Here is a 57,671-nt window from a genome sequence, read left to right as displayed (position 1 = left end):
CAATCTAACGGCTATTTTGTTGAGTTTTGTTTTAGTTGGCTGTACGAGCTTAGGCGGTGAGCCAACGTTTCAGGACGAAGGTATCGCGGTTAATGGTTACGATGTGGTTGCTTATTTTACTGAGCAGGAACCAGTTAAGGGTAACCTTGAATTTAGCAGCCATTATAAAGATACCCAATGGCTTTTTAGCAGTGAAGAACACAAGTTGTTGTTTGAGCGAAACCAACAACAATACCTTCCACAATATGGTGGCTACTGTGCCTACGGCATGTCGAAAGGTTTTGTGGTGGACACTGACCCAAATGCATTTACCATACTAAATAATAAGCTTTACTTAAATTATAGCCTTGGAGTGCGCGAGACATGGTTACAAGATACCGCTTTGTATATAGAGCGTGCAGACAAAAACTGGTTGGAAAAAATTGCTAAATAAATCTTCTACTTTGATTTTGTTTAAATAAAAAGCCGCTGTGATAGTGCTCTATCACAGCGGCTTAAAGCGTTATGTAAGCAGCTTATTAATCTTCTGGTGTATCCTGCAGCTTAGCTTTTGGCTTTCTAAGCATAGGTGCATCACCGACGTCGACGCCAGTGGCAAAGCGTCTATCGCGATTAGCTGTAGCTTTAGCCGCAGACTTTTTCTTCGCGGTTGCCGCTTTTTTCTTAGCTGCTGCAGGTTTTGCTTTCTTGTTGTTCTTTGCTTTGGGTTTTAAGCCGGTAAATTTACCTTTTAACCCTTCAAGTTCACTAAAAGCAAACTGCTTATTAAGGAAGGTTTGTACTTGGGTAAAGTTAACCCAATCTTTAGGACCGACCAATGAAACCGCGTCGCCTTTAGCGCCAGCACGGCCAGTACGTCCAATACGGTGAACATACTCTTCGGCAAATTTGGGCATATCAAAGTTGATCACTAAAGATACGTTGAGTAAATCTAGACCACGAGATGCAACATCAGTAGTCACCAATATCTGTTGTAAACCGCGGCTGAACTCATCCATAATTTGGTTACGGGCGTTTTGTTTTAGCTCGCCACTGAGTGATGCTGTTTTAAAGCCATCATCAGCAAGTTTCTTTGCTAGGCGGTCGGTATCTTGTCGAGTGGCGGTAAAGATGATGATCTGTTTTTGCTGCTCATCTTTTAAAATGCGCGATAACAACGCTTCTTTATGGTCAAGGTGATCACAAAGGAATATACGCTGAGTAATATCTTTATGTTCTAAGTTACCAGCGCCAATAGCCACATGTTCTGGGGTTTTAAGCAGCTCAGCGGCGATTTCATCGACATCACCGTGATCAAGTGTTGCTGAAAACATCAGGGTTTGGCGACGTTTATGATCGGCCGCACCGTTAATTTGTTTAAGCTGCTCGGCAAAACCTAAATCTAACATACGGTCAGCTTCATCGAAGATAAGCAGCTCAAGACCATTGAGGTGGAGATGATGCTGTTTCAGGTGATCGGCCAAGCGACCCGGTGTGGCCACAACAAAGTGCGGGTCACGAGCCAGTGCTTTTGCTTGGTCGTTGAAATTCTCACCGCCAAGAATTTTAGTCGCTTTAAACTGAGTATTAGCAACTAATAAACGCAGTTGACTATAAACCTGAGTTGCAAGCTCACGAGTGGGTAGCAAAATAACCGCGCGAGGGTCGCGCTTACTCAATGCTTTACACGAAATCATCCTTTGCATTGCAGGTAGCAAAAACGCCAAGGTCTTGCCTGAACCCGTTTTAGATGATGCCATTAGATCTTTGCCAGCAAGGGCAATCGGTATGGCTTGTTCCTGGATCTCAGTAGGGGTGTCTATTCCCATGTGCTTTAATGTTTGTAACAGACGTTGATCCAGTGAAAAATCGGTGAATTGCAAAGGTGAACTCCTTAAATAATCTGACCGAGTATTATAGCCTAGATAGATAGAGCAGGGCTATGACTAGCGATTAAGTTTCCTTAAAGAGGTAGAAATAAGCACTCATGAAGGGTGAATGTGGTTCAACAACACAGTAGAGTGCTAAAATCAGCGTGTCAAAGAACACTTGCATTGTTAGGTAGAGCTTAATATTGGCTGTAGGAGTCAAAAATCGTGTCAGAAAAAAATCATTCAGTTCGAATAGGGCTTGCCCTTGGAAGTGGTGCTGCAAAGGGTTGGGCACATATTGGTGTGTTGAATGGGCTGGCTAAGTTGGGTGTTTATCCTGATAAAATTGCTGGTTGCTCTATTGGTGCAGTGGTAGGTGCCGCATATGCTAATGATAATTTGGCAGAGTTAGAAGGCTGGGTACGTAGCTTTAGTAGCTGGGATCTATTGGGACTTATGGATTTGAGTTGGCGAAAAGGTGGCTTAATCGGTGGTGAAAAAGTATTTGATGTGCTGCAAAAACGCATGGGCGATATGCAGATTGAGCAGCTAAAAAAACCATTTGCAGCAGTCGCTACCGATCTCTATTCCGGACAAGAGATCTGGTTTACAGAAGGGGATTTGCGTCATGCGGTGAGAGCATCATGCTCCATGCCTGGTATTTTACCGCCCGTTAAAGTGGGCGAACGTTGGCTGGTGGACGGCGCAGTAGTGAATCCTGTCCCTGTGTCAGTTAGCCGTGCAATGGGCGTCGATATTGTGATTGCGGTTGATCTTCATGGTTTGCGCCGTGGCCGTTTGCAAGTATTACCAGTCAACATGAAGAGTAACAAGCCAACTACAGAGGAAGAAGCAGAAGCTGAAAAGCATCAAGAGAAAGGTTTTACTGATTTGTTAGCTCGGGGAAGAGACTACATTAGCGGCCTGACGGATAAGCTTTCATTGAGTCAAAAGCTCGAAAATAGCCAAAGCCCAAACCCTGGAATGTTAGCGGTAATGTCGCAGTCTATGGATATATTGGAGCAACGGCATAAAAGAGCTCGATTAATGGGCGATCCGCCTGATATTTGTATTGTGCCAGATCTAGGTGATATTGGTACTATGGAGTTTCATCGCGCGGAAGAAGCTATTGCAGCAGGAGAGGCGGCTGTAGAGCAAGTTGCGCATCTTATTGAAGCTGCTTTAGCGCCACATCGAATAACCGAATAAACCTTAAAAATGGGGCAATAAAAAAGGGCTTAAAGCCCTTTTTTATTGCCGTTATCAAGTATTGATTAAGTCAACTTCACAATCATTTTGCCGCGGTTTTTACCTTCAAACAATCCGATAAAGGCTTCAGGTGCATTTGACAGCCCCTCATAAACCGTTTGTTCAGCGGTGACTTTGCCTTCCACTAACCATTGGCCCATCTGCTTGGCAAACTCAGGGTAATGTGCCCAATGTTCAAACACAATAAAGCCTTCAATTTTTAGCTTTTTCATAATGATTTGCGCTAAGTTTGCCGGTCCCGGGGTTGGCACCGTATCGTTATATTGCGCAATCATGCCGCAAACAGCAATGCGGCCATGGTCTTTCATATTGTTAAGTGCAGCGGTTAAGTGTTCGCCACCTACGTTCTCGAAATAGACATCAATCCCTTCTGGCGCTGCTTGGGCAAGTGCTGCTGTAAGGTCGCCACAGGTTTTGTAGTTGATCACAGCGTCTACACCGAGTGATTTTATGTGCTCAGCCTTCTCATCAGAGCCAACCGATGCAACCACTCGGGCACCCATTAGTTTGCCTATTTGTACCGCAACGCTACCAACGGCGCCTGATGCTGCAGAGACAAATAAGGTTTCGCCCGATTTTAGCTCCGCGATACGGTTAAGGCCAGTCCAAGCTGTCATACCTGGCATGCCAAGCACGCCTAAAAAATGTGACTCGCTGATCGGTGTTTGTGGCAGACGAGTGATCTCTGTTCCGTCGGTAACATAATGGCTGCGCCAACCGTGCATGCTGTTCACTTTGCTGCCAACTGGGAACTCGCTATTGTTCGATTCAATTACTTCGCCAATTGCGCCACCTTCAAGTACAGCGCCTATTTCAAAAGGTGCAATGTAACTTTTTCTATCAATCATGCGGCCACGCATGTATGGATCGACTGACATCCATAGATTCTTAACTAAGAACTCACCGTCTTTAATCGCCGCTAATGCCACTTCAGCTTCAGCGAAATTGTTGGCGTTAGGTAGGCCCTCAGGGCGAGATTTAAGTTGTATTTGCTTAGCGTTCATAGTGATCCTTTATTTTTGTTTGTGCGCAAAGTAATTGCCCGCATCATAACTAAAGATTAAGAGTGATGCAAATGGTTTGTGCGCAAACTATTTTTGCGCAAATAAAATAAGGATTGGCTAGTGTTGTTAATTCTAGTCAGGTAAAATTGCCACTCTTAATCGAGATAATAACTAGTGGCGGATAACAAAGTGTCAAATAATGATAGCCCAGCATGTTTATCAGATAATGTATGTTTTGCGCTGTATACCGCAGGCAATGCACTTATGCGCGCTTACCGCCCTTTGTTGGATCAATATGAACTGACCTATCCACAATATTTGGTTATGCAAGCGCTATGGCTAAAAGATAGGGCGAGTATGACGCAGTTATCTCAAGCTACACGTTTGGATATGGGAACGTTGACACCAATCGTAAAGCGATTGGAGACAAAATTGTTTCTGCAGCGACTGCCAGATGAAACCGATGAGCGTAAAAAAGTGATTGCATTAACAAACACCGGCTTGGCGCTGCAAGCCGATGCGTTGTCACAAAAGCAAACACTATTAGAGAAGGTAAGTATGACTGAGCAGGAGGTTGAGTCTCTGCGCGTACTATGTTTAAACTTGACCACACAGTTGAATCAAAAGTAACCAGTCAATTTAATCGTTCAAAAAGCGGCACACTTCCTGCTTCAATAGCTGCATGATTAAGCTAACGCCGAATTTTTGACGATGAACCCATTAAGTAGTATCAATAACCCAGTGAATAGCGGAGCAGTTCTCGCCGATGCCTACGGTGCTTCTGGTAGCCAATCTAGTGTTAGCAGTGCTAATGGCGTTAATGCTAGTGCTACAACATCGGCTGCAAATGCTCCGAGTAAAGACGATAACGGCCTTGTATTATCGGGCCGTGCAGAGCGGGCGCAAAAAATCGAAGCGATGGCGAAAGATTTCTTCCAAGATGGCAGCTTTAGCAGTGAAAAGCTCCCCAGCCTTATACAACGCTTATATCAAGATGGCATTCTGTCGGATGGACAGTTGAATCGCTTGACCAATAGTGGTTTTGATATCCCGTCGACTGAAGCGCAATCTTTAGCAGATTTTATTGATGAGCAGCGTGCGACACTCACCAACAGCAGTGAAGATCGTGAGTTGGCCGGTACCTTAGATGAAGCAAAGTGGGTTATGCGCACTATGGATGCGATTCAATCACCAGTGGTAGCCCAAAAAGCTAATCGAGTGGCAAGTGACATTACAGCACTGCTGGAGTCAGATAGAACACTTACCGATCAACAGAAAAACCAATATCAAGGCATTAAGTCGTTAATGCAACTAGCCTCAATGACGGGTGAGCATCAACAGGCAACCGGTCAACTAAACAGTTATCTGGCACTGGCAAAACGGCATTAAGGTGACTGGCCTTTTAATATCTCTGTGTAAACCATTTCTTGTTAAAAAGCTGAAATAGTATTTAACACTAATCAGGCTATTATTGTGTCGACTTTACCGCGCGATAATAGCGTTTTATAGCGGCTTAAACTCATTTCCTGTCGCCATGGCAAAGGGTTAAACTAAGGCGTTAATGTCATCTTGGTTTTTATCCACAATTTATCCCAATTTTATCCTGCTACTAGCGGTCTTAATTGCCATCGTCAAGGGCATAATTTTAGATAAGCGGGATCGTCCCCAGTTATTTTTTCTTATTATCTTCGTTGTGTAAAATAATGATCTGGATCAAAGTACTAGTTGTCTTTTTATAGCTTAATGCGCCACATATTGTGATTTTGATTTAAAGTAATACTATATGTAGTGTTACTTGTGGATGATGCTAAATAGGAGCTTTACAATGCCAGTGGTTATTAAACGGGATGGTTACCGCACGCCTTTTGACGAAACAAGGATTAAAGATGCAGTGATAGCAGCTGCTAACTCGGCAGGTATTGATGATAGCGCCTATGCAGAAAAAGTAGCAAAAAATGCTGCCGACTCTGTCGCTATGCTAGATGAAATAAACATCCACGATCTGCAAGATGCCGTCGAAAACTTATTGATGGAAGGCCCTTATAAATCTTTGGCTCGGGTATACATTGAATACCGCCACGATAGAGATATAAAGCGCGAAGTCAGCAGTCGATTAAATAAAGAGATCCGTGGTCTTGTTGAGCAGAGCAATGCAGCGCTGTTAAATGAAAATGCCAATAAAGATTCAAAAGTAATCCCAACTCAACGTGATCTATTAGCTGGTATTGTGGCTAAACACTACGCTAAATGTCATATCTTACCAAAAGATGTTGTTGCAGCGCATGAGTCAGGCGAAATTCACTATCATGACTTAGATTACGCGCCGTTTTTCCCGATGTTCAACTGTATGTTGATTGATCTCAGTGGCATGTTGACCAAAGGTTTTAAGATGGGCAACGCTGAAATTGAAACACCTAAATCAATTTCTACAGCGACAGCTGTTACCGCGCAGATAATTGCTCAGGTTGCTAGCCATATATATGGCGGCACCACGATTAACCGTATCGATGAAGTGTTAGCGCCTTTTGTTGCCAAAAGTTACGACAAGCATTATCAAGTTGCGCTAACTTGGGGGATTACAGACGCCAAAGCATTTGCGACCTCATTGACCGAAAAAGAGTGTCATGATGCATTTCAGTCACTTGAGTATGAAGTAAACACATTGCATACCGCCAATGGTCAAACACCATTTGTGACCTTTGGTTTTGGACTGGGGACGTCATGGGAGTCTCGACTTATTCAACAGTCGATGATGAAAGTGCGTATTGCAGGCTTAGGTAAGAACCGTAAAACCGCGGTATTCCCTAAACTGGTTTTCGCCATTCGTGATGGTATTAACCACAAAGATGGCGATTGTAACTACGACATCAAGCAGCTTGCATTAAAATGTGCGACTACGCGTATGTACCCGGATATCCTCAATTACGAACAAGTAGAAAAGGTAACGGGTTCATTTAAAACCCCAATGGGTTGCCGTAGCTTCCTTGGCACCTTTGAAGAAGATGGCGAGCTAGTGCATGAAGGACGCAACAACCTTGGTGTTGTGAGCTTAAACTTGCCACGAGTTGCGCTTGAAGCTAAAGGCGATGAAGCTGAATTCTACAGGATTTTAGATCAGCGTTTAACCATTGCTCGCAAAGCGTTAGATACTCGAATAGAACGTTTAGAAGGTGTTAAAGCACGAGTTGCACCGATTCTTTACATGGAAGGAGCTTGTGGCGTTCGTTTACGCGCTGATGATGATATCTCTGAGATATTTAAAAATGGCCGCGCTTCAATTTCGCTTGGTTACATAGGCCTTCATGAAACCATAAATGCACTTTATGGCACCGAAACGCATCTATATGACAATGCATTGTTGCGCGCTAAAGCGGTTGAAGTGATTCAATACTTAAAAGCGGCAACCGATAAATGGAAAGCAGAATCTGGTTACGCTTTCAGTCTATACAGCACGCCAAGTGAAAATTTGTGTAGCCGTTTCTGTAATCTTGACGCCAAAGTATTCGGTGTTGTAGAGGGAGTCACAGCTAAAGGTTACTACACCAACAGTTTCCATTTAGATGTTGAAAAGCAAGTCAATCCGTACGACAAGATTGACTTTGAACAGCCTTACCCTGAAATCGCAAATGGCGGATTTATCTGTTACGGCGAATTCCCCAATATGCAGAACAACGTTGAAGCGTTGGAGAATGTCTGGGACTACAGCTATTCAAGAGTGCCTTATTACGGCACGAATACACCGATTGATGAGTGTTATGACTGTGGTTTTACTGGTGAATTTAGCTGTACCAGCAAAGGCTTTACCTGTCCTAAATGTGGCAACCATGAACCTAGCAGAGTATCGGTAACACGCCGAGTGTGTGGCTATTTAGGTAGTCCTGATGCAAGACCATTTAATTATGGTAAGCAAGAAGAGGTTAAGCGCCGTATCAAGCACCTTTAATATAGCGTGTGCGGCAAACTCAATAAGGTGCTTTTACAGGCACCTTTTTGTTATCTAGAAGAGATTTTTATGCATTATCATCAATACTATCAAACCGATGTGATTAATGGTCCAGGTACTCGAGCGACGCTATTTGTTTCTGGCTGCGAGCATCAATGCCGTGGTTGCTATAATCAGTCAACTTGGAATCCGTGCTCTGGTCATGTGTTTGATGAGCAGATGATGCAAACCATTATTGACGATCTCAATGATAGTCGCATTAAAAGACGTGGTCTTTCTTTATCTGGCGGTGACCCACTATTTCCAGGTAACCTCAGCGCCATACTTGAGCTTGTCAGGCGAGTTAAAGAGCAATGTCCAGGTAAAGATATTTGGTTGTGGACAGGCTATCTTCTTGATGAGTTAACCGCCGAGCAGCAAGCGATTGTTGAATGGGTTAATGTGGTAGTTGATGGTAAATTTGAGCAATCTCTTGCCGATCCTAGCTTAGTTTTTAAAGGTAGTAGTAACCAAGTGATCCATTATCTAAGATAAGCTAGGCATAAACCTAGGTAATATTGCACTATTTGCTGTTATAATGAGGCAATAATGATAAACAGCGTCAAAATATTTTGGGGCTGTTTTTGTTTCTAGATAAGTTATTTAGATTTGAATTTAAGGTTTGTAAATGAATTTAAAGCAGGAGCTGCAAACGCTCAACGATAAGCTCGACAAATTTCGTCGTAAGTTAGCAGCAGCTGAAAAGCGTGATGATCCTGGGGTCATAATCCAGTTTAAACGTGAAATAGCCACTTTAACTAAGCGTATTGCTAATGTTAAAAATCAGCAATCTCGTGAGCTAGGTAAAGAAGGTGCCTCGGTTAAAGACCTCAAATTTAGCCGTGTATTGACCAAAGCCGAGCAAGCGGACATGGGTAAGTTGAAGAAGTCTGTTCGTGGTTTAGTGGTCGTGCATCCAATGACTGCACTTGGTCGCGAAATGGGCATCAAGCAAGTAACAGGCTTTGCTCCGAAAGAATTTTAGGCTAATTGCCTATTAAGTTTTTCATTTAGTGAGCCGCTTCAAGGTTATGTATAGACGCGCAGCTTATGCTGCGCTGAAATGCTTTGTAATTTGTCTAACGTATTCCTGTTCATTGTAATGTCTAACATTAGATTTGATTCTTCAGCAAGTTTGGTTCGAAATTAATATCGTTACTAGGATTTCAGCAGTCTCAAGGAATGAGAGTAGTCGTTAAGGTTTTATCATGTCGATTAAATATATCGCGTCGTCTAAATTGCCAACACCTTGGGGTGTTTTTGAAATGCATGGCTTTGAAGATAGCGAGACAGGTAAAGAGCATGTTGCGCTGACATTAGGCGTATTTGATGCCGAAAGTCCTATTTTAGGCCGTATTCACTCTGAGTGCTTAACAGGTGATGCGCTTTTCAGTTTGCGTTGTGATTGTGGTTTTCAATTGCAAACAGCAATGCAGAATATCGCTGAAGTCGGACAAGGGTTTATCCTATATCTGCGCCAAGAAGGGCGGGGGATTGGATTACTCAATAAAATCCGTGCTTACGAGCTGCAAGATGGCGGTGCAAATACCGTAGAGGCCAATGAGCGCCTTGGTTTTGCTGCGGATATGCGCAAATATGACATGATCATCCCGATGATGGAGCAGATCGGTGTCAGTAAAGTCAGACTGATGACCAATAACCCTAGAAAAGTAAAAGCGATGCAAAGCTTTGGACTAGAAGTGGTTGAACGTGTTCCACTGCAAGTCGGTAAAAATCGTTATAACGAAGGTTACCTAAAGACAAAATCGACGGAACTAGGTCATATGATGTCTGAGCATCATTTTACCGAGGAAGGTAAAGACTAAGCTACATTAACCGTGGCTTTTTCAAGGTTATACCGCTATATTCAGGGCTATCTATTAGAGACCAGTTAAGTTAATTTTTAATGATGGCCCTTGTGCGTTCCCTTTCTGTTTTGCTGTTACTTTTTACACTCCCTGTTAATGCTGAAACGGATTACAGTCATTATGCTTTTGCAAACTATCTGGGTAGCGGTATTTACCGAACTTCTGGGCAAAACGCAACGGTAGTCAATATCCCAATTAGTTTTGATCTTGAGCGTACCGAAACAGAATCTTTAGTGCTACGCACACCATTATCACTCGGTTTTTTTAACTTTACTTGGAGCGATCTGCCAGAAGGCGACTTTCCCAGTAGTGTTGGGACTGCAACATTTACTCCCGGGATTGAATACCGCGTACGAACCTCTGATACCCATGAGTTTCAAACCTATGCAGACTTAGGCGTTGGCACGAATACCACTAATGGCAACGATGTCATTATCTATTCGGCAGGTATGTCGAGTTTACTTGATTTCGAACTTAAAGAGAGTAAGCCTATTTGGGTCAATCGCATATTTTTTGCTGGATATAACAGTCTTGATGATGGACCCAATGAAACCTATTCGGCGATTCAATCTGGACTTGATATTGGCACTAACTTTCATTTTCAAATAGCTGATGTCGGCGTAGAACCACGGTTTTTTGTCGCCGGCTACTGGTATTTTGACAAGCTTAGATTTGTAACACCCTTCGAGGAAGATGTATTAGTGACCAACAGCTTTGAAGCGGGGATCACGTTAGCTTTCTCCAAACCAGTGGGTTGGGATCTGTTTAATATGAGCCGATTCGGAGTGAGTTATCGAGCGGGAGACGGTGTGCAGGTTTGGCGACTTATCTTTGACTTCCCGATATAGCTTCTGCTGAATTGTGCTGGTTGAATCGGTATCGTGACTAAATAAAAAGGCTTAACAATACTGATTGTTAAGCCTTTTTATTACTGACTGTCCTAGAGGTTAATTGCCCCAGATATTGGCATTTACTTGAGAGTTATCATCGGAGTCTTCGCTAGGTCTATCAGCTGCTTTGTTCTTCGCCGCGCGTAATGTTTTATCACTGGCCTGATAGCCATCTTCTCTAGGCTTTCTTGCGGGTAAAGGTAGCTTATTCATCTTTAGGTAGAGGTACTCTACTTTCTCTCTGGCCCAAAGGGTTTTACGCAGAAACCTTAGGCTTGATTTAATACTTGGGTCATGTTTGAAGCAGCGCACGTTAATACGCTCGCCAAGCTCTTCCCAGCCATAATGCTCGACGAGGTCAGTCAGTAAGGCTTCTAGCTTAATACCGTGTAATGGGTTGTTTACTTGGGTCATGATGTATGTTCATTGCAGATGCTATTGCAGTAATTATATCAGTTTTATCATCGAAAATGTTATCAATGCAGAGCAAAAAAAGAGAGCCTTTAACTAAGGCTCTCAAAATTTGCTTTTAACAAAAGTCAGGGGTTACTGAAAGCTTAGCTCCCATGAGTTGATTGTGCCGGTGTCACGTCTTGCACTGTCTACGGCTTTTAGCTGCCAATTACCAGCAGAGTCCGTTCCTGTCATATCAACGGTATAGGTTTTTACTATGTCGTTAGCACTGCCACCAGTGTTGTCATGCAGTACTGCCACTTGGCCACTTGGGCTATGAAGCTCGACTTGCAAATCACCAATGTAGGTATGGCTAATGTTAACGTTTACAGTTACCGTTCCTGAGTCTCCAGTGCGAGTTGCTGCAATAGAGCTGCTTACACCTGCGCTGCTGTTATCAGGAATGTCGTAGCTACTGTTGTTGCTATATGTCGCTGCACCACCTGTTCCGCCAGTGCCACCGCCATTATCTTCTGTAAAGTTAGCAACAAGATTCACACCGCTAAATGCGCTATAGCCTTGAATCATCACATAGTAAGTACCAGATTGAACGGTGTCGATTGGGCATGACTCGTTATTACCTGTTTTCCATGGACGGCAATCATAACCACCGGTTGCTGTGGTCGGTGCTGCTCCATATTGAACATAAAGGTCAGCATCACCTGTGCCGCCGCTCATAGCAAAGCTCAAGTCGGTTGCACCCGCTGGAACATCAATTGAATAATGAAGTTCATCAGAGCTCGCACCCGCTAAGTTTGACTTAGTCACGCCATTAACTAGCACGTTGTCGCCACCACCAGTACCAGGGTCTGTTGGACCTGTACAAGATGCATCAAGGTAAGCTTTTGCTGCAACAGCATCAACTAGGCCATAGCCTGTATTGTTATCGCGACCCGCTGTTTCTAAGTCTTCTGCTGTCGCGTTAAGTGCTGCGCGAACTTGCGCTGCGCTACATTCAGTATGATGACTCCAGACCAGTGTTGCGACACCTGATACGTGAGGCGTTGCCATCGAGGTACCGTTATAATATTCGTAATCTTCATTGTCTGTATTGGCAACCGTTACTGTTGCGCCAATTTGATTACGCAATGCTAGGCCTGTCGCACGGTCAACAGATACTGAGACAAGAGGTGCTTCGTTATTGCTGTCAACAAGAAACGGATTTTGTAGACCTGGAAGGGAAGTATTACTGTACACAATGACTGCACTTGCGCCAGCTGAACTACAGGCTTTAACGGCATCTATTTCTGGGTAACTTGCGCCTTGGTTGCCAACACGCTCAACTAGACACACTTTGTTTGCCATGTTGCCACAGTTGAATGTGCTTCCGTTAACAGTACATTCAGCAAGTGTTGCAGTTGCTGTGCCGATATAAGGCGTTGGTACATGACTTGAACCTGACTGTACGTAACGATTATGCGGTACAACACCGTTATCGAAGTAAGACTGACCACCAATAGTAATATCAGCGAGACGACCTTCACCACGGGTTACCGTTGAAAGAATAGCTTCACCTGGGCCGGAGATTTCAACTTGGTTGGTATATTGTGAAAATGCTGCATGGTCTTTATTGCTATCTACTGCAGCAACAGACATGACGGCATCATAAGATGCTGGGTAGCTATGGGTGCTATTACCATCGTTACCCGCGGCAGCGATGAGCAACACACCATTACTTTCATGTGCTGCAAGGGCATTTCTTTCTGTGTTACTTGAGCTTGAACCACCTAAACTCATTGTCACTACGTTGGCGCCATTGCTAACACAGGTATCAACGGCAGACACTAGGGATGATGAGTATCCCCAGCCTGACGAGTTAAACACTTTAATCACATGTATATTGGCATTTTGATTCGGCATAACACCAACAACACCTTCGTTGTTAGCAATGGCTGCGATGGTACCCGCTACGTGAGTACCATGAGCATTACCTGCACCTGGATCAAACCAGTTCCCGGTTCCTGAATTGTTTGTACCGGTTACATTGTTAGCGTTAAGATCGTTATGACCTCGGTCGTAACCAGAGTCAATGATACAGATGGTACGGTTGCCGGCTTGACTATCGCTTAACGTTGTTGCACCGACATAAGTTTGACCCCAAGGCGTGGTTTCGCTTAGTAGGCGACGGGGTACATCTTCTTCTACATAATCAACATCAGCGCGGAATCTAAGCGCTTGAATATTCTTACTATCTAACTTAACGGTATAGCTATTACTGCGACCAATACGCTTCATCTCTTTTGCTGAGACGCTATTTAGCGCGCGGAAGTGAGAAAAGACTTCGTTCGCTCGTGGTTGATACTCTGCATCGTCAATTGCGTTTGTTGTTGTTGAAAAGCCAGCGGCGGCGTCTGCAGTTTTGAACTTTACGATATAACGCTTAGGCAGCGGGTTCTCGCTATTTAATTGCGCTGAATTGCTGTGTAAACCAGGAGTGAAAGAGGGAGCCGCACTAACACTTGCTGAAATCGAAAGTGCAAGAACGGACAGGCTTAATGCTGTTGTTACTTTACTTGTAGTCATAACTGTCTTCCATGTTAATCAGGATATTTAGTTGTTTCTTATAGTTTTTGCAGTTACCAATGCTAAGACTGGCTGCGATTAAGAATGTATCCGCAGTTGTTACGGTTGTAAAATAAATGTTAAATCATGAAAGGGCTTTCATTGCAATATGGACAGAATTCTTTACTTGAATGTTTATTCCTTAATTTTGTGTTGATTGCGGGTTTAAAGTCACTTTTCATGGCTTTTTATGCTATTGGTTCGGAATTTTATTTTTATTGTATTTAGTATTCAATTTTATTTTTACAGAGAAATATATAAGTAAGTTATTGATGTTTTAAGCTATAAGTCATACCCTAACTTTAGGTATAACTTATATGCATTTGGAATAAGCGTAAGGGCTTAACAGTCTTTGCTGTATAGTTTTTTGGGGTTATATACTGAATTTTTTGGTGTATACGGAGTAAAGATCTGATTATCGGGGTTATTGTCTTTGCCTGTGGTGTTTTAGGCTTTGCGTTTCTTTGCTGTATAGAGGTAGATGCGTCTATTTAAAGTTAAGGCCACAAAATGTGGCCTTAGAAGTGGGTATATAGCATGTTGACTTAGTTCCTTTTAAGTCATCGCACTATTTTTGCTGTTGGTTTAGCATTTGGTAACCGCCACCATTATAGGTGTTAGTGTAGCCTGCATTGATCAGTGCTTCATTAGCAATACCACTGCGGCGACCACTGCGGCAGTAAACAACCACTGATTTGTCTTTAGCAATTTTTCTATCTGCAAATACGGTTGTGATCTGCTCAAAAGGAATATTGATAGCGTTGGGCAGATGACCCTGTTCAAACTCTTCTGCGGTTCGCACATCTACAACTAAAGCACCAGCATCAATTTTTTGCCAAGCTTGCTCAACATTTTGATCTGTCGCAAGTGCGAGCTTACTAAACATAAATAGCAACGCAGTTGCTACAACAAAAACAATGGCATTTGATTTTAGAGACTGTAGTCTAAGCATCTTACTCATCAGTTTTCCTTTTTATAATAATTTAGAACTGGTTGATAGAGTGTTATACCAATCAGTATAAGAAGTTTATCTACTCAGAGTGCTTTTTGCGAGCTAATTCAAGGCAGGCTAATCCAAAGTGCATAATGACATAATGGTTGCTCCCTTTTGCGTTTATCTAACGCGGAAGTCGGTAGTTAAAAACACACCTAACAGGTGAGTTTTAGCGATTATGATTCTGCGTTAATGAGCTTGAATTTAGTTTCACTATGCCCTTCACTTATCTCAAAACCGCTAAACTCTGGCTGAGCGATCAAATCTTTATATTGATTGGTATTATATCGATAACGGACTAACAGCTCTTGCTTTTTAAATATTAATCAATGTTAAAGCATTTATCTCCACTAACCTTCCGTTGCTAATTGAGCCTCAGTTTTAAAGCCGAGCTTCTTCAACACCATTGCAGCGGGACAAAATCCAGTATAGGCACTTTGAGTTAAGTTTGCCCCGACAAATACAGTTAACCAGACAAAGTTGTGATTAACCCATAATGTTAAGGCTAGTGAAAGCAAGATCATCATTCCGGCAAAAGCCATAATGGCGCGTTCTAAAGACATAGTGTTACCTCTCACAGTGTTAATGAAGTTTTCGTTAAAGACATGCCGACATCAGGCATGCTATTTAGTTATCGGTTATTGATAGCGTTTTTTCATCACCGCATAGTAAAGCACAGGGATAACAACTAACGTCAGTAGCGTTGATACCAATATGCCGAAAATAAGGCTGATCGCTAAGCCGTTAAAAATCGGATCGTCCAGAATGAAAAGGGCACCGATCATAGCAGCCATTCCTGTTAACATAATGGGCTTTGCCCGAACGGCGCCAGAGTGAATCACGGCTTGTTCAAATGGCAGGCCTGCGGCCGTTTCTTGATGGATAAAATCAACTAATAAAATGGAATTTCGAACGATAATTCCGGCAAGTGCAATCATGCCGATCATCGATGTTGCAGTGAACTGTGCACCAAGTAAAGCATGACCTGGCATAACGCCAATTACCGTCAGTGGGATCGGTGCCATGATAATAAGTGGCACGGTATATGATTTGAACTGTGCGACGACCAACAAGTATATTGCAATCATACCGACAGCGTACGCGATCCCCATATCTCTGAATGTTTCATAGGTGATTTTCCATTCGCCATCCCAAAGCACCGCGACACTATCGAGCCCTGTGGGTTGATTAATATAGTGTTGCTCAAATAGAAGACCATCAGAGGCATTTATTTTACCGACCATATCAAACATACCGTATAGCGGACTATCGAGCGGACCCGCCATGTCGGCGACCACCATGATCATCGGGATCATGTTCTTGTGGATTATTGGCGCATCAATTGTACCTTGTTGAATATGCAGGAGCTCTGACATTGCAATAGCTTGACCTTCACTGTTTTTAATCGTCAGATTCATCACTTGCTCTAAGTTGAACTTGTCAGACTCTTTGAGCTGAATACGAATTGGCACAGGGTATTTTTGCTTGGGCATATGCATGAAGCTAATATCTTTACCGCCTATGCTGGTGGCCACGAGATCGACCACTTGACTGTATTCAACGCCAAGCAAGCTCGCTTTGCTCCTATCTATATTAACTTGCCATTTAGCTTGTTCGGCAGGTAGATAGATATCGATATCCACAACATCGGTTGTTTGATGAAATAAATCTTGTAATTGATTGGCGGCTTTCTCTCTAATCGCTTCACTGGGACCATAAACTTCAGCAAGGATAGGTGACCAAACAGGTGGCCCTGGTGGAACTTCGACCACTTTGACATTGGCATTATATTGCTTGGCTATCTCCTGCAGTGGCCCTCTGACAGCTAGAGCAATGCTGTGGCTGTCTCTGTCTCTGTGTTGTTTATCAACAAGGTTCACTTGAATATCACCAAGCTCCTGTGTTTGACGCAAAAAGTAGTGACGCACTAAGCCATTAAAATTCATTGGTGCGCTGGTACCAGCATAGAGTTGATAGTTATCAACCTCCTCAACAGTGTTTAGGTGCTGTGCTAGTGCTTTTAGTGTTCTTTGGGTTTGCTCTACAGGTGTACCTTCTGGCAGATCGACCATGACCTGAAATTCTGATTTGTTGTCAAAAGGCAGCATTTTCAGTACCACTAACTTACCAATAGGCAATGCAACGGCAATAGCGATAAGAACAAAGATCCCAGCGGCTAAACCAAAGCGCGCCTTTCTAGCACTCCTGCCCGTGACGAACGGCCCAATGAGTCGATTAAAAGTGCGTACCATCAAGCCGTCGTGATCCGTTCCTTGGTTCGTCGTCTTATTGTCAGCCTGATTTCCATCGTGCTTTAACAGTTTACGACTGAGCCAAGGGGTGACCATAAAGGCGACCGCTAGAGAGATGAGCATGCCCATGCTGGCGTTTATAGGGATAGGGCTCATGTATGGCCCCATAAGCCCTGAAACAAATGCCATTGGTAGCAATGCTGCAATCACAGTGAAGGTCGCTAGAATGGTTGGTCCACCGACTTCGTCCACTGCAATGGGGATTAGCTCGCTAAAGCTTCTTTTGCCCATTGCCATATGGCGGTGAATGTTCTCAACTACCACAATGGCATCATCCACCAAAATACCTATCGAGAAGATAAGCGCGAATAGTGAGATCCGGTTTAAAGTGAATCCCCAAGCCCAAGAGGCAAATAGCGTCAATGCTAGTGTAATGACAATGGCGATACCAACCACTAATGCTTCTCTAAAGCCCATAGTGAGTAGCACCAACACCACAACTGCAGAGGTTGCAAAAATCAGCTTTAAAATAAGGGTATTAGCTTTATTGCCAGCGGTTTCGCCATAGTTGCGAGATACAGATATATTGACGGCGTCAGGCAGCAAGATATTATCGACTTTATCGACGCGCTTAAGAATAGCATCGGCGATATCAACGGCGTTAACGCCTGGTTGCTTTCCAATGGCAATGGTGACGGCAGGGTAGATATTGGTTTTATCGCCATGCCAAGCAGTTTGGCTGGGAATATCTGCTTTTAAAGTGATGTCAGCTATGTCAGCGAGAAATATCGGGGCTGCTTGACTATCACTGTCTTTTCGAACTGCAATGACTAGCTGTTTTACATCATCAATACTGTTGATGAATTGGCCTGTTTGCACTTTAATCTGTTGATTTTGTTGTACCAGAGAAGCTGGCATAGACACATGGTTATTACTGCTTAATCGAGTATTGATTTCATCATATGACACGCCGTAGTAGTTCATTTTAATTGGGTCAATACGGACATTGACGGTTAGCTGCTGCGAGCCGACAGAGTTTATCTCGCGCGTTCCGGGGATCCTTTTAAGCTCGGTTTCTAAACCGTTGGCTACATGAGTCAGCTGCTCAGCTGATATCGCCGTATCTTTTGACCATAAGGTTAAGCTGACAATGGGGACATCATCAATGCCGCGAGGTTTTATCAACGGCTCACCAACGCCTGCATCTAAAGGCAATTTGTCCAAGTTGGCGTAAATCTGATTGTAAAGTTTAACGATAGCGTCGTTTCTGGCAACGCCCACTTCAAAAATGACGATAAACATTGCGCCATCTGGCTGCGAGAATGAATATAAGGTATCAATGCCTTTGAGCTCGGAAATTATTTGCTCAGTAGGCAAGGTGACTAAACTTTCAACTTCGGCAGGTGTTGCGCCAGCAAACGGAATATAAACATCAGCAAAAGTGACATCAATTTGTGGTTCTTCCTCTTTAGGCGTGACGAGTACGGCAAAGAGGCCTAGCAGTAAACCCAGTAAAGCCAGTAGTGGAGTAATGGCACTAAGCTGAAAAGCTGCTGCAACTCTGCCTGAGATCCCTAAATTATTTTTGTCTGTCATCTTCTTAGCTCCCTATGGCTTAGACTGCTTTTGTAAGCGCAATAAGGTTTGATAAGCATCTCTTGCAATAACATCACCATTGGATAGGCCTGCTAAGACTTCAAAGTTATCACTATCTTGTTGACCCAATCTGACTTGATTGAGTACCCATTTGTTATTTTGCTGCAAATAGACGCCAGTCAGATCGTTGATAGTGATCAGCGCAGACTCTGGGATAAACATAGTTTGGCGTTGACCACTCACAAATTGTGCTTTTATCAAGCTACCAGGAATAAGACCATCGATGTTACTCGGTAGCTCAATACGCACCTTGTAGCTATGACTGACTGGGTCTACAAAGCTAAACAGATTAAGTTTGTCACTTATCAACTCTGTACCATCCGCCAAGATGAGCTTGAATTGAGGATGTGATTTCAGAGCGCTGATATAGCGTTGGGGTACTTGAGTGACAGCGCGCATCTGTTTTAAAGAGTAACCTGAATAGAGCGCTTGCCCAGGACTGACCGTTTCACCTTGCTCGACATGTCTTTTGGTAACGACACCAGCAAAAGGGGCACTGACTGCTGTGTACTTTAAAGACTCGGTTGCTTGAATTATCCCAGCTTTGGCGGCGCTGACAGCTTGCTGTGTTGACTTGGCATTAGCCTCAGCTTCATCCATTGAACCTTCAGATATCGCACCTTGAGGAAAGAGTGTTTTATAACGCTTCAATTGTGCTTGAGCTTCTATATTTTGAGCATTAGCTTTGGCGTACTCTGCTTCAGCACTGGCCAACTGAGCACCTTGCTCTTTACTGGTTATCTCTAACAGAGCTGCATTTTCAGCGACGATATCATTGACATCGTAATTGAGTTTTAAGATCCGTCCAGATGTTTGCGCAGAGACTGTAGCCGCTTTTGTCGGCTCTATAACGGCATCTAATGTAACCCAATTAGGGTAGGGCTGATAGCTAACGCTAACTGCTGATTTTTTGCTTAGCGCAGGCGCTTCAGCCGCCAAAGCTGAAAATGCCAGACTCGGTAGCAATGATAAAAGCAATAACGCGAGTGAAGGAGAAAAGTAAGCTGCCATAATTCAATAAACCGTAAAAACATCCATGAGATTATTCTAATGGATGGTGGTGCATGGTGCAATAACTATTCATTAGTAAAATACGATGAATTGGCAATGGTTACAAAAAAACACAATCGAAGATTGTGCTTTTTTGTCGTTTATCTGTGCCGTGGAGGGTTAATCATTAAGGTAGTAGGTCAAGGTCGACACGATACGTACCTTCTTTATGTAGGGGGTGTTGCTATCACGGTCGTTGATACTAAATTGCCCTTGGGCTGCTCTTTTGATCTTGCCTAATTTTGAGTCTGAATCTTTAGCGAACTTCTCTGCTACTTGACGCGCATTCTGTGTAGCAGATTGGATCATCTCAGGTTTAACATCATTAAGCTTGGTAAACAGGAACTGCGCTTTACTGTTGTAATCTTGATCAGAGATGGCAATACCTTCTTTAGCAAGCGACAGCATTTTAGTGCGAGCAGAAAGCAAAAGATCAATTTTATCGGTATAGAGAGATAGCGAGACTCGAGCGGAATAACGATACTTCACATTTGGATCTGAGTAACCTTGGGCTAATCGATCATCAATAGCAGGCAGTGAGATAGTGATCTCTGACTCATCAAAACCTTGCTGTTTTAAAAATGCGGCGACTTTATCAGTCTTAGTTTGTACGTTTACGTAGAGGCTATCGAGATCGTTATCGACTTCGGTAAACCTGATTGGCCAGATGGCAATATTGGCACGCACCTCTTTTTCAGCTAAGCCTTTAACGGTAACTGTACGCTCCATTGATTTCATTTTAATTAGCTTGTCGCCAATGGTATTGCCAAGTAACACCATGCCTAAGCAGAGTAAGCCACCAAGAATAAAGGCTGAAACAGCGTTGTTTTTAGTCATAACAGATAGTTCCATCTATATAAATATACCCATGCTGCGAATTTTGGCGAGATGAGTATGAAGAAGCTTAACGTTAGCAAGGATTATAGAATTGGTAAAATTAAAAGCAGTTTATGGAGGCAATAAAAAAGCCGCATACAATGCGGCTTTCGGCTTATACAATGATCAACTTAGAATCTGTAGTTGTACTGCATTGAGTAGTATGTTGCATTCGAAAGCGTAGTGGCATGAACTGTACCTAGGTCGTTGCCTAATGTTGGCATTTGTTGGCCAACAAGGTCAAGAACAGAGCTGTGTTCAGTTAACTGAGTTTCTTCGCCTCTAATAAAGGCGATACCGAAATCTAGGCTGGTGTGCTTAGATAGGTTGTAAGTAGCACCCATCGTGTACCACTGACGGTCTGAATCAGGGATAGAGATAGAGCTCACTTCACCGACTACGCCTTGGTCAAACATGTAACCTGCACGCAGTGTCCAGCTATCATTAAGAGTGTAAGTTCCACCAACACTGAATAACCAAGAATCATCCCATGCGTATTTCTTTAGTTGCGCTTCACCTGGATCGTTGACTGTGATCTCATGGAAATCCCCCCAAGTAGTCATTTGCGCAGTGTAGTGCAGGGCAAACTTCTCTGTTAGCTGGTGGAAACCAGCAACCTGGAAGATGTCAGGGATAGGGATATTAATCTCTTGAAAATCCACACCACCAAATTTAACATCGCCTTCAGCGGTAAACTCTGGGCTGAAACGGTAACTTACGCCAAGTCGGTGATTGGCATTGATTTCATAAACAGCGCCTACAATCCCACCGAAAGCGACGCCATCAGCGTCAACATCGACCAAATCGACTGGCACATAAGCACCATCAGGGCCTAATGGAAGCTCACCCGAACGAGTCAGTGTTCCTTGTCCATAAATAACGTCTAAACCAGCACCAACACTAAAGTGGTCATTAATGCGGTAAGAGGCACTTAGGTTAAAGTTAATGGTAGTCACTTCAGTTTTACCTAGAAGGTCTACAGGTGCAGGAATTTGCGCTGCACCGCCTAGTATTGATTTAGGCTTTGATAAGTCGCCAGTATCAGTGCCTGTACCAAAGTTGCTGAACATAGCAACGCCATAGGCGAACTTGTCATTGACCGGGCTTACATAGTAAAAATTAGGGATAATTTTCGCTTCGGCTGCATCAGGCACGCTACCGTAGTGGATCTCACCTATGTTCGAATTGATATATACGTCTTTAACTTCTACTTCTACGTCAGCATAAGTTAAACCCATTGATAATTGCTTTTCATCAAACAACGCCATAGCAGCAGGGTTACGTGATAGCACAGATGCGTTATCAGCGATGACAGCATCACCGGCAAAAGCACGGCCGATACCTGTTGCTGATTGGCTGTTAAGTTGGAAACCAGCAGCCATTGATTGTGTGCTTACTAAAGCAACTGATACAGCGATAAGAGTCTTGTTGAAATACTTCATTATTATCATCTCTATTATTGTTGGTCTTGCTTATATAGGTGTTAATTTGAAATTAACTGCAAGATCCACTTGTTAGACCAGTGCATCTTAGGTAGGTAAAGGCAAGCTAACAACTCCGACCAGAGATAAAAAATTGTTAATTATTAGTTAATTGGGGCGATTAAATGTTTAGAAAATCATTCTTTCGATTGAATATGGATAAAGAAGCTATATAGCATAACGGCTTGGGAGATAATTAAGATTTAACTTATGGTTAAGAGTATGTAACGCAGGCTTTTTTTTCGATGTGAATTGAGGGATAAAAAAAAGCGTACAGATGTACGCTTTTTTGTAGAAATGCTAATTTGCTCGATTACAGCTTAGCTTCGAACTCGCTAAATTGTGCTCTCACTTTATCAGATGGTGCCTGTATTTTACTGATAAGGACACCTGCGATGGTAGCAAATAGGAAGCCAGGGAGAATTTCATAGAGGTCAAAAATTCCGCCGCTAAGTTGTTTCCAAACGACCACTGTTACAGCACCGACAACAATCGTCGCTACTGCACCATTGCGACTGTAATCACGCCAGAAAAGCGACATCAATACTACAGGGCCAAATGCGGCGCCAAAACCAGCCCATGCATAACTGACTAGACCAAGCACGCTGCTTTCAGGGTTAAGTGCTACAACACCCGCGATGACGGCAATGGCGAGTACACCGATACGACCCACGAGCATAAGCTCTTTACTTTCAGCCTGAGGACGCAACCATTTTTTGTAAAAGTCTTCTGTAATCACGCTTGAACACACTAACAACTGTGAATCAATGGTGCTCATAATCGCTGACAGAATTGCAGCTATCAGTAATCCGCCAATCCAAGGGTTAAAAGCGGCATGAGCTAAGTGAATAAATACTGTTTCTGGGTTTTCTAATGGTTCTGCTGCGAAATAGAGTGTACCAGCAAGTCCGGTTGCTAAAGCGCCAAATAGTGCGACGATCATCCAACTCATTGCAATACGGCGTGACACGGTAATATCGTTGGCAGAGCCAATGGCCATGAAGCGCGATAAAATATGGGGTTGACCGAAATAACCTAACCCCCAAGCTAGCAGAGATATTAAGCCTATAAAGGTAGTGTTTTCGCTAAACAGTGACAACATTGCAGGGTCTAAAGTTTCAAAACCTTGCTGGGTTTCTGGTTGGCTGAAGATAGCAACCGGTACGATTAATAAGGCTACTAACATCAAGCAACCTTGGAAAAAGTCAGTCCAACTGACAGCAAAGAAACCACCAACGAAGGTGTAAGCGACAATAATAGTAGAGCCAATGATCAGTGCTAGGGTGTAATCAAGGCCGAAAACCTTTTCAAATAATATAGCACCACCGACCATTCCAGACGATGCATAAAAAGTGAAAAAGACTAAAATAGTGACTGCTGAAACTAATTTGAGTATGCCTTTGCTGTCTTCAAATCGTTTTTCAAAGAAATCGGGTAAGGTAAGGGCATTATCGGTAAACTCAGTATAAATGCGTAATCTTTTTGCGACAAAGAGCCAGTTAAGCCAAGCACCAAAAACCAGCCCAAACCCGATCCAAGCTTCACCCAAACCGCCTAAGTAGACAGCGCCAGGTAATCCGAGAAGTAGCCAGCCGGACATATCTGAAGCACCGACACTTAACGCTGTTACGCCAGGTCCCATGCCACGGCCACCCAAAATATAATCGTCTACTGAATCTGTTGCTTTGTAAGCCCAAAGGCCAATCCCCATCATTAAAGCTAGATAGCCAATGAAGGTAATTAAAATGGGTAATTCTATGGTCATGAGATATTTACGCTTTTATCATTTTTAGTTGTGGCGCTATGCTAGCAGATATTTGAGCTGTAGCTCAATAATTGATGGGAGTGTGATTGAGATCTAACCAGTAGCGCAAAGATAGCGCTACTGGTTGTGAACGCTTTAGATGAATGTTTGCTTAATCTCGTTTTTTACGTAATTAAGATCTTCAGCTCCTTCACCAACAAGCAACATGTAGGCGTTGTCTGTTTCAAAGCCCATTCCTTTATACTTATTATCAGCAAAAGCTTCGTCAAGCACCATTCTATCTTCTAGAGGCACGATAAACAGTGTGACTTTGCCTGATTCACCCTGCATGACTAAATGCAGACTCTGCACACCCTGAAAATCACAGTAAGTGCTATAAAACACTTTACCTGGTTGCTGGGTGAACTTCATGTTACTGCTGCTATTTAAAGAGGCCAGCTGAAAGTTAACATCTTGATATTGAACATTTTGGTCAACATGTAATGCTTTATCTTCATGATAAACATGAGCTAATGCATGCTGCCCTAAATCGACAGGTCCCATTCTTAATAGGGTAAAAGTAATACCAGCTAAAAATGCTACCGAGGCGACCATTGCAAATGCAAAGCCCGTTCTACGGCGCTGTGAATGATGATGCTGCAACTGCTGGCGCAGCAGTAGTTTTGCTGCGAGATCGTCTGGCACATCAATCTTAAGCGCATTTTCGATTTTGTTATCTAAGCCTTTTAAGTCATTTAAAAAAGCTTCTCTTTCAGCCGATTCCATTGCAGCTTGAAGGAACTCGGGATCTTGGTTATTTGGCTCACCATAAGCTTGGCGGCGAAATTTAAGTTCATCCATTGGATTGACCTCTGATAGTCGGTTGTTCGAGTACATCTTTAAGCTGGTTTCTAGCTCTAAATAAACGTGTCATTACGGTGTTTCTATTGAGATCTAATATTTTAGCTATCTCTTCACCACTGAAACCGCCTATCACTTGTAGTAATAGTGGTTCACGATATTCAAGCTCCAACTTTGAAATCTGTCTCTGCAATAAGTGTTGTTCTGCATGGTCTTCAGTGCTTCCGGAGAACGTATCTTCGATAAATTCTTGTTCAACATCTGAATAATTAAATTGCTTACGTTCAAAACGGCGAGCATTCTCACGACGAAGAATAGTGATCAGCCATGCTTTTGCAGCTTTTTCATCTTTCAATGAATCAAGCGAGCGCCAAGCGCGTAGAAAGGTTTCTTGAGTGATATCTTCAGCGACATGTTTATCGCCGCATAGCCAATAGGCATAACGGTATATATCGGTATGAAGTGCCCTGACAAGGCTATCGTATCGTCTTTGTTTGCTAACCATGTCTGAAGAGACCGTGGAGCTAGACTTTTTATTTCGCCAACTATCAAACATTTTTACTTTTTTCTAACTGGATCAATATTTCACAGCTTAACCTTGTTCAACTTCGAATACCAATTGCAGGTAAATAAAGTCTAAATTAGTTGATAAAGAAGCCATTTATATAAAAAACGCTCCCAAAAGAGCGTCTTGTTATGATTTGCAGTAGATAATTCCGAACCGTTAGGATTTTGGGTTTAAAGGGCTAAGAGCAGAAGTGCCTTGCTGCTTATTGGCTGCTTTTGTTGATAACGCCAGTTTTAACAGTCGCTGATAATCGATGTTAGTGCTCTGCTTGCTGTAGGCCGATTGTTGTAAAGCGATAACCATGCTTGATAGCTCAGTTGATTGCTTGCCAATATCTTGTAGATTCATTGGTTTTGCATATATGTCAGTAAAGTAAGCGCTTAATGCGTTAATAACCGCGGTAGGGTCTTTTGCTGCACAGCTGCTCTCAAGTATCTTACGGCTATTTACAGGCAGTGTGACGTCATCATTTTCTAATGGTTGTGAGTTTTGCGGCTGCTGCTTTCTAGCATTTAACCAAAGAACTAATGTCACTAACCATAAGAAGGCGAAAATGGCGCTTACCCAAGGCCAGTAGCCTGCGTCTGTATTGGTTGCAGTATTGGTGGCAGCAGGGGCGATAGCGATTTCTGTAGCGCCACCTGTTACCACTATTGTGCGCGCTGGCAAAGTCGCATATTGCTGTTGCTTTAGGTGCGGATTCCACCATGGGACTTTAATTTCGGGTAACGTATAAGTTCCTGCCTTTGTGGCGACTATTGCGGTTGTTTGCGTCAGTTGTGAAACCATCTGCTTATCTCGAACAAATGACTTTCTCTGTGGCTTTTCAGGGTATGATTTAAGCGCCGAAGGCATCGAAAGCTGCAATTCTGGCAAGCTGGTCTCATCAGCATTGGAAGCCAGCAAGGTTAAGGTTCGAGTTATCGGATCACCAACTTTATATTCGACAGGTGATTCTGGCCAGTCCTCTTTTAGTACCACTAGATCTGACACTAACCATTGGCCTTGATATTCTACAGGCTCAGGATTGATAAGTACCACTGATTTCGGTGCTTGTGTTTGTGTAGGTCTACTTTCATTGAAGGAAAACATGCCACCATTTCGCTTGGCTTGCACCAATACGTCGCCGGAAAAGCTAGCACCGTTGATAGTGAGCTCACCAGGTTGGTCGGCGACAATGGCATAGGCTCGCTCAATAACTCGATAGCGTTTACCATTGATTATCTCGTTACTGTCTTTATCTTCACCAAGTTGCTTTATTTGGGCGCCTTGTAGTACAGGGGCACTCAGGACACCGCGTTGCAGCTCAAGAGCAAGAAAAAGCTTAACTCTATAGGTCAGCATTTGTCCGACATAAGCCTCTTCAGACGATAAGCTCGCACGCATAAAAATATCTTGTTTTTGCTGCGGTTGGCTGCTTCTATCCACCACTGAAAGCGTAATTGGGTCTGAGCTGACTCCTTTTATCTGAAAGGCTGGAATTGTTACATTGCCACGAGATTTAGGCGATAGCAGCACTTGCCAGCGAGTTTCGTTTCGAGCATCAAAATTCATTATCTGTTTGCTGCGGCTGATACTTGTTCGGCCAACAATGAAATCTTTAAGCAGTGCAGAGGTGTTGAGCTCGCCACTATTTAAATCGTCATCTGCAACCACAGTTAGTACGAGGGACTCACCTTCGATGACCGGATTTCGGTCAACAGATGCTTGTAAGCTCGTAATTGCATAGGCGGGGGCTGTAGCCGTAATTACGAGAATAAAGAGTACCAGTATATGTCGAATTACCACTGTTGGTTTTCCTTGGTGTTAATGCCTTGGCGGCGTCGTTTTTGATATTCAAGCTGCATCTTATTACGCAGTAATACTTGTGGGTCGTCAGCAATTGCTCTTAAAGCTCTTTCCATTTCTGGTGGCAATGGCTCGTCAGAGGGAGTAGCGGGTACCATAGAGGCTGCTTCATCTCCCTGTTGTGAGTCTTCATTGTCGCTAGCTTGTTTGGCATTTGCTTGTTGTGCATTTTCCTGCAGCTTGTCTTCTGGCTTTTGAGTATCAGACGCTTTAGCATCCATGGGCGCATCGTTGCTGTTGGGCTCATCTTGCGCCGCATCATTGGCTCCACTTTGCTGCGATTCATCAGCACTATCGTTAGCATCATCGCCGGAGTTGGTATCATCTGACGGCTGTTGCTTTTGCTCTCCCTGACCACTGTCAGAGTCTGAACTACTGTCATTGGATTCTTTATCACTTTGCTGACCATCATCAGATTGTTGCTCATCACTCTTTTGTTGATCCTCTGAGTTTTGTTTTTCATCTGAATTTTTCTGGCTGTCACCGTCGCCTTTAGAATCTTGCTGCTGTTGCTGCTGTTGCTGCTGTTGCTGCTGTAATTGCTTAGCCAATGCAAGATTTTGCTTTGCGCTATCCATATCGGGTGCTAACTCAAGTGCCTCTTGATAGCGTTGTTCAGCTTTATCATATTGACCCAGCTGCATCAGTGCATTGCCTTGGTTATAGAGACCATTGGCAGAGTTGTCCTGCTCAAACCCTTTTAGTGCCTGATCATATTGCCCTGCTTTATAATGAGAACTTGCCTGCCATTGAGCTTGCTCGAACTTTTGGGCTGCAGCTTCATACTGCTCGGCTTGGTAGTCTTTAGCCGCTTGTTGATCTTGAGTCTGCCACAAATCATCCCAGCTGTTAGCGTAAACGGGTTGTGTTGGCTGTAAAACGACGACCAAAGCGATTGCACCAAGCAATCCATGCCTGAAACTGAGAAGAGCAGGCAGCAGCAGTAACAGTGCGATATAACCGCCAAGATCTTGCCAAACTTCACCTTGCCTATCACTCTCTTTTGTATCTTTAGTGGTGGCAAGCCAATCGACAAGTTGAGCAATATCTTTACCGTCTGCACGTGTTGAGATGACGGTACCATGACTCGAAGAAGCTAATGAGTTTAGCAACCCCAAATCAGTCTTTGCAACAACCACTTGGTTGGCATTATCACGTAGCAGTTGGCCGTCAGGTAGTTTAATTGGCGCACCTTGTTCACTACCAAATGCTAGTACTCCCAACCGATAGGCACTGCCTTTTAACACTGATTGAGCAGCGCTAAGCTGGGATGGGGAAATCCCATCGGTAAATAAAATCACATCACCACTTATATGTCCGCTTTGACTTAGCAGAGATTTAGCATGTTCTAGTGCGGCTTCTATATTGGAGCCTTTTATTGGCATGATGCTTGGCGTTAATGTCGGTAGTAGGTTTAATAGCGTGGCATTATCTCGAGTTAACGGGCTAATAGTAAATGCATCTCCAGCGTATGCGACAAGTCCTGTTTCACCTTCAGCAATCGCTCCAAGCAGATCTGTTGCTCGGTATTTTGATTGGGTCAAGCGGTTGGGTGAAAGGTCATTGGCATACATCGACAGGGACATATCCATCACAATGACTCGACCTTGTGCTGACTCGTAGACTGGCAGTGCCGTTTTTTCAATCGCGGGACCAGAAAGAGCAACGACGGCGATACACCATGCCATTGCAAGGTATGCAATAGAATGGCTACGTTTTTTATCTGTGCGACTAAGCAATACACTTGCTAGGTGAGGGGCAATGTATTGATCCCAGCTGGAACTGGCACCGTGATTCTTTTTAATAAAAATTAACAATATAGCCAGCGGGATAAGCGTTAATAGCCACTCAGGACGTATAAAATGCATGCTTAACGACCTCTCGATGGCTGTTTGGGTTTATTGCTGAATACAGATAGCTGCCCAAGGCTTTTTAATATGGTGAGCAATAACGCTAAGCCTAGCGGCCAATAAAACAGTTCAGATTGTGGTCGGTAACTGAGTTGCTCTCGACTGATTGGTTCTAGTTTGTCGATCTCTTGATAGATGCGCTCGAGCTCTTCAGTATTGCGGGCACGGAAATAGCTACCACCAGTTTTCTCCGCTATCTGTTTGAGCTGGGTTTCATCTAAATCCATTGATGGATTTACCCGCTCTTTGCCAAAAAGGGTTCGTCGCTCCATGACTTCGGCGCCAACACCGACGGTGTATATGGTGATCCCTCTTTTGGCTGCGATGTCGGTCGCTTGCTCTGGAGATATGGAGCCTGCGTTGTTAGAACCATCGGTAAGTAAAATAAGCACTCTATTACTGTTTTCTACTTGGTCAAAGCGCTTAACACCCAGCGCAATAGCTTCACCTATTGCAGTTTGTCTGCCTACCAAACCTATCTCGGCCTCGTTTAAGTACTGAGCAACTGTACGTCGGTCTTGGGTGAGGGGGGACTGTAAATAAGCATGATCAGCAAACAAGATAAGGCCAATGCGATCGCCTTTTCGGCGCTCGATAAATTGGCTTATCACATGTTGTATAAGGGTAAATCTGTCGGTGACTTTGCCGTCAATGACCATATCTTCAATCTGCATGCTGCCAGATAAGTCTACTGATAACATTAGATCTCGCCCCTTGCTAGGCAATTCTATCGGCTCTCCCATCCATAATGGTCTTGCCACGGCTAAGACTAATAGAGCCCACACTAGCCAATAGCCCTTAGTTGAAGATGTCTCTACTTTATTCGATATGCTTTGTGCTTCAACATCGCTACCTGGAAGATAAAGGTGTCCACCAAGTTTAGCTTGCTGTTGCTGCTGTTTTTTCCTCAATAATAGTGGCAGGGGTAGCAGCAGCAGTAGCCAAGGGAGTGCTAAGGTCAACATTATTTAGCCTCCATTTGAGACAGTCTAATAGAAGTTGCTTTAGTGGTTGAGAGAGGTAATGCATTTTTCAACCACTGCTCGGCACACTGCTTCAAAGCGATAGCTTGTGACTCAGTTAATGGTTGTTGCTGGTAACTAAGACTGAGTAATTGACATAACTCAGTCGGCGGCTGTTTAACTTGTTGGCTGAGCCACTTATGCCACGCGCTGCCAGATAAACTCGCAACCAAATCGCGATCGCAATAGCTCATTGCCGCGCGCTTTAACACTGCGCTGACGTTAGCAATATAATGGGTGGCTTTAAGGTCGAGTTCAGCGAGCTCTGATAACGCAGCTCGTTTGGCTGCGTTGTGTTTTCGGCGCTTACTCAGATAGACAAATATCGCTATGGATGACATAAGAGCGATGATTATGAGAATCCAATAGCCATAGGCAATTGGCCATAAACCAATTTCAACCGGAGTTTGGATATCCTGCAGTGATGCTAACGCAGGATTTTCTGCTGGTGTTTGTAGCGCCATCTATCTTAATGCTCCGAGCTGCTGGTTGAGGCGTTTACCTGCATCAATAAAGCGAGTTTCAACATTTATTTTTTGCATCATATTGGTGAATTCCGCTTTGATCTTATGTTGGCTTTGTAACCAATGCTCATAACTGTGCCTGTCGATAATGCGCTCTTTCCCGCCGTCTTTTACTGGAAGTTTAAAGTGTTTTGGCAACGCAAGATTCCCCTCCCGTAAAGGGTCGGTAATCAAAAAAGCGCCCATATCACAGTGGCGTTTTAGATCTGATAACATGGCTAAACACGCAGGACTAAAGTGACAACCGTCGGAGACTATCCAAATTAATGATCCTGGCTTAGCTATACGCCTTAATCGCTTACAGGCATTTAGCATGTGCTCGGGGTCTGCCTCTTGCTCTGAGATAGCCTTAAGTTGACGTTGATGTAACTGCTTAATCGCTGAAACTAATTGCAATATACCCTGCTGACGACTGCGAGGTTTTAGCTCAATATGTTCCTGCTCGGTGGCAATGATAGCGCCGAGCCTATCGCCATGTAATATAGCGTTCCACCCCAGCGTGGTAGCAACATGAGCAGCTTGCACCGCTTGCAGTAATAAGCTCGAGCCGAAGTACAAGCTATGGCTTAGATCCAGCAAGATAATGATTGGCCGTTCACGCTCTTCGACAAACAGCTTGGTGTGGGCTTTACCTGTTCTAGCCGTTACGCGCCAATCTATCGTGCGTACGTCATCACCACTTTGGTAATGCCGAACCTCGGCGAACTCCATCCCGCGGCCTTTAATTGCACTAGAGCGGTGTCCGGCCAAATTAGCTTTAGCCTTAGCCCTTTTCTCAGGTAAGGCTCGTGCTATGTTTTGGCAAGCAAGTAGCTCTTTTTCAGTGATGTTGATGCCATCAGCAAAAAGAGGCAGATCTGATTTGAGCATTAAGGTACCGCAACTTGAGAAAGAATATGGTTGATCACATCATCTGCTGATACACCGTCCGCTTGTGCTTGGTAGCTGAGCAGCAGTCTATGACGTAATACATTAGGTGCAACTGCCTGAATATCCTCTGGTGATACGAAATCGCGCTCATATAGATAAGCGCGTGCTCTGGCACAACGCTCAAGCGAAATGGTTGCACGTGGGCTGACACCATATTCAAGCCAACTTGCAAGTTCGGTGCTATAGGCAGCGGGCTGACGAGTTGCCATTACAATGTCGACGATATATTTTTCAAGTGGCTCTGCGAGGTAGATCTGTAATGCTTGCTCTCTCGCGGCGAAAATATCACCTTGAATAATCGGCGTCATGGTAGGGATTTCTTGCTTTAATGCTTCGTTACGCGACAAACGCAAAATTTCAAATTCAGTTTCTGCACTCGGGTAGTCAAGATTAAGATGCATCAAAAAGCGGTCTAACTGCGCTTCTGGAAGCGGGTAAGTCCCTTCATTCTCTAGTGGATTTTGCGTAGCCATGACTAAGAATAACTCAGGCAGTGGGTAGCTATTCTTACCGACAGTCACTTGGTTTTCTGCCATTGCTTCAAGTAACGCTGACTGAACTTTTGCTGGGGCTCGATTTATTTCGTCAGCCAATATTAGGTTATGAAATATTGGACCTGCTTCAAATTCGAATGTAGCAGTTTGAGCACGATAAATATCTGTGCCTGTTAAATCCGCAGGCAATAAGTCAGGGGTAAACTGAATACGGTGAAAATCACCTTCAACACCATCACACAGTGCTTTGACTGCGCGAGTTTTAGCAAGGCCTGGAGGCCCCTCTACCAGTAAGTGTCCATCGGCGATGAGCGCTATCAGTAAATTCTCAGTTAATGTCGGTTGTCCGAGAATAACGGTATTTAAGTATTCGCGTAGTGCATGAAATCGACTCAAAGGCATGATGGTACTCAATTTATTATGTATAGAGACTATGGACAACCTCTATGGTAAATAATTCAATTGGGTTTTGGCTAGTGTTAAAAAACAAACAAGTGTTTAAAATTTTTCATTTAAAAGTTAGAATCAGATCACACTTTAATGGTCAGACCTGTTTGTTGGTTATTTTGCAGGTTTCTCAGGGATATAAAAAAGCGAGCAACTTCAAGGGTTAGCGACGCAGAACAAGAGGGCGAAAAATGAGTGAAAGACAGCAATTAACTAACGCTAGAGGCGAACGAATCGCGATTGTATCGGGATTAAGAACGCCATTTGCTAAACAAGCGACCGCATTTCATGGCGTATCTGCGTTAGATATGGGAAAAATGGTCGTTAATGAACTAATTTCACGTTCAGAACTAGATCCTAAGCTGATTGAACAGCTTGTATATGGTCAAGTTGTGCAAATGCCTGCGGCGCCAAATATAGCGCGTGAGATTGTTTTGGGTACTGGCATGGATATCAGCACTGATGCCTATAGTGTCACTCGCGCCTGTGCAACCAGCTTCCAATCAACGGTGAACGTTGCAGAGTCAATCTTGACCGGCAATATGGAAATAGGTATTGCTGGTGGCTCAGATTCATCTTCAGTATTACCAATTGGTGTATCTAAAAAGCTCGCACATGCGCTTGTCGATCTCAATAAAGCACGTAGCTTTGGCCAGAAGTTATCAATTTTTCGCCGTTTAGGTTTAAAAGATCTATTGCCTGTGCCGCCCGCTGTTGCTGAGTATTCAACCGGTTTGTCCATGGGGCAAACTGCCGAGCAGATGGCAAAAACTTACAACATTAGCCGTGCTGATCAAGATGCATTGGCACATCGCTCTCATACGCTAGCGACTGAAACATGGAACGCAGGTAAGTTAGCCGAAGAGGTGATGGCCGCTCATGTACCGCCTTATAAAGCATTTATCGATCGTGATAACAATATCCGTGAGAACTCTAAGCTTGAATCTTATGCAAAACTGCGACCAGCGTTTGACCGTAAACATGGCTCGGTTACAGCGGCAAACAGCACTCCATTAACCGATGGCGCATCTGCGGTATTGCTAATGAGTGAAGGCAGAGCTAAAGCGTTAGGTTATACCCCAATTGGCTATATTAAGAGTTATGCATTTACTGCCATAGATGTGTGGGAAGATATGTTAATGGGGCCATCTTATGCCACGCCAATGGCACTTAAGCGCGCAGGTATGGAGTTAGAAGATTTGACGCTTATTGAGATGCATGAAGCGTTTGCAGCACAAACTTTAGCAAATATGCAGATGTTTGGTTCAAAGAAATTTGCTGAAGAGAAGCTGGGGCGCAATCGTGCGATTGGTGAGATTGATATGAGCAAATTCAATGTATTGGGCGGTTCACTTGCTTATGGGCATCCTTTTGCTGCAACGGGTACACGACTGATCACTCAAGTTTGTAATGAGCTTAAACGTCGTGGTGGCGGAACGGGTCTGGCGACTGCATGTGCGGCTGGCGGTTTAGGCGCAGCAATGATAGTTGAAGTGGAGTAATCGAAATGGAAAAGACATTTAATTTAGCTCGTCGAGAAGATGGTATTGCCATATTAACCATGGACGTACCTGGTGAGACCATGAATACGCTGCGTACAGAATTTGGTCCCGAGATCAGTGAGATGCTTGCTGAAATAAAGCAAGACAGCAGCATAAAAGGTTTGGTGTTGGTTTCTGGCAAGAAGGATTCTTTTGTAGCAGGTGCTGACATATCAATGTTAGATGCATGCGAAACCGCAATGGATGCTAAGTTACTTTCTCAGCAAGGGCATGTGGTTTTTAATGAGTTAGAAAACTTATCTATCCCAGTCGTTGCAGCGATTAATGGTGCGTGTTTAGGCGGTGGTTTAGAGTTGGCATTAGCATGTCATCAGCGAGTTTGTAGCTTAAATAGCAAAACAATGATGGGCGTACCGGAAGTGCAACTGGGTTTACTACCTGGCGGTGGTGGTACGCAGCGTTTACCGCGCTTGGTCGGCATTACAACGGCATTAGATATGATGCTAACGGGTAAGCAGATTAGACCCAAGCAAGCGATAAAAATGGGCTTAGTCGATGATGCGGTTCCTGAGTCGATATTAATGCGCACTGCGATTGAGATGGCGCTGGCGGGTAAACGCACAGCTAAAAAGAAAAAGCAGTCACTTATCAACAAAATGCTTGAAGGCACCAGTGCGGGCCGAAATATTATTTTTGACCAAGCTGGCAAACAAGTCGCTAAGAAAACTCAGGGAAATTATCCTGCTCCAGCCAAGATCATCGATTGTGTACGCCAGGGCATGACTAAGGGGTTGATCAAAGGGCTAGAAGTGGAAGCAAGTCACTTCTCTGACCTCGTGATGTCGAAAGAGTCAGAAGCATTAAGAAGTATCTTCTTTGCTACGACTGAAATGAAAAAAGAGACTGGCGCTGGTGATGTTGAGCCTCGTAAAGTCAAAAAAGCGATGATCTTGGGTGGCGGCTTGATGGGCGGCGGAATTGCTTCTGTTACGACCACGAAAGCAAAAATTCCGGCTCGGGTGAAAGACATTAGTGAGACGGGTTTAAGTAATGCGCTATCTTACGCATACAAGTTGCTCGATAAAGGCGTTAAGCGCCGCCATATGACGCCTGCTGTGCGTGACAACTTAATGGCGTTGATGACGACAACGACGGAATATAAAGGGATTAAAGATGCCGACATCGTCGTTGAGGCAGTCTTTGAAGATTTGTCGCTTAAACATCAAATGGTTAAAGATGTAGAACGAGAATGTGGTGAAAATACAATCTTCGCTTCAAATACCTCGTCGCTACCAATATCGCAAATTGCTGAGGCAGCAACTCGCCCAGAGAATGTCATTGGCTTGCACTATTTCTCACCGGTAGAAAAGATGCCTTTAGTCGAAGTCATTGCCCATGAAAAAACCTCTGCCGAAACGATTGCAACAACGGTTGCATTCGCACGCAAGCAAGGTAAAACGCCTATTGTGGTTCAAGACGGCGCAGGTTTCTACGTAAACCGCATTCTGGCTCTTTACATGAATGAAGCTGCACAGCTGTTGTTAGAGGGGCAGAGCGTTGAGCATTTAGATAAAGCTTTGGTTAAATTTGGCTTTCCAGTCGGACCAATGACACTGCTTGATGAAGTTGGTATTGATGTTGGTGCCAAAATTTCACCTATTTTAGAAGCTGAACTCGGAGAGCGGTTTAAGGCTCCATCGGCATTTGATAAGTTGTTAGCCGATGATCGCAAAGGGCGTAAAAACGGCAAGGGCTTTTATCAATATGGCAGTAAGAAGAAAGCAAAAGAGGTCGACAGTAGCGTATACACTGTACTTGGATTAACTCCTGGTCAAAATAGTGATGCGAGTGAGCTTGCTCAGCGCTGTGTAGTGCAAATGCTTAATGAAGCGGTGAGATGTTTGGAAGAGGGTATTATTGCCTCAGCTCGAGATGGAGATATTGGTGCAATATTCGGGATTGGCTTCCCACCTTTCTTAGGTGGTCCATTCCATTACATTGATACCCTCGGCCCTGCCAAGTTGGTGGAGATCTTAAGTGGATATCAATCTCAGTTTGGTGATCGCTTTGCGCCTGCAGAATTGCTAAAGCAGATGGCTAATGAGCAAAGCTACTTCTTCAAGTAATGCTTAAATAATGTCAAAAGCGTCAAAAAATTAACAATGCGGCTACATTTAGCCGCATTTTTTATGTTAAGTGGCAAAAAATTGACTAAAAAATACTCTCTTTTAGGTGTTGTAGAGGATATAATGCCCAGCTTGAATGACTTTAAGGTATGGACGCTGACTTATTTGATGTGAGGTGTAGGTAAGTGGTATTCCCAATTGTTTTATTTTTAGTTTTATCCAGCTTTTTACTTGGACAGGCAGCTTTTAACGCTGGCTTACCAGTAAAGCGCTGGGTTGTTGCGGGGGCATTCTTGGGGCCAGCAGCATATCCGTTGTTTAATTCCCATAAGCAACTGGCTTATCGTAAAGCGATGGGCAAGCAGGGTGCCTCGATAAAGATGTAAACTGCAGTAATGGATGCAAACAAAAAAAAGGAGCTAAGCTCCTTTTTTTGTTTGTATTTTCAGCTAAATACCTCTGCTGATACTTAGTTCCACCAACCTTTGGCCGGGATCACTTCTAGATGATTTAACCCTTCAGGTAGCTTAACTTTCTTACGAGCTGGTTTTGCGAGACCTAGAATTTGCATAATTGAATCAAACATAATTTATCTCCTCTATGCCGCAGCTTGGTTAAGAACTTTGATGTGTGGGATACCAGCTGTTTGCAGTGGTTTCACTTTGATGTGTGGGATACCAGCTGTTTGCAGTGGTTTCACTTTGATGTGTGGGATACCAGCTGTTTGCAGTGGTTTCACTTTGATGTGCGGGATCCCTGCAGTAAGCAATGGCTTCACTTTAATGTGTGGGATACCCGCAGTATGCATTGGCTTCACTTTGATGTGCGGGATACCCGCAGTAAGCAATGGCTTCACTTTGATGTGCGGGATACCCGCAGTAAGCAATGGCTTCACTTTGATGTGCGGGATACCCGCAGTAAGCAATGGCTTCACTTTAATGTGTGGGATCCCTGCTGTAAGTAATGGCTTCACTTTAATGTGTGGGATCCCTGCAGTAAGTATTGGCTTCACTTTGATGTGCGGGATCCCTGCAGTAAGCAGTGGCTTCACTTTGATGTGTGGGATACCCGCAGTAAGCAATGGTTTTACTTTAATATGTGGGATACCTGCGGTTTGCAATGGCTTCACTTTGATGTGCGGGATACCTGCAGTAAGTAGTGGCTTCACTTTGATGTGCGGGATACCTGCTGTTTGAACGGGCTTCACTTTAATGTGTGGAATACCCGCGGTTTGAAGTCCAAGTACCAGGTAACTGCTATCGAAGTTCTCTATTGATGTGTGGCTAGAAGCCATAACTGGGAGTGAACATGCAAATGCAACTGAAGCAACTAATCCATTAATTATCTTTTTCATCTTAACCTTCTCAAAGTATCATTTTTTTGACTATTGAGAAGGTTGTTGCAGATGTTGTGCCAATGTTTACATGGTTGAGTTATTGCGCTTTATTTAGTGAGACAGCTTTCAATGGCTTAGCATTGGTATCATTATGTAAGAGGTTGGTGAACTCATGTTCGGTGACTGCTTTGCTATAAATATAGCCTTGGATCTCTTCACATTTTAGTGCTCGTAAAATACTCAATTGAGACGTTTCTTCTACGCCTTCACCAACCACTGAAAGCCCCATGTTATGAGCGATAGTGATAATTGAATCGACCATTTTTAAGTCGCGATCGGATTTATCGATATCATCAACGAATGCTTTATCAATCTTAAGAGTATGGATTGGAAAACGCTTTAAATATGACAACGAAGAGTAACCGGTACCAAAGTCATCGAGGGCTAAACTTACCCCCATTTTTGATAGCTGCTGCATCACTTTTATCGCTTTCTCTGGTTCACGAATTACCGTTCCTTCGGTTATTTCAAGTTCTAAGTTTGCTGCTGGCAACTGAGTTAGGCGTAACACAGATTCAATACGCTGTTGAAGATCGGGCAGAGCAAACTGCTTTGATGATAAATTGACCGCCACACGTCCGTTAAATAACCCTTGGGAGCGCCATTTTTGCGCTGCAAAACACGCTTTCTTGAGGACTATATCACCAATCTCAACGATGAGTCCGTTCTCCTCGGCTAGCGGGATAAAGCTGTTAGGCGGAATTAAGCCATGCTCGGGATGGTTTAAGCGAACCAGTGCTTCCATACCAGCCATATTACCTGTTTTCAAATCTATTTTTGGTTGGTAATACACTTCAAACAGATCATCTTTAATGCCTTCACGAATAAGGTTTTCTACCTCTAACTGTCTAATCGCATTCTTGTTGAGTGATTCTGAATAAAATTGATAGCGATTACCTCCAGCAGATTTAGCATGGTACATCGCAATATCGGCTTTACGCAGCAGGGCTTGTTCATTTTGATCATCTTCAGGGTACAAAACGATACCGATACTAACCCCAACCACGACTTTTTCAGCGGACAGTTGAAAAGCGGTTTCAAAGGCGTGGATGACTGTTTTCGCGATAACTGCGCTTACGCCTATATCAGGGTTTTTATCAATCAAAATAGCGAACTCATCTCCGCCTAAACGATAAATACTGGTGTGATGCGGCACGGCGGCTTGAATTCGCTCAGAAACAAGAATAAGCAGTTCATCGCCGACTTGATGACCCAAGGAGTCGTTAATTTTCTTAAAGTTATCAAGATCCAAAACCATTAATGTATGGTGAGAATCTCTTTTCACCAAGTTACCGAGTGTCACCATAAGGTTAGAGCGGTTGGGGAGGTTGGTTAGCAAGTCGTTATTGGTAAGCTTTCTTAGCTCCTCTTCCTGCTGCTTACGTCGACTGACATCAGAAAAAATACCAACATAGTGAGACAATTCACCCTGTTCGTCGTAAATGGCATCGATAGTTAATTCCATTAAAAAGCTGGTGCCATTACCACGAGCTGATTCGACTTCATTACTCCATCGACCTTGCTGCTTTAATATAGAACGGATCTGTTCGGAGTAACTGTCTGGATAAAGGTCAAAATTAAACAGTGTGCCAATAAAATCTTTTTTACTTAGCATTGAAAGGTCGCAACAGGCTTCATTTACCTCTACAAAACAGAACTCGCTATCTAAAATAAACATACCTTCAGAGATATTTTGAATCGCCCGCTCAAAAAGTCTCAGTTGCTCTTCAGCTTGTTTAAAATTACTAATATTTTTGATCGTACCTGTCATACGCAGTGCATTGTCATTCTCATCGCGCTCGACAATTTTGGCACGATCCAAAATCCACACCCAGTCGTCAGACTTGCCTTTAACTCGGTACGCCGCTTCAAAATGATCAGTCTCGCCATAGAAATGCTTATTCAAGGCATCGCGCACTCGAATTTGGTCCATAGGATGAATATTACTCTCTTCCCCCTCTTGACCAGAGCGTTGACCATCTCTTGGAAATTCTAACGAGCCCCAAATATTTGAGCGATATATTTGTCCTGTCTCAATGTCCCAATCCCACATCTCATCACCACTACCCCACAGTGACAGTTTCAGCCGCTCTTCACTTTTAGCTATCTGTCTTTGAACCACCCTTCTTCTCATCGAAATTTTTATTATTGCAATGGATATTAAAAGCACGACTAAGAAGTATAAAGCTTTAGCTGGAGTTGATAACCACCACGGAGGAGTGATTTCTATTTTAAGTGTTTTTTCTTCTCCAGCTTGTCCTGTAACAGGATCGATTGCGTAAACCGCAAATTCATAATCATCGGGTGATAGATTTGTATAAGTTGCAGAGTTAATTCCTTTAGAGTTGATAAGTGAATCTGAAAGGCCGCGCATTTGGTAGATATAGCTAATATTTTTAAGCGAACTTTTAGGACTGTTAAATGTTAATGTAAAAGGATAATCAGAATATTTTATTGTTATTTTCTCTGTTACGTTTATCTTTTTATTTAGGATGCTACCACTTGTGTTTTCAGGGATGTTAAATATTAGGAGCTCATTTAAATTCACTTCAGGTGACTGATGCTCAGACAAGTATTGATTTAATCTTTCTGTAGATAAAATGCTAATACCTAATATCCCCCCAATGTATATGTTTTCATTGTCATTTAGGATTGCTTGAGCATTATATTCATCTTGAATTCCTAGTTCCTTATTTAAAATGTAAGTGCTCCCATCTTCTTTGTTCCTAACTATAATTTCTTTTATAGATGTCGCTATTATATATTTAATGTTTTGAGTGATGGAAAATATAGGTTTATCGTTGTTGTAAATTTCTTTGACTAGTTTTGTATCTTCCTCTAATTCTAGTAAGCTTGTTCCTGTTCCAAATAGGATTTTATCACCAAAGGTATTAACACTAACTACTAATTGCTTTGTATAAAGTGGTGTTACAAAGCTATTGTCCAGCTTAAATAAACCTCCTTGAGTTGCAATCAATAAACTACTCTTATATTCTTTTATATCAAATATTGGGTTTCCAAGGTCGACATTGTATTCTTGTATGAAACCAGTATCTAAATAGTATTGTAATATTTTTCCAGATGTTGAGCCAACGAATAAACTACTACCATCGCTTTTAACTTTTATTGTGAAAAATGTACCTCTAACAATAGTCTCTAGCGCACCTGTTTGAGTATTTAAAGAAGATAGTCCTTTAGTACTGGCTATGTAAATCATGTTGCTAATTTGAACTGCTGACTTAGGCCCTTTTGCCTGAGAGTCATATTTACTCAAAAGTTTAAATTCTGGATTAAATATACGAATAAATGGGTCGTCAGCTGCAACAATTATATTTGATTTTTGCGTGGAAGATACAGACCAAACATTACCATTGTCGATTAAACGACTTCTAACTAAGTTGCTATTGTCATCAATGACTATTAGTCCACTATTTTGGTTTAGTATGAAGGTTTTTGTTAATCCTCTTATTATTTGAGGGTGCTCTAAGTTCTTCTCAGGTATATTGATTTCACCAAGTGATTCAGGGCTTGATATTTTATCAATGTTGAAAATAGATCTCTTATTTAGCCCCAGGTTAAAGTTTTCATTATTTGCCGTGCTTATGTATGATTTAGAACCTACTTTTGACCAAGAACTATTGTTATAATTGAAAGTTCCTTCATCTTTAAATGCATAAAGTTGGTTGTTGATAATGCCAATGGAATTAACTTTTTCATTTATTAAGGTAACATCATTAGAAATGGAGTAAATATCACCGGCATAGTTTCTAATAACCATTTCACTCTCAAAGAAAAGTATTTTTTTTACAGAACCAAAATCACCTGAATATTTATTTTTCAATAGTAATTTGTTATTACTGAGTTGACTCACAATATAAATAGCATTTTCGGTTCCAATAAAAATGTTGTCATCATATTCATGTATTGTCCATATAGCTTCACTTATTTCAAATCCTAGACTTTTTGAGGCTATAAATTTATCTTGGATAGGGTCATAAACTGATAAACCTTTATCTGTTCCTATGTACATAGCTCCAGAGTGGCTAATATATAGGCTGCGAATGAAGGCGCTTGCTAATTCATTTCTTTCTGAGGGAAAGTAATGGCGAAATTCATTACCATCGTACCTGTTGAGTCCATTGACGGTTCCTACCCAGACATAACCATCAGCATCTTCTACTATAGAGGTTACATTGCTCTGGGAGAGCCCCTCAGGTACACCTAACGATACAGAGTTTAGCGTAAATGCTAAAGAGGGCTGTATCGGGACAAAAGAGGCGAGCAAAAAAAGTACAACTTTTAGTAATGTCTTAGGCATATTTTTAATTTTATTTTTAGTCAATGTCATAAGGCAACAGGGGATAATACTCACTTTTTCAGAAAGTGAAGTCATTGTCAAAAACCTTCGTGTATTTTGTAGCTAATTATCATTATTAGTGTCCTTTCAGTATGATATCTGTCCATTTAGCTTGTTTTTAGTGTTTCTTGTTCCCTTTAGCCCTGGATAACGAAGTGGCTCGGCTTTATCTATGCCACAAGTTATCATTGAAATTATAGTCGTTAGTAATCAAATTGTTCTGCTTTAAGTTTGAAGGCTCTAAGATCTAGAATCATATTGTTGGACTCTAGTGGAGTTTGATCTTGATGAGACTCTCCAGTGCTAAACAGTACCAGTCTGTCGCAGTGCTTAGTACGCATTTTGTTCATAATGAATTTGATTAAATCAGAACGTGTTAAGGTTTTAATTTGCGCGACTACTAGTTCGCGTTGGTTAAACTGAAAGTCTTTATTACCTATGCTTGACCAATAGCGCTGACTGCGCGTTTTAAGGTTTGAGTCGTGCTCCATCACTTGGTTAATTAGACCTGTTTTGGTCGCTTCCCATTGCTCATTGGTTATTTGTAAGATGGCATAAGTAAAGTCTGCGATAAACTCGTCAATGGCCTCGAGCAAAATCTGTGGGCCCGTGCTAGGCGATTGGATATAGAAAATGATACCGGGGTAGCGATTAAGAGGTAGGTATCCCGTTCCTACCATATAGCCTAGCTGCCTTTGGGTTCTCAACTCATGGAAAAAGGTTGAAGACATCGTATGGTTTAGCAGACTTAACACTGCCATATTATCAGGAGTCGCGGTATCAGACTGATAATAGACAATAATACTACTGTCTTGGTGTTCGACTGGGATCTCTCTTAACAGGGTACCTTTATTCGTGAGATCAATTAACTCTCTGGAAGACTCTGCACTCGGAGAGGTTACTAACGATAGGATTTTATCAAGTTTAATACCAAGTGCTTTTGCTTCACTCTCCAACCAGTCACCGTAAACCAAGCCCTCTAGATGCACCTTTTCATAAAAACTTTTGACATGTGCATGCAGATCTTCAAGGGTTATCTCTTCCAGAAATTCAGCCATACGGGCTGGTTCAAAGCTGCGTTTTTGCAACGTGACAGTCAAGCTGGTAAAGAGCTGGGATATTGGCTTTGCTTGAGTATGGTTATACCAACTGCGTAATATTTGTCTTTTAATTAGTTCGAAACGACTTTGGGTAAAGTTTCGTTCTCGTGCTTTTTCAATCACAAGAGATAACAGCGCTTGTTGTTTGCCGGTGAATCCAGTTAAGTGAAGCGTTATACCACCTTGATGGGGATAGATATTATAGCTAAGCCCGGCGACTTCAGCCTGATAGGTGAATTCGGTTAAGTAATCGAGCAGCATCTCAACGTATAGTCTTGTTAATGCTGCGTGCTTTGGCGAGGCGGCTGCTTGAGCTGAGTCTAATGATAGATACAAATGCCCTTTAGGGACATTAAACTCATCATCTTTTCTGTGCCAGATCCGATAACCATCTTCTTGAGCAACGACTTGGGGGACAGTGCCATTGCTTTTCTCCGCTCTGGCTACACAGTGATCGATAATGAATGGATTTGCTGCTGGTAGTGTTAATTCGGGGCGTACATTAGGCGTTGACCAACGTGTTAAATCATCCAGGGGAATTGGTCGTATTTGATAAGGAGAGTGGTACCAAGCGGCTTGTTTATCAGTATCAAGTTCAGGAGCAATAAGCTGTAACCGCATATTAGTTGGTGTCATCAATGCCAAAAGCTGCTCTGTTTCAGCAAGGTTGAGACCATCCATTCGATAATCGCCGTATACAACATCTTCAATATCGTAGTGGTGCATGTTTATGCTTAAATGGCTTGCTAAATCTAATGCTTTTACTTGCTCTTGGTATTGAAACGCGACCTTGAGTAACGCAGCTCTTTCACCGTATCGCCAATCTTCAAGTCCATGTTCTTTAATCAAGGCAATATATTCAAAAGCACAGTCAATAACGAGCTTGAGGTTGTTTAAACCTCGGTCTGTCAGTTGAATACTGATATTGTAATCTTTGAAGTTGTAGCCATTAATACCGCCACCTGCAGACAGGTTATTCGCAAGACCTTGTTCTTTCAAGTAAGAGAGTAAACTGCCTTTTCCTTCGTAGCCCAGAAGATGGCTGATAAACGTCAATGGTTTGTGTTTGTAGAAAGTCTCAAGGGCCGGTAAGGCAAATGTAATCGCAATTCGTCTTTGCTCTTTTAGCGGGACGATATTGATTTTTGATTGAAGCTGTTCGGTTAGATAAATAGGCGTGTCCGGGTACTGCACTACTAATTTACGATGTTCTATTTGGCCAAAATAACGCTCAGCTAGTTTGACTAATTCATCTAGTTTGTTTGGCGCAACAATGCACAACGTCATTTTGTTTGCGCTGTACTTCTCTTTATAAAAAGCGATTAACTCAGCTCTTAATTCTGATTCATCGCCTGCTAATGTTTCTAAATTGCCGACAGAGAACTTTGAAAATGGATGAGCTGGATTGACGGTCTCTTTTTGCACCTGATAGACACGACGAATATCGTCCTTTAGCTTCATGCTAAATTCTGACTCAATGGCATGTCGCTCTCGCTCTACTAGCGCGACATCGAACAAAGGCGCGACGAAAAACTGACTGAACCTGTCCAGTGATTCTTCAAATTGTGCAGCGTTAATGCTATAAAAAAAGTTAGTGTGCTCAGTGCCTGTCCAGGCGTTATTACTGCCGCCATGCTGGTTAATAAAGGCTGAATACTCGCCAGCTTGAGGAAACTTCTCTGTCCCCAAAAAAAGCATATGTTCAAGAAAGTGAGCCATGCCAGGGCGAGCGACAGGATCGTCGAAATGACCTACAGCTACTGCCATCGATGCAGCGGCTTCGGTTGACTGACAATCTTCGACTAGCAGTACCGATAACCCATTATCTAAGGTTAAGCTACGATACTTGCGGTGGTCATTTGGACTAGTGATAACTTTTTTGTTTGTTGGCAAAAGTATTGCTCCAATGGATCGAACAGCATAAACCTAGATACTTATTTTAGTAATCACTTACAGATAAAGCACGGGTAAAACCTAATTCCCATCAAGTAGCTGCATGACTTCTTGGCGGCTAAGCATGTGTTGGGAGGTGTTCAAGTTTGCTGTAATAACTTAACTTGCCATCATTTTTACTTATCTTCAAACACAAGCTGGCTAAACAGTAAATAAACCTTTCTGTTTGGCTAAATTTGGGGCAATTTTAGCTGGGTAGTTGCAGGAACGGGTAACAATGGTATTTATCCTAAAGCGTGACTATGTGCTATTCGACTAATTATTAACAAAAAACGGTATGTTGCTGTCAATATTCAGACTACAATTAGCCAATAACAATAAAAATTGGGAGTAGCCACGAAGTATGCAGCTATTTTTAATGCGACATGGTGAAGCAGGTTTTAATGCACACTCAGATAGAGAGCGTACATTAACTGACTTAGGCCGCCAGCACACTGGCTTGATGAGTAATTGGTTAGGGCAGAGCGTTACTGAATTTGATTTAGTTTTGGTGAGCCCATATTTACGTGCACAACAAAGTTGGCAAGAGGTGCAGAAGCACTTTCCAAAGCCTAGAAAATGGCTAACCCTTGATGAACTTGTTCCTGCAGGCGATCCTGCAACTGTCGCCGATACCATTGTTGCCTATGCTGAACACTATGAAGCAGACAATGTACTGGTTTTAGCGCATATGCCGTTATTGGGTTATTTAGTGAGTGAATTGGTCCCAGGGATTGAGCCACCACTGTTTGCGACTTCAGGTACCACACTGATCACAAAGACAGCAGGGAATACGTCATTAGAGTGGCAGTATGCGCCGCATATGATTGGTTAATAATGTTTTAATTGATAGCTTAAAAATGAGTCCAAATGGACTCATTTTTTATGGCTGTAAAATCATTTTCTCAACGACGATAAGGAAGATCGCCGATGTCGATGAGTACCAGTAAGGCTGCATCACCACCCCATTCTTTAGTCGCTTGGTGGAATGCTTTTACATGGGGATGCTGCGCTAACCACATCGGAATATTCTGCTTTAAAATCCCAGTTCCATGGCCATGCATAATGCAGCAACAGTGACTTTGCTGTTTTACACAGGCTTGGATCAGTGCTGCAAGTTCTAGCTTTGCTTCTGATTGCCGCATACCGTGCAGATCTAATAAAAGATCTGGAGCGTAATCGCCACGTCGCAGACGCTTAACCTCAAAGCTATCAACATCGTCTCTTGCCCACTTCATTGGACCATTTTCTGGCAGCAAAGGTTGATAAGTATCTGAAAAGAAGCTGTCAGCGTGTAACTGTTGCTCTTTTTCTTCAACGACTTTGCGATCTTTCGGTGCAGTTTTGAAGTGGCGTTTGTTTTGCTCCAAAGGTTTCATGCCCTTTGTCAGCTCGGCAAATAGTGCCAATTCATCTTTATCTGTTTTTTTATTCATAAGGGTATTTTATTGAATCCGATGCCATATGAATAGAGTTCAGTTACAATGAGTCGGAATAAAAACGTTGGAGTGAATTTTGGATAAGATTTTTGTTGATGAAGCCGTTAATGAATTAAGAACTATCGGTGATATGTTGCGCTGGGGCGTCAGTCGTTTTAATGATGCAAATATTTACTATGGGCACGGTACTGACAATGCTTGGGATGAAGCTATTGCCTTGGTATTTCATGCATTACACCTGCCAGAACAGCTTGGCCAACAAGTCATTCACTCTAACCTGACGATCAGTGAAAAACACAAAATCGTCGAGTTAATCATTCGCCGAGTAAGGGAGCGTTTGCCTGTTCCATATCTTACTAATAAAGCGATGTTTGCTGGTTTAGAGTTTTATGTTGATGAAAGAGTGCTGGTTCCACGTTCACCAATTGCAGAGCTGATCGCTAACCGCTTTAGCCCTTGGTTATATAACAAGCAAGTTAATCGAGTGATGGACCTATGTACGGGCAGTGGCTGTATTGCCATCGCCTGTGCTTATGAATTCGAAGATGCTGAAGTCGATGCATTGGATATTAGTGATGACGCGCTAGAAGTAGCGCAGATTAATATCGAGACACTGGGCGTTATGGACAGAGTCTTCCCAATGGAGTCGGATCTATTCTCTGCGATTCCAAAAGGCCCACAGTACGATTTGATTGTATCAAACCCTCCGTATGTTGATGCTGAAGATATCGGCGATATGCCTGATGAGTATCATCATGAGCCTGAAATCGGTTTAGCGTCTGGTCGTGATGGTTTAGATTTAACCAAGCGTATCTTGGCTAATGCCGCGGATTACCTCACAGAAGATGGCTTGTTGGTGGTTGAGGTGGGTAACTCTATGGTGCATATCATTGAGCAATTCCCTGATGTGCCATTCACTTGGGCAAGCTTTGAAAATGGTGGTGATGGGGTGTTTATCCTCACACGCGACCAGCTAGTTGAGAATGAATCACTATTCGTTATCTACAAAGATAGTGAATAATAGCGGTTAGCCACCTAGCTTAATGTGGCTGCTATATGTGAGTGCCTACTTCTTTTGTGGAGTAGGTACTAATCTAATTATGAAAATTGAGGTGTAGAAAACCGATGTCGGGAAACAGTATTGGGCAAAATTTTGTCGTCACTACATTTGGTGAGAGTCACGGAGTCGCCTTAGGTTGTATTATTGATGGTTGTCCTCCAGGTGTTGAGTTAAGTGAAGCAGATATGCAGCACGATCTAGACCGTCGCCGACCAGGAACCTCTCGATATACTACTGCTCGTCGTGAACCCGATGAAGTGCGCATCTTATCTGGCGTGTTTGAAGGACAGACAACAGGAACTTCAATTGGGCTTTTGATTGAAAATACTGACCAGCGCAGCAAAGATTACTCAAACATAAAAGATCTGTTCCGTCCTGGTCATGCTGACTACACCTACCTGCAAAAGTATGGCGTGAGAGATTATCGTGGCGGTGGTCGTTCATCGGCGCGTGAAACTGCTATGCGAGTGGCTGCAGGCGCAGTTGCCAAAAAGTATTTGAAACAAGTTCATGGTGTAGAGATTAATGCCTACCTGTCGCAGCTTGGACCAATCAAAGCTGAAGCTGTTGATTTTAAAGAGATAGAAAAAAATGCATTTTTCTTCCCTGATGCGTCAAAGCTTGAAGCTTTGGATGAGTTTATGCGTGATCTTAAGAAGAGCGGCGACTCAATTGGCGCTAAAGTGACCGTGGTAGCAACTGGCGTGCCTGTTGGCTTAGGTGAGCCGGTTTTTGATCGATTAGATGCTGAAGTGGCACATGCTCTAATGGGCATTAATGCGGTAAAAGGCGTTGAAATTGGTGATGGTTTTGAAGTGGTCAACCAAAAAGGTTCTGAGCATCGTGATTTGATGTCACCTGAAGGTTTTGCTTCCAACCATGCTGGCGGCATACTCGGTGGGATCTCTTCAGGCCAACCAATTGTTGCCCACATTGCAATGAAGCCTACTTCAAGCATTAGCGTGCCTGGCGAGAGTATGACGGCCCAAGGTGACTCAGCTGAAGTGGTCACTAAAGGCAGGCACGACCCTTGCGTAGGCATTCGTGCTGTACCTATTGCAGAAGCAATGTTAGCGATAGTATTAATGGATCATTTACTACGTCACCGTGCACAGAATATGGATGTGAATAGCAGTACACCAGTTATCGGAATGCGTTAATGTTTCAGCCCAAAAACACAGAGCAGCAATTACGCTGGCTCTGTGCTTGTTATTTCTTCTTTTTTTCTATTCTTGGCGTCATGGTGCCTTACTTAGGCGTATTTTTTGATAGCCGTGGCTTTAATGCCCAAGAGATCGGTTTTCTGCTCGCCATTTTAATGGGCACTCGCATCATTGCCCCTAATCTATGGGCCATTGTTGCTGATAGAACGGGCATGCGTTCAGAACTCATTAAAATTGGCGCCGGCGCAGCAGCTATCTCTTACCTTAGTTTTTTCTACGATGGCAGCTTGACCTATCTTGCAATCAGTCTTGCTATTTATACCTTCTTTTGGAACGCTATATTGGCGCAATTAGAGGTTATTACCTTAGAAACCCTTGGCGAAAACGCAACACGTTATGGCGCAATTCGTAGTTGGGGCAGTGTTGGTTATATCGTTTTAGTGGTTGGCGGTGGTTTTGCTATTGGCCATTGGGGGCCACAAATTCTCCCCTATATCGGCATGGCACTCTTTATTGGTATGTTAGCTAGCGCATTGCCGCTACCGGCAAACAGAGCAAAGGTAGAGAAAGAGGTAAAGCGGCAACCTATCGCATTTAACAAAGCGGTTATTTGGTTTCTTATTTCAGCCATGTTGCTGCAGATGAGTGCTGGTCCTTTTTATGGTTTTTTTGTTTTATATCTAAAGCAGGCCGGTTATACCGAAGCTGTGGCTGGTATCTTTGTTGCGTTGGGAGTGGTCGCCGAGATAATAATGTTTATGTATGCTCCTAAGCTGCTCGGTCGTTTTGGGGTTAAGTTTTTACTGTTTATTAGTATCGCACTGACTGCCGTACGTTGGTTGTTGCTCGCTTTTGGGGTCGACAGTTTAGTGTGGTTAAGTTTGAGCCAAGTGTTGCATGCTTTCACCTTCGGGCTAACACACGCCGCATCGATTCAATTTGTACATAAGCACTTTGATATCAGTCGACGTAGTCAAGGGCAAGCGCTTTATGCCAGTCTAAGTTTTGGTGTTGGTGGTGCATTAGGTACTTGGTTATGCGGCATTATTTGGGGAGATGGCACTGGGGCAGTGACGACTTGGGTCTTTGCTGCATTTTGTGCAGTACTGTCAATGATTGCAGTGTTGTTTATCCCTTCATCGAAACCTGAGGTTAATCGTGAATTGAGCGCAGTCTAATAGGCATTTTATAATGGTGAGTCTGGCTTTAAATGGAGTTTGTCTAAGTGAGTAAGTTTCGTCTTGGTTTGATTATTAATCCACTTGCAGGCTTAGGTGGAACTGTCGGCTTAAAAGGCAGTGATGGCGTTGCAGAAATAGCATTAGCGAAAGGCGCTGAGCCAAAGTCTCATCTGCGAATGGAACAAGCTTTAAACGTTGTTTTACCCTATCAAGACCGAATAGAGGTGATAACTGCTTCTGGTGATATGGGAGAAACGCTGGCGCGAAATATGGGCTTTAATGTTCGCGTCGTTTATCAGGCACCGACTGACACCGCTGCGCAAGATACTCAGGCTGTTGTGACTGAACTGCTCAACGAAACATTAGATCTATTGTTGTTTGCGGGTGGTGATGGCACTGCACGAGATATTTACGCGATTGCTGACGATAATATCCCTGTACTTGGAGTGCCGGCTGGGGTGAAGATCCATTCAGGTGTTTATGGGATCACTCCTCATGCATCAGGCGTGGTGCTGAAAATGTTACTCGAAGGAGAACTTGTTAGCTTAATGAGCGCTGATGTGATGGATATCGACGAAGCTGCTTTTAGAACGGGAGTCGTTAAAGCTAAGTGCTTTGGCGAAATGCTGGTACCTGCAGAGCCTCGCTATGTGCAAGCGGTGAAAATGGGTGGCAAAGAAACCGATGAACTCGTGCTTGCAGACATAGCCGCTGAGGCTATTGAGCTAATGGAAGATGACCTTATTGTCATCGGTTCTGGCAGCACGGTTGCTGCTGTCATGGAAGAGCTTGGACTCGAAAACACCTTACTTGGGGTTGATCTCATTCAACAGCAGCAATTGCTGGCGAGTGATCTGTCAGCTGAAGAGCTACTTAAACTTACTGAAAACCAGTCGGTTAAATTGTTTATAACTCTTATAGGCGGGCAAGGCCATATATTAGGTCGAGGTAATCAACAGTTATCACCAGAGCTGATAAGACGAGTGGGCAAGAGCAATATTGTTATTTTGGCGACAAAAACAAAGCTAAAAGCACTTGAAGGACGGCCACTAATTGTGGATAGTGGCGACCCTGAATTAGATAAAGAGCTAACAGGTTATTATAAAGTGGTGACTGGCTATCACGATTATGTGATGTATCAAGTGGCCAACCCAGATTTAGCCTAGCTAACAAGACTGCATTAATTGCGTCGAATACCGTTAATTATTACCTATTGGAATAAGCCCAATAGTTTGAGATTGTGGAGCACTCAATGATAGATAAGTATGAGCAAACCCTTCAAGATTGGATAGAAAGCATTGTTGCTGAAGGCGACGATGATGCCCTATTTGCCAGCGGATACCTACAAGGGCACTTTGCGGTAGTGCTATCAAAACTAGAGAATGAAAGCGATCAAGGCACTCAAGCTTTAGCATTGCAGATGGTTGAATGTTTGGCTCTTGCTAGAGAAGAGCTTGATGATAATGACTACGCTCTTGTTAATGATGCCTGGTTACAGTTAAGCAGTAAACTGGCCGCTTGAGCCTGCCATGTTTGAGTTATTAAGCTTATGAGTATTCAGGGATATAGCGCGATAGGGTTATTAAACCCTAAAAGCCCTACCAATGTCGGCGGCATAATGCGTGCAGCGGGTTGTTACCGCGCTGATGAGGTTTTTTATACCGGTAGACGTTACCCATTAGCCGCGAGTAATGGTAACGCACAGTATAATACCGATACTAAAGCGGCGAGCGAGCAGATCCCACTGACTGGGGTCGAGTCTCTTATTGATGCCGTTGCTGCTGATGTGACTGTTGTTTGTGTTGATTTGGTAGAGGGAGCTATCCCGCTGCCTGAGTTTGAGCACCCAGACAAGGCGATATATATCTTTGGCCCAGAAGACGGCACTATTAGCCAACAAGTGATTAATCGCGCCGATGCCGTTGTATATGTGCCGACAGTGGGTTGTATGAACTTAGCTGCATCAGTTAATGTTTTACTGTATGACAGACTGGCTAAATCAGCTGCTACCGTCACTGGTGATGAGTTGATCCGTACTAGTCGTGATACCAATAATCGAGTTAAAGTAAAACGGTAGTCCTGAGAGTGCTAAACATATATTGAGCCACAGCTAAGACTGTGGCTTTTTTGTGGTTTTAATTTACTGTACTAATTGCTTATTTGTTTTCAATGCAACATTGACCTAGTCGAAAATAGCAACCATATTTAATTTGAATCTCGTTTACTAAAGGACTGATTAAATGACGCTATTTTTAAAGGGGTGTTTGCTACTATTTATCGTACTCACAACAGGTTGTGCGACAAAAACACCAACATTAGAGACAGGCCCGGATGCTCAAGTGACCAAAGACGGTTTAGTTAAAATCGACAACTCAGTATTGGATCTCTCTTTTGCAAGACCTAATGTAGACTGGGGCAAGTATACAAAACTCTATTTTAAAGCCGCTACAGTCACCAATGACCACCCCGCAGATTATAAACCACCACGAATAGATAGAAGAGCTGATGGACTAAATGCCACCTATGAGCTCCCCGAAAAAGCACTAAAAAAGATGTCGACTGAGTTTGGTGTTATTGTCACCAGTGTGTTTAATGAAGATCAGCCTTTCGAGCTTGTCGATAAAGCAGGACCTAACACTTTGGTTATTGAGGTGGCAGTCACTGATATTCGATTAAGTGCACCGATAGAGAGTTCTAGGCGTAGTTATAGCTCGATGGGTAAAACTTACACACAAAACTCCGGTTCTATGATGTTGCTTGCCGTCGTGAAAGATGGTCCGAGTGGAGAAGTGCTAGCCAAAGCTGCCGATCGTGGTGAAGGATTTGATCAATGGCAGCAAAATACTCAAGTCTTCAATTGGGGCGACGTTAAAACCGTCTATCGTCGTTGGGTTAATGACTTTAAGAATGCCCTAATGATGGCGGGTGCTGAGTAGTTTAAACAGTCAGACGCCTTGAAGGGCGTCTGACTATAAGTTATTTGGCAACTAACTAACCTCTAACGCCTTACCTTTAAGCAGCTTTCGCATCCACATTCGGTTCGGATTTAAAAGCGCGACAAATTCCGTGCTGAGTGGCATGGCTTCACCGCAGATCTGAGCGGCTAATGCTTCAGCGGCTAACAGGCCTGAGCTTAAGCCTCGAGAACCTAGTCCACCTAAGATGTATAAGCCTTTGTGCACTGGAGCAGGCGTATTTTGCCAAAACTTTCTACTTGCAGGAGTGAGTTGGTGATTATTGTAGAGCGACATGATTGCATCTAGGTCAGGAGCGGGTCCCATCATAGGAGCATGATCGCGAGTTACCATGCGCACACCGACTCGGGCACTGTGTTTGGATATATCTATGTCGCGGTTCCAATCTTTATCTAAGTAGCTATGTTGGATCTTGTGTAGATTATCGACTTGCTCTTGTGGGCTATAAGCCAAGTTGTCGGCATCTTTAACATAACTCGCGCCTAAACAGTGCTGGGCGTTATTCACCGGGGTCATGTAACCATGGGCACATAATACCGTACTGAGTTTAGATAGCTTAGCTCTTGTTGGAGCATGGCTAACTTGACCTCTAAAACCTGTGACTTGTAGATGTTTAGTCTGCTCAAAGCGAGTAAGAGACTTACCGTTGGCAACTATCACTGTTTTATAGGGGCCTAGGCGTTGTTGTTTATTGACTAAAAACCAACCTGAATCGGACTTTTCAAGTGCCGTTATCTGAGTGTTTACTCGCACACTAACATCAGATAAATGCTGCGCTCGTTCAAATGATGCTTGGGTGAGATCTTGCGGTGCGACCCAGCCACCTAAAGGGTAAAAAATCCCAGCTTCATTTATCTCTATGCCTGCAATTTCGCTTGACTGCTTTTCATCAACGGCAAGGGCTATATCGTCGTTCCACGGATGTCCGTTGATTATCTTCTGTACTCGCTTTCGGCTTCGTTCATCATGGCCAGTATGCAGTACGCCGCAGAGGTCAAAATCTATCGGATACTCGTGAGTAGCAAGTGTGTTTAGGCGATGCAAACTAAAGAGATAGGCCTGCTGGAAATACTGACTTAAGCTATTATTATCAGGTGTGAGCAATGGGTAGATAGCGCCTTGTTTGTTACCTGATGCCGCTTGAGCCAACTCGCTATCTTCACAAAATACACGGATTTTTTTATGTCGCTCTGCCAGCGATAAAACTAAACTAGCACTCGCAATTCCACCCCCTATTACGGCAATCTCAGTAGTACTTTCTGCAGTTTGAATAGGGTAGGGAGCTTGTTGACTTGACTGCTGAGCTCGCAAAGCCTGCCGCTCCATTAACAGAACATTATCGATATCTATTTGGCCTGAACTTCTGATTGAGTTTTCAAAAATAAATCCAACCATATTACTTAGTGTTAGCAGTTTTTGTTGAGTCTCAATGGACAGCTCATCAGATATTAGGCAGTGACAATTATCTTGACTGTGTTTGGCCATTTGCCAAAATAACGCTTGCGAAATCGATTGTGTTTCAAATCTTGCGGTGCACAACCAATGAGAAATTAAGCTGTTGCAGAATGGCAGTTGACGTAACTGCTGCTCATAATCACCTAAGTGGAAATCTATAATGAAACTGCCATGGTTAAGCTTTACTCGTTGACAGCCTTCTATCGCGACGAGATGAATTTCTGGACGAGTCTGTAATAAGGCCTTAAATACTCGGTCAATATGATCATCAATAGCACAGAAAACCTTTAATGTTAGCGAACAGTCTTTAGTTGAATGCAGTTTTATCAGCTCTAAAATCTGGCTTACAGAGCCTGAACCGAGCATCGCAATGGAGATATGTTCGCTGTTGTTAGTCGCTAAGATTGACCTAATATTGTTACTGACTGTCATGGTTACGTCTTTAATGTTAAATTAAACCCTCACAAAAACAGGGTAGGATATTTATAACTTGAGCTAAATTGTACATTTTTATGCTGCAATTTAGGTGAGGTTTTCACGCTATGTCTCAATTTAGGCACTATTTTTGTGTTCTTTATGGAAAGCTGACCACTTAAATGGGTTAAAAGCGATACCATTAGCGCAGCAAAATGGGTACTACCTGTATAGAATGGATAGTTAATAATGAAAAGAGTCGTGATCACCGGCTTGGGCGTTGTCTCAAGTATCGGTAACAACAAGCAAGAAGTCACTGAATCATTGAGAGCGGGTCGTAGTGGTATTACCCACTCAGATCAGTTTGAAGAAATGAAGCTGCGCAGCCATGTTTGGGGCGATATCAAGTTAGATCCTAAAGAGCACATTGATCGTAAAGCATTACGCTTTATGGGTAATGCTGCAGCATACGCCTACATAGCAATGGCTGAAGCGATTGAAGATGCAGGACTAACCGAAGAACAATATTCAGATCCACGGGTCGGTATTATTGCGGGTACCGGCGGAGCATCTTCTGCTAACCAAGTACAAGCAGCTGATACGTTACGAGAAAAAGGTGTGAAGCGCGTTGGGCCATATATTGTGCCACGCATCATGTCGAGCACAGCCAGTGCTTGTCTAGCTACACCATTTAAAATCAAAGGCATGAACTACTCAATTAGTTCAGCTTGTGCAACAAGTGCACACTGTATCGGCCATGCCGTTGAACTTATCCAAATGGGTAAGCAAGATATGGTATTTGCTGGTGGCTCAGAAGAGGTCGATTGGACCCTGACTATGGGCTTCGATGCAATGGGTGCATTGTCTACTAAATACAATGACACACCGGAAAAAGCATCACGTACTTATGATGCTGACCGTGACGGTTTTGTCATTTCAGGCGGTGGCGGAATCGTTGTCGTTGAAGAGCTTGAGCATGCACTTGCTCGTGGCGCTAAAATCTACGCTGAAGTCATTGGTTACGGCGCATCATCAGATGGCTACGACATGGTTGCTCCGTCAGGAGAGGGGGCAGTACGTTGTATGCAGATGGCTTTGGCTGATGTTGATACTCCAATTGATTACATCAACACCCATGGTACTTCAACACCCGTTGGCGATATGCGTGAGCTAGAAGCTTTACGTGAAACCTTCGGTGATAACCTACCAGCTATCGCATCGACTAAGTCGCTTACCGGTCATGCATTAGGTGCTGCAGGTGCTCATGAAGCCATCTACAGCTTGATTATGATGGAAAACAGCTTTATTGCGCCAAGCATCAATATCGATACCGTAGATGAAAAAGCGGCGGGTATGCCAATTGTCACTGAAATGCAACAGCAAGAGCTCAATACTGTAATGAGCAACAGCTTTGGTTTCGGTGGTACAAATGCAACGTTAGTTATGCGCAAGTATAAGTAAACGGCAGTTTGTCATCTATAAAAGGAAGCTTCGGCTTCCTTTTTTGTATCCGACTTTTCGCTGATATTGAATAATACTGATTGGTATTACTCTTTATGGGTAAAGCTCATCGGTATGCAGTTGTTTAGTTAAGCGATCAGTTTTGTGGTTGGTAACACGTTGCCGATGACAAAGTTTATTAACTCCTCTGTTGATAAATCACCTAAGCCTAATGATGTTAAGGTTCTACCTTCGGTAAAAAAGTCTCTGGCTAATATGCCGCCGCAGATCTCGATAAGTCGATTACATTCAGGCACATTAACTTCGAGTTTGTCTGCCAGTGATGATAACAACACTAGCCCCATGGGCACATCTTCCGTGACGTAGCGATTATCAAAACTATAAGGGCCTGGAGGAGATGAAATTTTGTAGCTTTCGAAAACGGCTCTAGGATCTTGATTCAAATCTTCTTCATTTCTAAACAGGCATGCGTTCAAATAAGGGATCGCTTCACAGCCAAGGGCTGTTAATACTGCCATCTTCTCAGCATCTAATTTTTCAATCATCAACCAGGCTATTTTTGTGGAAAGTGCATCACGGTACATATAGGGCACTTCGTCAGGATGATGCTTAGCACAGTACTCAAGCATCGGATACATCACATACAGGCCTATGGTATGGACGATGATATTGGGGTTGTGCAGAGCTGATTCAAATATATGCTTGCGAACATTATTCATTTCAATATTGTATGCAGGGAACAAACGTGACGCAATGGCCATGCCTTCTGTGGTTCTTGTGGCTGGGAAAAATGATAACGCATTTCTGGCATTTTTGAATAACACTTTTACGGTGCCGGGTTCGACAACTCTTGCGTCATTTGGTGTTGATTCTCCTTCCGCAAATATCGGATTATTTGAGCAATATTTCTTGTAGAAGATACTGCCGGCATAGCCCGGAATTAAGATAACAAGCTGATTATCTCTAAAATACTTTGCAATTCTAGCTGCCAAAGCATGATGGTATGTGGTTTGAATAAACACCATTATCACATCTGCGCCCTCAATGGCTGCTTTGGGATCTCGCGTAATCAATTCTAAAGGTTGAAAGGTTGTTTCTGCGTCATCAGCGCTATCGGTAAAATGGCCCTTTTTGGTGTTATCGATACAATATATCCCTTTGTTTTTGGCCATAGCTTCAAAATGGTCATCATGGGTAATACGGTTCGAAGTCTTCAGTATTGTTACTTTATGTCCTGCTTCTGCAGCCATAAACGCACAAGCAGAACCTGCATTACCGGCTCCAATTATGGTTATTTTCATTTAGGTTCCTTTGTCTTTCATTATATTCAAGATGTTATGGAGTCAAGCCTCTTGGAAATGTGGAAACGTGGAAATGTGGAAACGTGGAAACGTGGAAATGTGGAAATGTGGAAATGTGGAAATATGGAAATGTGGAAATATGGAAATGTGGAAATGTGGAAACGTGGAAATGTGGAAATGTGGAAATGTGGAAATGTGGAAATGTGGAAATGTGGAAATGTGGAAATGTGGAAATGTGGAAATGTGGAAATGTGGAAATGTGGAAATGTGGAAA

Annotated in this window: 47 protein-coding genes (1 of these 47 running past the window's edge); 22 read left to right on the top strand and 25 right to left on the bottom strand. The window is 43.1% G+C overall.

Features of this window, described 5'->3' with window-relative positions:
• A protein-coding gene (locus L2730_RS05300; RefSeq protein ID WP_248973644.1) for a YHS domain-containing (seleno)protein crosses the window boundary here: on the top strand, nucleotides 1-433 show its 3' portion. The gene continues 14 nt to the left of window position 1, outside the view; 433 of the gene's 447 nt are visible here — the last part of the coding sequence; its start codon lies beyond the left edge, outside the window; its stop codon occupies nucleotides 431-433.
• Nucleotides 434-518: 85 nt separating this feature from the next.
• On the opposite strand, the gene L2730_RS05295 is transcribed toward L2730_RS05300, so the two are convergent.
• Nucleotides 519-1,862: a DEAD/DEAH box helicase gene (locus L2730_RS05295; protein WP_248973643.1), complete on the bottom strand. Its 1,344-nt coding sequence runs from the start codon at nucleotides 1,860-1,862 to the stop codon at nucleotides 519-521.
• A gap of 213 nt (nucleotides 1,863-2,075) precedes the next feature.
• Here L2730_RS05295 and rssA point away from each other — a divergent pair, with 213 nt between their 5' ends.
• Nucleotides 2,076-3,059, top strand: a complete 984-nt coding sequence (gene rssA / locus L2730_RS05290; protein ID WP_248973642.1) for a patatin-like phospholipase RssA — start codon at nucleotides 2,076-2,078, stop codon at nucleotides 3,057-3,059.
• A 65-nt stretch (nucleotides 3,060-3,124) separates the two neighbouring features.
• Here rssA and L2730_RS05285 read toward each other — a convergent pair whose 3' ends face one another.
• Nucleotides 3,125-4,123 (bottom strand): NADP-dependent oxidoreductase, encoded by a 999-nt coding sequence (locus tag L2730_RS05285; RefSeq protein ID WP_248973641.1) that lies wholly within the window; start codon nucleotides 4,121-4,123, stop codon nucleotides 3,125-3,127.
• A 189-nt stretch (nucleotides 4,124-4,312) separates the two neighbouring features.
• Between L2730_RS05285 and L2730_RS05280 the strand changes: the two genes are divergently transcribed.
• From L2730_RS05280 to L2730_RS05250, 7 genes are all read left to right on the top strand, one after another.
• Nucleotides 4,313-4,753, top strand: coding sequence for a MarR family winged helix-turn-helix transcriptional regulator (locus L2730_RS05280; protein WP_346347811.1), 441 nt, complete (start codon nucleotides 4,313-4,315; stop codon nucleotides 4,751-4,753).
• Nucleotides 4,754-4,834: 81 nt separating this feature from the next.
• Complete coding sequence (locus L2730_RS05275; protein ID WP_248973639.1) at nucleotides 4,835-5,512, top strand: hypothetical protein; 678 nt, start codon at nucleotides 4,835-4,837, stop codon at nucleotides 5,510-5,512.
• Nucleotides 5,513-5,948: 436 nt separating this feature from the next.
• Nucleotides 5,949-8,066, top strand: coding sequence for an anaerobic ribonucleoside-triphosphate reductase (gene nrdD, locus L2730_RS05270; protein WP_248973638.1), 2,118 nt, complete (start codon nucleotides 5,949-5,951; stop codon nucleotides 8,064-8,066).
• Between the two features lie 69 nt (nucleotides 8,067-8,135).
• Nucleotides 8,136-8,600, top strand: coding sequence for an anaerobic ribonucleoside-triphosphate reductase-activating protein (nrdG, locus tag L2730_RS05265; protein WP_248973637.1), 465 nt, complete (start codon nucleotides 8,136-8,138; stop codon nucleotides 8,598-8,600).
• Nucleotides 8,601-8,733: 133 nt separating this feature from the next.
• Nucleotides 8,734-9,090: a YibL family ribosome-associated protein gene (locus L2730_RS05260; protein ID WP_044555947.1), complete on the top strand. Its 357-nt coding sequence runs from the start codon at nucleotides 8,734-8,736 to the stop codon at nucleotides 9,088-9,090.
• Between the two features lie 223 nt (nucleotides 9,091-9,313).
• Nucleotides 9,314-9,931: a GTP cyclohydrolase II gene (gene ribA, locus L2730_RS05255; RefSeq protein WP_248973636.1), complete on the top strand. Its 618-nt coding sequence runs from the start codon at nucleotides 9,314-9,316 to the stop codon at nucleotides 9,929-9,931.
• An 83-nt stretch (nucleotides 9,932-10,014) separates the two neighbouring features.
• A complete protein-coding gene (locus tag L2730_RS05250) occupies nucleotides 10,015-10,821 on the top strand; it encodes a hypothetical protein (RefSeq protein WP_248973968.1) in 807 nt (268 codons plus the stop codon).
• A 99-nt stretch (nucleotides 10,822-10,920) separates the two neighbouring features.
• Here L2730_RS05250 and L2730_RS05245 read toward each other — a convergent pair whose 3' ends face one another.
• The 17 genes from L2730_RS05245 to L2730_RS05165 form a co-directional block, all read right to left on the bottom strand.
• The gene (locus tag L2730_RS05245; protein ID WP_248973635.1) at nucleotides 10,921-11,277 is read right to left on the bottom strand and encodes a VF530 family protein; all 357 of its coding nucleotides are present in this window, start codon (nucleotides 11,275-11,277) and stop codon (nucleotides 10,921-10,923) included.
• 132 nt (nucleotides 11,278-11,409) lie between these two features.
• On the bottom strand, nucleotides 11,410-13,839 hold the full coding sequence (locus tag L2730_RS05240; protein ID WP_248973634.1) for a S8 family serine peptidase: 2,430 nt from the start codon (nucleotides 13,837-13,839) through the stop codon (nucleotides 11,410-11,412).
• Between the two features lie 607 nt (nucleotides 13,840-14,446).
• Nucleotides 14,447-14,839 (bottom strand): rhodanese-like domain-containing protein, encoded by a 393-nt coding sequence (locus tag L2730_RS05235; protein WP_248973633.1) that lies wholly within the window; start codon nucleotides 14,837-14,839, stop codon nucleotides 14,447-14,449.
• A 383-nt stretch (nucleotides 14,840-15,222) separates the two neighbouring features.
• Nucleotides 15,223-15,435 (bottom strand): YgaP family membrane protein, encoded by a 213-nt coding sequence (locus L2730_RS05230; RefSeq protein WP_248973632.1) that lies wholly within the window; start codon nucleotides 15,433-15,435, stop codon nucleotides 15,223-15,225.
• 75 nt (nucleotides 15,436-15,510) lie between these two features.
• Entirely contained in the window at nucleotides 15,511-18,720 is a 3,210-nt protein-coding gene (locus L2730_RS05225) for an efflux RND transporter permease subunit (protein ID WP_248973631.1), read from the bottom strand.
• A gap of 12 nt (nucleotides 18,721-18,732) precedes the next feature.
• Complete coding sequence (locus L2730_RS05220) at nucleotides 18,733-19,791, bottom strand: efflux RND transporter periplasmic adaptor subunit (RefSeq protein ID WP_248973630.1); 1,059 nt, start codon at nucleotides 19,789-19,791, stop codon at nucleotides 18,733-18,735.
• A 159-nt stretch (nucleotides 19,792-19,950) separates the two neighbouring features.
• Nucleotides 19,951-20,667: an SIMPL domain-containing protein gene (locus L2730_RS05215; protein ID WP_248973629.1), complete on the bottom strand. Its 717-nt coding sequence runs from the start codon at nucleotides 20,665-20,667 to the stop codon at nucleotides 19,951-19,953.
• Nucleotides 20,668-20,837: 170 nt separating this feature from the next.
• Nucleotides 20,838-22,148, bottom strand: coding sequence for an OmpP1/FadL family transporter (locus L2730_RS05210; RefSeq protein ID WP_248973628.1), 1,311 nt, complete (start codon nucleotides 22,146-22,148; stop codon nucleotides 20,838-20,840).
• Between the two features lie 352 nt (nucleotides 22,149-22,500).
• Nucleotides 22,501-23,952 carry a sodium/proline symporter PutP gene (gene putP / locus L2730_RS05205; RefSeq protein ID WP_248973627.1) on the bottom strand — a complete coding sequence of 484 codons (1,452 nt, stop codon included), beginning with the start codon at nucleotides 23,950-23,952 and terminating at the stop codon, nucleotides 22,501-22,503.
• Nucleotides 23,953-24,087: 135 nt separating this feature from the next.
• A complete protein-coding gene (locus tag L2730_RS05200; protein ID WP_248973626.1) occupies nucleotides 24,088-24,792 on the bottom strand; it encodes a DUF3379 domain-containing protein in 705 nt (234 codons plus the stop codon).
• Nucleotides 24,785-25,348, bottom strand: a complete 564-nt coding sequence (locus L2730_RS05195; protein WP_248973625.1) for a sigma-70 family RNA polymerase sigma factor — start codon at nucleotides 25,346-25,348, stop codon at nucleotides 24,785-24,787. Before L2730_RS05195 ends, L2730_RS05200 begins: the two co-directional genes overlap by 8 nt.
• 168 nt (nucleotides 25,349-25,516) lie before the next feature.
• Nucleotides 25,517-27,148, bottom strand: a complete 1,632-nt coding sequence (locus tag L2730_RS05190; protein ID WP_248973624.1) for a BatD family protein — start codon at nucleotides 27,146-27,148, stop codon at nucleotides 25,517-25,519.
• Nucleotides 27,142-29,076: a VWA domain-containing protein gene (locus L2730_RS05185; RefSeq protein ID WP_248973623.1), complete on the bottom strand. Its 1,935-nt coding sequence runs from the start codon at nucleotides 29,074-29,076 to the stop codon at nucleotides 27,142-27,144. The genes L2730_RS05190 and L2730_RS05185 overlap by 7 nt, the downstream gene beginning before the upstream one ends.
• Before the next feature lie 2 nt (nucleotides 29,077-29,078).
• A complete protein-coding gene (locus L2730_RS05180; RefSeq protein ID WP_248973622.1) occupies nucleotides 29,079-30,083 on the bottom strand; it encodes a vWA domain-containing protein in 1,005 nt (334 codons plus the stop codon).
• On the bottom strand, nucleotides 30,083-30,604 hold the full coding sequence (locus tag L2730_RS05175; protein WP_248973621.1) for a DUF4381 domain-containing protein: 522 nt from the start codon (nucleotides 30,602-30,604) through the stop codon (nucleotides 30,083-30,085). Before L2730_RS05175 ends, L2730_RS05180 begins: the two co-directional genes overlap by 1 nt.
• The gene (locus L2730_RS05170; protein ID WP_248973620.1) at nucleotides 30,605-31,534 is read right to left on the bottom strand and encodes a DUF58 domain-containing protein; all 930 of its coding nucleotides are present in this window, start codon (nucleotides 31,532-31,534) and stop codon (nucleotides 30,605-30,607) included.
• Nucleotides 31,534-32,490, bottom strand: coding sequence for an AAA family ATPase (locus tag L2730_RS05165; protein WP_220737608.1), 957 nt, complete (start codon nucleotides 32,488-32,490; stop codon nucleotides 31,534-31,536). Before L2730_RS05165 ends, L2730_RS05170 begins: the two co-directional genes overlap by 1 nt.
• Before the next feature lie 236 nt (nucleotides 32,491-32,726).
• Between L2730_RS05165 and fadI the strand changes: the two genes are divergently transcribed.
• From fadI to L2730_RS05150, 3 genes are all read left to right on the top strand, one after another.
• Nucleotides 32,727-34,037: an acetyl-CoA C-acyltransferase FadI gene (gene fadI, locus L2730_RS05160; protein WP_248973619.1), complete on the top strand. Its 1,311-nt coding sequence runs from the start codon at nucleotides 32,727-32,729 to the stop codon at nucleotides 34,035-34,037.
• A 5-nt stretch (nucleotides 34,038-34,042) separates the two neighbouring features.
• Nucleotides 34,043-36,163 (top strand): fatty acid oxidation complex subunit alpha FadJ, encoded by a 2,121-nt coding sequence (fadJ, locus tag L2730_RS05155; RefSeq protein WP_248973618.1) that lies wholly within the window; start codon nucleotides 34,043-34,045, stop codon nucleotides 36,161-36,163.
• A 185-nt stretch (nucleotides 36,164-36,348) separates the two neighbouring features.
• On the top strand, nucleotides 36,349-36,549 hold the full coding sequence (locus L2730_RS05150) for a hypothetical protein (protein ID WP_248973617.1): 201 nt from the start codon (nucleotides 36,349-36,351) through the stop codon (nucleotides 36,547-36,549).
• A gap of 212 nt (nucleotides 36,550-36,761) precedes the next feature.
• Here the strand turns inward: L2730_RS05150 and L2730_RS05145 are convergent, their stop codons facing one another.
• The 3 genes from L2730_RS05145 to L2730_RS05135 all read right to left on the bottom strand — a co-directional run bounded on the left by L2730_RS05145 (nucleotide 36,762) and on the right by L2730_RS05135 (nucleotide 44,909).
• A complete protein-coding gene (locus tag L2730_RS05145) occupies nucleotides 36,762-37,517 on the bottom strand; it encodes a hypothetical protein (RefSeq protein WP_248973616.1) in 756 nt (251 codons plus the stop codon).
• A 79-nt stretch (nucleotides 37,518-37,596) separates the two neighbouring features.
• Entirely contained in the window at nucleotides 37,597-41,877 is a 4,281-nt protein-coding gene (locus L2730_RS05140) for an EAL domain-containing protein (protein ID WP_248973967.1), read from the bottom strand.
• Nucleotides 41,878-42,119: 242 nt separating this feature from the next.
• Complete coding sequence (locus L2730_RS05135) at nucleotides 42,120-44,909, bottom strand: insulinase family protein (RefSeq protein ID WP_248973615.1); 2,790 nt, start codon at nucleotides 44,907-44,909, stop codon at nucleotides 42,120-42,122.
• A 403-nt stretch (nucleotides 44,910-45,312) separates the two neighbouring features.
• Between L2730_RS05135 and sixA the strand changes: the two genes are divergently transcribed.
• Nucleotides 45,313-45,783 carry a phosphohistidine phosphatase SixA gene (sixA, locus tag L2730_RS05130; RefSeq protein WP_248973614.1) on the top strand — a complete coding sequence of 157 codons (471 nt, stop codon included), beginning with the start codon at nucleotides 45,313-45,315 and terminating at the stop codon, nucleotides 45,781-45,783.
• Nucleotides 45,784-45,853: 70 nt separating this feature from the next.
• Here the strand turns inward: sixA and smrB are convergent, their stop codons facing one another.
• On the bottom strand, nucleotides 45,854-46,384 hold the full coding sequence (smrB, locus tag L2730_RS05125) for an endonuclease SmrB (protein WP_020913193.1): 531 nt from the start codon (nucleotides 46,382-46,384) through the stop codon (nucleotides 45,854-45,856).
• Between the two features lie 79 nt (nucleotides 46,385-46,463).
• On the opposite strand from smrB, the gene prmB reads away from it, so the two are divergent.
• The 7 genes from prmB to L2730_RS05090 all read left to right on the top strand — a co-directional run bounded on the left by prmB (nucleotide 46,464) and on the right by L2730_RS05090 (nucleotide 52,727).
• Complete coding sequence (prmB, locus tag L2730_RS05120) at nucleotides 46,464-47,408, top strand: 50S ribosomal protein L3 N(5)-glutamine methyltransferase (protein ID WP_220737600.1); 945 nt, start codon at nucleotides 46,464-46,466, stop codon at nucleotides 47,406-47,408.
• A 104-nt stretch (nucleotides 47,409-47,512) separates the two neighbouring features.
• Entirely contained in the window at nucleotides 47,513-48,607 is a 1,095-nt protein-coding gene (gene aroC, locus L2730_RS05115; RefSeq protein WP_248973613.1) for a chorismate synthase, read from the top strand.
• Nucleotides 48,607-49,788 carry an MFS transporter gene (locus tag L2730_RS05110; protein ID WP_248973612.1) on the top strand — a complete coding sequence of 394 codons (1,182 nt, stop codon included), beginning with the start codon at nucleotides 48,607-48,609 and terminating at the stop codon, nucleotides 49,786-49,788. Before aroC ends, L2730_RS05110 begins: the two co-directional genes overlap by 1 nt.
• Nucleotides 49,789-49,835: 47 nt before the next feature.
• Nucleotides 49,836-50,957: an ATP-NAD kinase family protein gene (locus L2730_RS05105; protein ID WP_248973611.1), complete on the top strand. Its 1,122-nt coding sequence runs from the start codon at nucleotides 49,836-49,838 to the stop codon at nucleotides 50,955-50,957.
• Nucleotides 50,958-51,043: 86 nt separating this feature from the next.
• Nucleotides 51,044-51,313, top strand: a complete 270-nt coding sequence (locus tag L2730_RS05100; RefSeq protein WP_248973610.1) for a YfcL family protein — start codon at nucleotides 51,044-51,046, stop codon at nucleotides 51,311-51,313.
• A 27-nt stretch (nucleotides 51,314-51,340) separates the two neighbouring features.
• Nucleotides 51,341-51,868 carry an RNA methyltransferase gene (locus tag L2730_RS05095; protein ID WP_248973609.1) on the top strand — a complete coding sequence of 176 codons (528 nt, stop codon included), beginning with the start codon at nucleotides 51,341-51,343 and terminating at the stop codon, nucleotides 51,866-51,868.
• 163 nt (nucleotides 51,869-52,031) lie between these two features.
• Nucleotides 52,032-52,727, top strand: coding sequence for a DUF3313 family protein (locus L2730_RS05090; protein WP_248973608.1), 696 nt, complete (start codon nucleotides 52,032-52,034; stop codon nucleotides 52,725-52,727).
• A gap of 51 nt (nucleotides 52,728-52,778) precedes the next feature.
• Here the strand turns inward: L2730_RS05090 and mnmC1 are convergent, their stop codons facing one another.
• Nucleotides 52,779-54,653 carry an FAD-dependent 5-carboxymethylaminomethyl-2-thiouridine(34) oxidoreductase MnmC1 gene (gene mnmC1 / locus L2730_RS05085; RefSeq protein WP_248973607.1) on the bottom strand — a complete coding sequence of 625 codons (1,875 nt, stop codon included), beginning with the start codon at nucleotides 54,651-54,653 and terminating at the stop codon, nucleotides 52,779-52,781.
• A gap of 231 nt (nucleotides 54,654-54,884) precedes the next feature.
• On the opposite strand from mnmC1, the gene fabB reads away from it, so the two are divergent.
• Entirely contained in the window at nucleotides 54,885-56,096 is a 1,212-nt protein-coding gene (fabB, locus tag L2730_RS05080) for a beta-ketoacyl-ACP synthase I (RefSeq protein ID WP_248973606.1), read from the top strand.
• Between the two features lie 128 nt (nucleotides 56,097-56,224).
• Here the strand turns inward: fabB and L2730_RS05075 are convergent, their stop codons facing one another.
• On the bottom strand, nucleotides 56,225-57,397 hold the full coding sequence (locus tag L2730_RS05075) for an NAD/NADP octopine/nopaline dehydrogenase family protein (protein WP_248973605.1): 1,173 nt from the start codon (nucleotides 57,395-57,397) through the stop codon (nucleotides 56,225-56,227).
• 73 nt (nucleotides 57,398-57,470) lie between these two features.
• Between L2730_RS05075 and L2730_RS05070 the strand changes: the two genes are divergently transcribed.
• Nucleotides 57,471-57,671, top strand: a 201-nt coding sequence (locus L2730_RS05070; protein ID WP_248973604.1) for a hypothetical protein, incomplete at its 3' end; no start/stop codon positions are given.

Origin of the sequence: Shewanella kaireitica (assembly GCF_023284045.1) — a bacterium.
In the GTDB taxonomy this organism is placed as follows: domain Bacteria; phylum Pseudomonadota; class Gammaproteobacteria; order Enterobacterales; family Shewanellaceae; genus Shewanella; species Shewanella kaireitica.
This window is presented reverse-complemented; position numbering and strand designations above follow the sequence as displayed.

What these genes read in the sequence shown, in the direction of transcription:
- L2730_RS05225 (WP_248973631.1), bottom strand. Translation starts at nt 18,720, where the DNA reads ATGACAGACAAAAATAATTTAGGGATCTCAGGCAGAGTTGCAGCAGCT.
- L2730_RS05230 (WP_248973632.1), bottom strand. Translation starts at nt 15,435, where the DNA reads ATGTCTTTAGAACGCGCCATTATGGCTTTTGCCGGAATGATGATCTTG.
- L2730_RS05165 (WP_220737608.1), bottom strand. Translation starts at nt 32,490, where the DNA reads ATGCCTTTGAGTCGATTTCATGCACTACGCGAATACTTAAATACCGTT.
- L2730_RS05110 (WP_248973612.1), top strand. Translation starts at nt 48,607, where the DNA reads ATGTTTCAGCCCAAAAACACAGAGCAGCAATTACGCTGGCTCTGTGCT.
- L2730_RS05100 (WP_248973610.1), top strand. Translation starts at nt 51,044, where the DNA reads ATGATAGATAAGTATGAGCAAACCCTTCAAGATTGGATAGAAAGCATT.
- L2730_RS05180 (WP_248973622.1), bottom strand. Translation starts at nt 30,083, where the DNA reads ATGTTGACCTTAGCACTCCCTTGGCTACTGCTGCTGCTACCCCTGCCA.
- L2730_RS05200 (WP_248973626.1), bottom strand. Translation starts at nt 24,792, where the DNA reads ATGGATGAACTTAAATTTCGCCGCCAAGCTTATGGTGAGCCAAATAAC.
- L2730_RS05195 (WP_248973625.1), bottom strand. Translation starts at nt 25,348, where the DNA reads ATGTTTGATAGTTGGCGAAATAAAAAGTCTAGCTCCACGGTCTCTTCA.
- sixA (WP_248973614.1), top strand. Translation starts at nt 45,313, where the DNA reads ATGCAGCTATTTTTAATGCGACATGGTGAAGCAGGTTTTAATGCACAC.
- L2730_RS05175 (WP_248973621.1), bottom strand. Translation starts at nt 30,604, where the DNA reads ATGGCGCTACAAACACCAGCAGAAAATCCTGCGTTAGCATCACTGCAG.
- L2730_RS05145 (WP_248973616.1), bottom strand. Translation starts at nt 37,517, where the DNA reads ATGAAAAAGATAATTAATGGATTAGTTGCTTCAGTTGCATTTGCATGT.
- putP (WP_248973627.1), bottom strand. Translation starts at nt 23,952, where the DNA reads ATGACCATAGAATTACCCATTTTAATTACCTTCATTGGCTATCTAGCT.
- L2730_RS05095 (WP_248973609.1), top strand. Translation starts at nt 51,341, where the DNA reads ATGAGTATTCAGGGATATAGCGCGATAGGGTTATTAAACCCTAAAAGC.
- L2730_RS05275 (WP_248973639.1), top strand. Translation starts at nt 4,835, where the DNA reads ATGAACCCATTAAGTAGTATCAATAACCCAGTGAATAGCGGAGCAGTT.
- L2730_RS05210 (WP_248973628.1), bottom strand. Translation starts at nt 22,148, where the DNA reads ATGAAGTATTTCAACAAGACTCTTATCGCTGTATCAGTTGCTTTAGTA.
- smrB (WP_020913193.1), bottom strand. Translation starts at nt 46,384, where the DNA reads ATGAATAAAAAAACAGATAAAGATGAATTGGCACTATTTGCCGAGCTG.
- L2730_RS05250 (WP_248973968.1), top strand. Translation starts at nt 10,015, where the DNA reads ATGGCCCTTGTGCGTTCCCTTTCTGTTTTGCTGTTACTTTTTACACTC.
- fadI (WP_248973619.1), top strand. Translation starts at nt 32,727, where the DNA reads ATGAGTGAAAGACAGCAATTAACTAACGCTAGAGGCGAACGAATCGCG.
- fabB (WP_248973606.1), top strand. Translation starts at nt 54,885, where the DNA reads ATGAAAAGAGTCGTGATCACCGGCTTGGGCGTTGTCTCAAGTATCGGT.
- L2730_RS05260 (WP_044555947.1), top strand. Translation starts at nt 8,734, where the DNA reads ATGAATTTAAAGCAGGAGCTGCAAACGCTCAACGATAAGCTCGACAAA.
- L2730_RS05245 (WP_248973635.1), bottom strand. Translation starts at nt 11,277, where the DNA reads ATGACCCAAGTAAACAACCCATTACACGGTATTAAGCTAGAAGCCTTA.
- L2730_RS05220 (WP_248973630.1), bottom strand. Translation starts at nt 19,791, where the DNA reads ATGGCAGCTTACTTTTCTCCTTCACTCGCGTTATTGCTTTTATCATTG.
- L2730_RS05285 (WP_248973641.1), bottom strand. Translation starts at nt 4,123, where the DNA reads ATGAACGCTAAGCAAATACAACTTAAATCTCGCCCTGAGGGCCTACCT.
- L2730_RS05090 (WP_248973608.1), top strand. Translation starts at nt 52,032, where the DNA reads ATGACGCTATTTTTAAAGGGGTGTTTGCTACTATTTATCGTACTCACA.
- ribA (WP_248973636.1), top strand. Translation starts at nt 9,314, where the DNA reads ATGTCGATTAAATATATCGCGTCGTCTAAATTGCCAACACCTTGGGGT.
- L2730_RS05235 (WP_248973633.1), bottom strand. Translation starts at nt 14,839, where the DNA reads ATGAGTAAGATGCTTAGACTACAGTCTCTAAAATCAAATGCCATTGTT.
- L2730_RS05170 (WP_248973620.1), bottom strand. Translation starts at nt 31,534, where the DNA reads ATGCTCAAATCAGATCTGCCTCTTTTTGCTGATGGCATCAACATCACT.
- L2730_RS05240 (WP_248973634.1), bottom strand. Translation starts at nt 13,839, where the DNA reads ATGACTACAAGTAAAGTAACAACAGCATTAAGCCTGTCCGTTCTTGCA.
- nrdD (WP_248973638.1), top strand. Translation starts at nt 5,949, where the DNA reads ATGCCAGTGGTTATTAAACGGGATGGTTACCGCACGCCTTTTGACGAA.
- mnmC1 (WP_248973607.1), bottom strand. Translation starts at nt 54,653, where the DNA reads ATGACAGTCAGTAACAATATTAGGTCAATCTTAGCGACTAACAACAGC.
- L2730_RS05185 (WP_248973623.1), bottom strand. Translation starts at nt 29,076, where the DNA reads ATGCATTTTATACGTCCTGAGTGGCTATTAACGCTTATCCCGCTGGCT.
- nrdG (WP_248973637.1), top strand. Translation starts at nt 8,136, where the DNA reads ATGCATTATCATCAATACTATCAAACCGATGTGATTAATGGTCCAGGT.
- aroC (WP_248973613.1), top strand. Translation starts at nt 47,513, where the DNA reads ATGTCGGGAAACAGTATTGGGCAAAATTTTGTCGTCACTACATTTGGT.
- L2730_RS05215 (WP_248973629.1), bottom strand. Translation starts at nt 20,667, where the DNA reads ATGACTAAAAACAACGCTGTTTCAGCCTTTATTCTTGGTGGCTTACTC.
- fadJ (WP_248973618.1), top strand. Translation starts at nt 34,043, where the DNA reads ATGGAAAAGACATTTAATTTAGCTCGTCGAGAAGATGGTATTGCCATA.
- L2730_RS05140 (WP_248973967.1), bottom strand. Translation starts at nt 41,877, where the DNA reads ATGCCTAAGACATTACTAAAAGTTGTACTTTTTTTGCTCGCCTCTTTT.
- L2730_RS05075 (WP_248973605.1), bottom strand. Translation starts at nt 57,397, where the DNA reads ATGAAAATAACCATAATTGGAGCCGGTAATGCAGGTTCTGCTTGTGCG.